The following is a 57,307-nucleotide window of genomic DNA, read 5'->3' on the forward strand; positions in this document are numbered from 1 at the left end:
GGAGCGCAGGGTCAGGCTTCCCTGGGGCGCGGCCGCCAGGTTCTTGATCGCCAATTGCGTCAGGCTCATGGACACGGGCGTGAGGTAGCCGCTGCCCAGGTCGCCGACGGGTACATGGAAGGTCAATTCAAGGTCGTCCGGATCAATCGTCGTGACCTCGGGATGATCGGCGTGGATCTGTTCGAGCAAGGTATTGCGCGTGAAGTCATGCAGGTTCTCGACGCCATCCAGAAACGAAGCCCCCGCTGTTTGCCGGTGTACGCGTGCCAATTCAGCCAGCTGTTGGCGGTAGGCAAAACGATCACCGGGTGTCGCTGTTTGCAGCCACACGGGAAGGTTCGCCTGGAGGGTGTGCTCAAAGGTCGGGCTCGGCGCCGGGGCCTGGATGAACCAGGGCGTGGGGTCTGTGGTGTCGGCAATGCGCTGTTCCAAGGCGTTCAGGCCGTCGCTGGCCGGCAGCACGACGGTGCCGAGCGCTTCCAGTTGTTGGTTAAGCAGCAAGGCCGCGAGGGTGTCGAAACTATTGCCATCGGGCTCATAACGTTTGATGGTCACGCTGTCGGCCAGCACCTGGCGCGACAGGTCCCGCCCCCGCGCCTGGGTGAAGGCTTCAAGGGAATCATGGAACTCCAATGTGCCGTTGCTGCGGTACAGCATGACGTTTTGTGCCTGCACCACCAGCAATTCGGGTTCCATGATGTTGGCGGTGTGGCTGCCCTGGACGATGCTCGTTTCCAGGCAATAGGCATGCACCCCGCCTTGCACCGGCGTCGGGCGCGTTCTTTGGTCCGGGTAAGCGGTCAAGTGGTGCAGGGCTGTTTGTTGTTGCTGGTACTCGGCCGGTAACAGGCTGGCGGTGCTGCTCAAGCCTGTGGCCAACAGGTCGCCCAGCCATTGCCAGCGGATAGGGCCGGTATCGCCCGGCTGGTTCCAGTAATCTGTCAGAGCGTCCTGGAATACCGTCATCAGGGTGGGTGTCAGGTCGAGGATTTTCGCCTTGATCAGTTGCAAATCCGGCTCTCTGACCGCTTCGGCCTCATAGGTCAGGGGATGGGGCGCTCGGTTGGTCAGGAAGCAGCGGCGCCCGTCGATGACCGTGTCCGTGTCTAACAGCGTACCGCTGCCCACGTAATCGAGCGCCACATCCAGCAAGCGCTTAAGGTCCCAGCCCCCGACCAGGTTAGGGACCGCTAGCCGGGTAAGCTGCACGTCAAGGTCCAGCGGCGGGTATTGCTCTTTGATCGCTTTTTGCAGCATTTGCCCGAACACCGCTCTCAGGCTCGGGCGCGAGGCGAACTGACGGCTGACCGCCTGGGCCGGGGCGTCGCTGTGTTGGGTAAAGGTCGGGGGTGTGGGCGGCAGCGGGGGGGGCGTAGTTGGCATAGCAGATTCCATTCCGTGGCTGAAAAAGTGTCGTATCGGCCCAAGCATGGCGACTGGTTGGCGGGGAAAGGTGGTAGTCGATTACCGCAAGAGGGGAAACGCGCGCGAGATTGGCCTATCATCAGCGTCTTTATGAACTGATGAATGATCCTGATGACTGCCGACAACCTGAAAACCGTCCTTGAAGCCAGCGATATGCTTGAAATCGACGGGCTGCACGCCTTCGACTTCCAGCTCGCTGATGAAAAGCTGCTGATCACCGCCATGGACGGCCGTGCCGAAAAACGCTGGAGCTTCAGCACGGCGCAGGTGCAGGCCGCCACCTTCGACGAGCCCTTGCAAAGTTGGACCCTGACCGGTGAGTCGGGCGAGCACCGCCTGATCTGCATGAGCGCGTTCACCGGCAACAATAACGATGAGGACCCAGCCGATGATGATGCGTAAATTCTGGCCGCTGCTGATGGCCGGCAGTGTCGGTGCGATGTCGGTACACGCCGCACCGGCTGACACCTACGAGCTGTTGGTCGGCAGCTACACCGCCGGTACCAGCGAAGGCATTTACCGCGTGCAGTTCGACAGCCGCACCGGCCAATTCCAGGGCGCGCCGGTACTGGCGGCCAAGGCAGCCAACCCATCGTGGCTGACGGTCTCGAAGGATCAGAAACACCTGTTTGTGGTCAACGAAAACGGCCCAGGGCAGAAAGACGCAGTGGGGCGTGTGAGCAGTTACAGCATTGACCCGCAGAGCCACCAGTTGACCTTGATCAACCAGGTCCAGAGCCTGGGCAACGAGCCCACCCACTCCAGCGTCGCCGCTGATGGGCGCTACCTGTTCGTCGCCAACTATTCGGTGCTGCAAGATCCGGGCGGCAGCCTGGCGATCCTGCCGGTGGACGCCACCGGCAAGCTGTCTGCGCCCGTGCAGTTGAGCGGGCACCCCGCCAGCCGCGTGAACCCCGAGCGCCAGGCGTCCAACCATGTGCACTCGGTGGTGTCGTCGCCGGATGGCAAGTACGTGTTTGTGCAGGACTTGGGTGCCGACAAGGTGTTTGCCTACCGTTATGACCCCAAGGCCAACCACGAACTGCCGTTGACCCCGGCCAACCCGGCCTCGGTGCAATTGCCTCCAGGCAGCGGCCCGCGTCACTTGCTGTTCAGCGCAGATGGCAAGCATGCCTGGCTGACCACCGAGATGAGCGCCCAGGTCGCGGTGTTCGATTACCACGACGGTACGCTCACACAGACCCAGTTGCTGGACTATGCGCCGGGGCAGCCGGTGTCGGACAAAGCCGGCGCGGCGCTGCACGCGTCAAGCGATGGCAAGTTCCTCTACGTGAGCAATCGTGGCACGGCCAATCAGATCCTGGTGTTCAGCATCGACCCGGCCACTGCGCACCTCAAGCAGGTGCAGCAGCGCTCGGTGGAAGGCGATCACCCGCGAGAGTTCAGCCTGGACCCGAGCGGCAAGTTCCTGCTGATCGCCAACCAGAAGAGTAACGAAATCGTGGTGGTCGAACGTGACCCCAAGACCGGCCTGCTGGGTAAAACCGTGCAGAAACTGCCGATTGATGCCCCCAGCGACCTCAAGTTCCTGGTGCGTCAATAAGCCACAGGCCCCGCCATGCGGGGCCTGACCCTTAGTATTAATTGTATTAATAGCGGCTACTGTTTCAAAGCATTTCTAAGGTTCAACCCTCGGGCGTAAGTTGGGTTCCAAGGCCTTCCCCGGCCACCCAACCGAACGAACACAAGGGTTACCGACATGAACTTGAATCTCTTCTCCGTCATCGCCGCCTCCGCCGTTTCCGCCACCGTGGCCCTGCCTGCCGCCGCCAGCGTGGAAGTCAGCGGCAAAAAATCCAGCACCAGCGCCTACACCCAGAAATACCTGCAACAAAGCGCCAACTTCTACGCCGCCCTGGATCACAAGACCCAGCAATGAGCGCTGATTGACCCTGCACACAAGCAGACGCCAAACCACTGGAACGTAAACGCGCGTTCGAGTGGTTTGGCGTTTGTGCAGCTGTCGAAGAAAAAAATGAGGTAATGGCGCATTGCCATGTGTTTAAATTGACGCTTAAATATTGACGCGCTCTTTCATGGAATCGACAGCATGGCACTTCGACTCGCCGCACTTATCCTCGCCCTTTATTCCACCCCGATCCTGTCATCCGTGCAGTTGACGGACGGCGAACCGGAGATCGCTCGCGAGCGGTTGTTGAGTCTGATCGAAGGCTAAGCCTTCGCCATCACGCCGATAAACAGTGGCGATTGCAGGAATTCTTCCAACCAGCGTTGCAACGCTTTGTACGGCGTACCGGCAAACCATTCGCGGTCCACGTGGGCAAACTGCCGTATAAACGGCGCAAGCGCCATGTCCGCCAGGCCAGGGTGGTCGGCCAGCAGATAGGCGTGCTGGGCCAGCAACCCCTCGAGCTTCTGCAAGAACACCTCGCCTTCGGCTCGATAGTGTTCCACCGGCTGCTCGGGATAGCGCTCGGGGTACTTGTATCGATTCAAGTGATGTTTAAAGGTTGAATCGTTCTCGGCGATCAGCTCAAGTACCGCTGGATCCCCCTGCAATAACCAGTTATCCGGATCATGCCGGGCCAAGGCCCATTGCATGATCGCCAGGCTCTCGTCGATCACCACGCCGTCCACCACCAGCACCGGCACCGTGCCCTTGGGCGACAGTGCCAGCATCTCCGCCGGCTTGGCCTTGAGGCTCACCTCGACAATCCGCACCGCCACCCCCGAGTAGCGCAGCGCCAGGCGTGCGCGCATCGCATAGGGGCAGCGCCGGAACGAATACAGCAGCGCCTCGCTCACTTGACCTCCAGGGTGCTCAGGCCATTGCCCTGGCGCTTGACCTGGATCTGCACCGGGATGCGTTCGTGCATTTCCTGCACGTGGGAGATCACCGCCACCTTGCGCCCCTGGGCCTGCAAGCCGTCGAGGGCGTCCATGGCCAATTGCAGGGACTCGGGGTCGAGGCTGCCAAAGCCCTCGTCGATAAACAGCGATTCGATCTTCAAGGTGCTGGACGCCATCGACGCCAGGCCCAGGGCCAAGGCCAGGGACACCAGGAACGTCTCGCCGCCGGACAACGAATGCACCGAGCGCAGTTCATCGCCCATTTCCGTGTCCATCACCAGCAGGCCCAACATGCTGCCGCCGCGCTTGAGACGGTAGCGGCGCACCAGTTGGCGCAGTTGCACGTTGGCGTGGTGCACCAGCAGGTCGAGGTTGTAGGCCTGGGCAATCTTGCGGAAGGTATCGCCGGTGGCCGAGCCGATCAGTGCGTTCAGGCGTGCCCAGCGTTGCCACTCGTCATAGGCCTTGGCGATCTGTTCGGCCAGGGCACTGTTGGCGTCCTGGCGACGCTGGTCTTCGGACTGGCGCGCGCGCAGTTCGGCGCAGTGTTTTTCGCCGTCGGCCAAGTGTTGATTGAGCGCAGCCAGGGCGCCGTCGAGTTGTTCGGCGTCCAGGTTGCCGTTGTGCAGGGCCTGGTGTTCGGCGAGGCGTTGTTCGCGTTCCTGCAGCAATACCTTGGCTTGCTCGACGGCTTTTTCGCTGCTGTGCAGATGCTCGCGCAGCGTGGCGATGTGTGTGTCATCGAACGCCAGCAGACGCGCCAGGCCCTCGTCATCCAGCTCGGGGTGCAGGGCGCGCCATTCGTGGGTGCGGGTCTGGAGGGCCTGCTGCTCGGCTTCAAGGGATTGCCGGCGCTCCTGCCGGGCCTTGAGGTCGGCGGCCAGCTGGATCAGTTGGTTGCAGATGTCCTGCAACTGCTGGTTGGCGTCCGTCTCGCTCTGGCGTGCCTGCACCACGGCCTGTTCCAGTTGTTGTTGCCAGTGTTCGGCGCTGGCGTGCTCGCCCAGCAAGGCCCCGAGTTTTTCCTGGGCGGCCTGTCGCTGCGCGGCCAACTCGGTAAATTGCTGGTTCAGGGCCTCGAGCTGCTGTTGGCGATGCTGCTGGTGCGTGTGCTCTTTCTCGATGGCCTGCTGGCGTTCCTGCTGCTCGGCCAACTCATCCTTCTGATGGCCCAGTTGTTCAAGGCGTTGGCTGACCTGCTGGTCCAACTGCATAAAGGTCGCGGCCGGGTCGCTGCGCAAGCCTTCCAGGGTGTCGGCGGGGAGCAGGTTGGCGAAGGCGTTGAGTTCTTCGTCGAGGCGCTCGCGGTCGTTGGACAGCTCGCGCTGTTGATCCAGCATTAATTGGCGGGTCTGCTGGCTACTGTCCTGAGCGGCTTGCAGTTGTTGCTGCAAGCGCCCGGCGTTTTGCTGCAGGTTGAGCAGGGCGGCCTGGCGCTGTTCGTCCTGGGTGATGCTTTGGGTCAGTTGGCTGAGTTGCTGGGCCAACCAATGGCTGCGTTTGGCTGCGTCCTGATTGAACAGCGAGGCCGCCAGTGGGTGTGCGTCCAGGCTGGGCTGGAGCGCCTGCTGTTGGGTGACCAGGTGTTCCTGTTGTTGCAGGAATTCTTTCTGCTGGGCGATCAGGCCGCCGACTTCACCGCGCAGTTCGGTGAGTTTTTCCTTGAGGGTATCGACCGCTTTCTGCGCCGTGGCCTCTTCGTTGTCGTCGTGGCGCCCGAGGCTCTGCAGCAGGGCTTCGGGCTGGTGGTACGGGTGTTCATGGCTGCCGCACACCGGGCAGGGCTGGCCGTCCTGCAATTGTTCGCGCAATTCCTCGACGCTGGCGCTGCGGGCCAGGCGCTGGCGCTCCAAGAGTTGCTTGGTCACCGTCAGGGTCTGTTCAGCCACGGCCAGCTCGGCCTTGGTTTGCAGGCCGGTCTGGTTCAGTTGGTCGCGTTGCTGGGCGGCATCGGCGAGCTTTTGCGTGAGGGCAACGGCTTGCTGCTCCAGTTGCTGCTGGCTGTCCCACAGGCGTGACAGGTCTTCGAAGGCGCGCTGCTGCTTGCGATTGTCCTGCAACAGGCTGGCCAGCAGTTGCACCTGTTCGGCCACGGCATGGGGTTCGGCGCCGGCTTCTTGATACAGCAGGTCGAGGGCTTCGCGTTGCTGGGCAAATTTTTCTGCGGCGCTGGTCGCACGCTGTTCAAGTTGTGGCAGTTCGGCCTGGCCTTTTTTCAGGCGATTTCCGATCAGCATCAACTGTTGCAAGCGATCGCGGTAGGCGTTCCAGGCATCGCTGAGCGGGGCGAGGGCGCTGCTGCGTTCAAGTTCGGCGGCCAGGCGTTGCAAGCGCTCGGCAACGTGGGCGTGTTTGTCCTGCAAACCCTTGAGCAGCGTCTGGCCTTCGGCACAGGCGGCTTCGTGTTGCTGTTTTTCCTCGTTGCGCTTGGCCAGGTCTCTGGTCAGGTGGGCAAGGGTGTTTTGTGCTTCAAAGGCCTGGCGCAGCAACGGCACCGCATCGCCCTGGGCCTTGAGCGCTTCGGCCAGTGCCGCCTGGGCGGATGCCTGCTGCTGTTGGGCCTGCGCCTGGCGGGTATGCAATTCGGCCTGTTGCTCGATGTGCGCCTGAATCTGCGTAGCCAGCGGTGTGAGCAAGGTGTCGAGTTCGGCCTGGCGCGCAAACTGATGCCGCTGCGGCGCCAATTGGTCCAGGCGGCTCAGGTCTTGGCGCTGTGCATCCTGGCTGTCCCAATCGGCCTGTGCGCGCTGGAGCTGCTCGGTGGCACTGCGCTGGCGGTCCTGCCATTCGCGCAGTTCCTTGAGCCAGGTGTGCTGCAACTCCAACTGCTTGAGCTGCGCCTGCTGGGTCTTGAGCTGCTGCTGGGCCGCGTCGAATTGCTGGTCCAGTTCGGCGCGCGCTTCAGGGGCCAGGGGCACTACGCCGGTAGCCTGGTCCTGCAGGTGTTTGTGCGTATCCTTGGCCTCCTTGGCCTTGTCGAATGCGCGGCGGCCGAGCTGGGTGTACAGCGCGGTGTCGGTGAGCTTTTCCAGCAGTTCGCTGCGCTCATTGTCGTTGGCCTTGAGGAAGGCGCTGAACTCGCTTTGCGCCAGCAACACCGCGCGGGTGAACTGCTCGAAGTTCAGGCCCAGGGCCAGTTCCAGCTGGGTTTTGTATTCGGTCTTCTGGCTGGCCAGCAGTTGGTCGCTGTCCAGGTCGATCAGGCTCTGCCGACTGTTCTGCAATTTGCCGCTGGCCTTGTCGCGGGCGCGATTGGCTTCCCAGCGCGCCCGGTAGCGACGGCCGCTGACACCGACAAAGTCCACTTCGGCGTAGCCGCCACCGGTGCCACGCCGGATCAGGGTGCGTGGATCGCCGATGGAAATATCGCTGTCGGCATCCGGCATCTTGGCCTGGCCGGTATCGCCCAGGCGTGGCACGGCGCCAAACAGCGCCAGGCACAGGGCATCGAGCAGGGTGCTTTTACCGGCGCCGGTCGGCCCGGTAATCGCGAACAGCCCGGCACTGGCCAGGGGCTCGGCAGTAAAGTCGATCTCGAACGGCCCGGCCAGGGAGGCGAGGTTTTTCAGGCGGATGGCAAGAATCTTCATGGCTGTTCACCTGCCTGTTGCACTTCCTGGAGCAGCACGGCGAAATCCTTCAAGGTCTGTTCATCCACTTCACTGCCGTAGCTGTCCTGCCAGGCACGGCTGAACAGCTCTTGCGGCGAGAGTTGATCGAGTTCGATAAAGCGCTCTTCGTCATGGGCATCACTGCCACGTTTACCCGCGTACTCGGCGGCGATACGCACCAGGCGCACGGCCTTGCCTTGTAGGGCGGTTTCGATCTGCTGGCGCAGGTCGGGCTGGGGCTCGTCCAGAAGTACGCGCACTTCCAGCCAGGGATGGCGCTGGGTTTCGGCGAGCAGGTCGATATCGGGCAGCTCTGCCAGCTGTTTAAGAATATCCGCCAGCGGCGCGGCTTCCAGGCGTTGCAGGTCGACCGAGCGGGGAATCAGCAGCGGTTCGACGCTCACCAGGCATTGGCCCTGGAACGTCACATCGAGAATCTGGTGCTTGTAGCCGATTTCGGAAAACGACAGTGGAATCGGTGAGCCGCTGTAGCGAATGCGCTCTTCGCCATTGACCTTTTGCGGCTTGTGCAAATGGCCGAGGGCCACATAGCCCACACTCTTGTCGAACAGTGTGGCCGGCAGCGCCTCGGCGTTGCCGATGATCAGGCTGCGCTCGGAGTCTTCCGACACCGAACCACCGGCCATGTGCGCATGGCTGATGGCAATCAGCGCCTGGCCTTTTTTGCGTTTGGCGTTGGCGGCGGCGATCAGCCATTCATGTACCTGGCCGATACCCTGCAGGTAGTCATCACCCAGGTGGGCACCGGTGACTTCCGCCGGGCGCAGGAACGGCAGCGCCAGGCACCACGCGGCGATCTTGCCTTTGGCATCCGGCAACGGGATCAGCAGGCGCTCGGCATCCAGTTGGCCGTCATCCAGCCACAGCACGCGGCCGAGGGCATGGGTACGCAGGCGCCGCATCAACGGCGCGGGCAGCTCGATGCGCGAGCCGGAGTCGTGGTTGCCGGCGATCATCACAATGGTCAGCTTGGGGTTTTGTTCGTGGGCGCTGATGATGAAATCGTACAGACGCTCCTGGGCCTTGAGCGGCGGGTTGACGGTGTCGAAGATATCGCCGGCGATCAACAGCACATCGGGTTGCTGGGCCGCGATCTGGCGCAGCAGCCACTCGAGGAAGCAGGCGTGTTCGAAGTCGCGTTCCTGGCCGTGGAGGTTTTGGCCCAGGTGCCAGTCGGAGGTGTGGAACAGACGCAAGGCGAACTCCGTAGAGGAAAAGAGGATGAATGGCCGCCGAAAACAAAGCAGGGCGATAAAGCTGGAGAGTTTACCTGTAAATACCCTGTTACCAGGCGCGCTTGGAACTGACCGCTGATGAACATGCACTCAAAACAGGTCCCACCTGAAGGTGGGATACCTATGAACTGTTTGAAGGATAAATTGAATATGAGTGCAATTAATCCCGGTGGTGATCACCTTCTTTACTCGTTCACCTTACCTCCCGTACATCATCAGTCGCCGGAAAAAAAAAGCGAGCCAAAGGAAGCACCAATGAATCCCAGGGATTGGCTTGAAAGTGTGACCAATGAAAAGCGCGATCCAAAACTGGCTGAGGCTGGCGCTGATTACGCGCGGTTTATGGTCAACTGGTTCGATTCCGGAAAACCCACATAAGGAGCCGATGCAGGAGTGCTCATCGGCATTGTCTGCCAATCAGTAAGGCCTGCTTTAACGCCTTTAGACGGTGGATGTCCTTTGATTGATTATTTCCACGCCCCACGCGGGAATATTCAAAGGAGGGCGTCCACCCTGGATGCGGCCCGCCGCTCCGTCGGCGAGGCTATTGGCGCTGCTGATCAAATGCACGTCCTGCAATTTTAACGAATCTATGGATTGCTGGCCTTTAACAATACAGGTCCCCCAGGCAGCACAAGTCAAATCTGGGAGGGCTTATTTGGGATACAGCGGCGGCAAACTGGTGGTGTCCGTCGCCGGGCCCTGCTCGCGCTCGGCCATGGGGATGGCCTTGACCGCACGCCACAGCTCTTCACCCAGCCAGTATTGACCGCTCTCGCTGTACAGCGCGCCATTGAGCCCATCCAGTGCATCCGACAACGGCACAAACCGTGCCGCCATATCCGCCAGGGTTTCCGGCTGTTGCCGCGCCCAGGCATCCAGTGCCTGGCGGGTGGCCTGGGGGTCGTTGGCCTGGGTGGCACGCTTGAGGTCGTCGAGCAGGGTGCGCGGGCTCGGGCCGGTTTGCGCGGCGCGCAGTACCGCCGGTTGCCGACGGGCCCGCCACCACAGGCCGAAGCCCAGCAAGGTGGTGCAGGCCAGGAGCAGGGTGCTGAGTTGCCACAGCCACAGGCGGCTGTCGTCCGGTGCGGTGATGATGGTCGGGATGGCCGGCGTGTCCACCGCCAGGCTGGGGTTGTTGGCCACTTGCAAGGTGCGGGCCGGCAGGCTGGTGCGTTCCAGATGGTCCTCGTGGGTGTTCCACCACACCACCTCGACGGCAGGCAGTTCCAGGGCGCCGACACGGTTGGGCACCAGGGCCTCACGGTCTTCGCGACTGCCGATCAGGCCACGGTCACTGGTCTGGTTGCCGAGCACCGGCTGGTCAGGGTAGCGGCGCAGGCCGTTGATGTCGGTGCTGGGCAGGGCCGGCAGTTGGGCGCTGGACAGGCCTTCGGCCTTGACGGTCAGGCTGCGGGTCAGGGAATCGCCGACTTGTACATGTTCCGGCTCCGGGTTCCAGCTCTCGGTGAGCGTGAGGCTGCGAGCCGGCAACCAGGGCGCATCGACGGGGTACAGCGCGGGCTTGGGCTTGACCGCCAGTGGCAGCGCCGCCGAACTCACATGGATCAGCTTGCCGGGCTTGGTGCCCTGCAGTGTGTTTTCCTGGGGCGGACGCGACTCCACCAGCGTGGCGCTGAATGTCTGCGCGGGAATCTCCAGGGTGCCGCTGTGCTGCGGGTAGATCGCGTAGCGGGTTTCGATCACGCCATGGCGGATGCTGTTGATGACCTTTTCATAGGTGCGCGACTCGCCCAACTGTTCGACACGGGCATCGGGGATCTGCAACGGCGTCAAGCTGCTGTCGTCATACAGCGACACCGAGTGGTACACGCGCACGGTCAACAGTGCCTGGGCCTGGACGTACACGCTGGTCTGGTCGAGGTTGGCTTCGACAAACACCGGGGCCAGCTCGGCGTTGGTGTCCTGGCTGGTGGTTTCCAGCACTTGCAGGCTGATCGGCTGGGTCGTGTACTCACCCACTTGCAGCGGCGGAATCACCACCGTGCCGTTCTGTTTGGGCAGCAGGGTAATGATCCAGCGTGTGGTCGCATGGTTATCGCCACCCAACGTCGTGAGTTGGTTGAGCTGGCGCGTGCCACTGACTTCGAATTGCGCATCCAGGGGCGACAGGTCGGGCTTGCCGAACTGGGTGACATCGCTGGATTCCACCGTCAGTTCCACCGTCTCCCCGGAATTGAGACGGTTGCGGTCGACGCTGGCGACCAGGCTGGCCGCCTGGGCGTGGCCTGCCGACAACGCGAGCAGAAGCAGAAGGGTGGTGCGGCGGCTCATCGAGTCTTGTCCTGATGCTGTTGCTGTTCGTACCAGAATTTGCGTCGCAGCAGTTCGCCGGGATTGTCCGGGATCTCCTGCAGCCATTGTTCCAGGGCCTGGCGGTGTTCACCGTCGAGGTTGGCGTCGGCAGCAAGCAGCGGCGGGGTGGTGGTGTGCTCATCGCCCAACTCGCTGCCCGGCACGTCGTTGCCAGCGGCTGGCGGCGGGGTGCCGGCCTGGGTATCGCCGGTGCCGGCTTCGCCCTGGCCCTGGGACGACTGCTCGCCACCTGTGGCATTTTGCCCAGTGGCGCCCGGTTGCGCAGTTTGGCCGGGTTGGGTGGTTTCGTCATCCTCGTTTTTTGCCTGCGTTTGCGGCTCGGGTTCTGTCTGTTCCTGGATCAGGGCTTCTACCAGGGCCTTGTTTTTCAGTGCCGGTTGCAGGTCGGGCTGGGCTTCCAGGGCTTGTTCGTAGGCGTCGATGGCCGCTTCGAGTTCACCGGACCTGGCCAGGGCGTTGCCGCGATTGTAGTGGGAATAGGCGTCATTGCCCTCGGCAAACCGCTTGATGGCCTCGGCATAGTTGCCGGCCGCGTACAGGGCGACGCCTTGCCACTGCGGATCCTGGAAGTGCTCTGCGGCCTCGGCGGGGCGTTTCTGCTTGAGCAGGTATTGGCCTTGCTGGTCCGGCCGCAGCCACAAATCCTGGAATTCAAAGGCATAGCTGGGTTGTGGCGCGCCCAACAGCAGCAGCGGTAAAAAGAACAACCAGCCGCGCCGCCCGGCGCAGGCGGCCAGCAGCAACAGCGGCAGCAGCAGCCAGTATCCCTGGTCGGCCCAGGTGTCGAGGTGCAGTAACTGGCCGTCGTTGCGCAGGGCTTGGGGCGGGTCCAGCACGCCGAGCTGGCGCAGGTCTTTATCGTCCAGGCGTGCGGCCCGGTAGCGGCCGCCCATTTCGTTGGCGAAGGCCTTGAGTGTCGGGCTGTCGAGGCGCGGTACCAGGATCGCGCCTTGTTCGTCCTTGAGGAATTCGCCGCTTTCCTGGGTCACCGGCGTACCTTCACGGCTGCCGATGCCCAGGATCGACAGGCTCGGCGCCTGGTTGCCCTGCAGCAGCAGGCGAATGCCCTGGCGTTCCTGTTTGGACAGCGATGAGCCGACCAGCAGCAGGCGACCCTGGCCCAGGCCGCCATGCTTGAGCAGGTCCAGGGCTTTCTCCACCGCCAGGTCGGCGCGGTGGCCGGACTCCGGCATGATCGAGGGGCGCAGGGCGTCGAGCAGGTTGCGGCTGGTGGCCAGGTCGTCCGACAGCGGCACCAGGGTGTGGGCGCTGCCGGCATACACGACGATGGCGGTTTGCGCATCGCTGCGCGCCTGCAACAAGTCATAGAGCTTGCGCCGTGCCTGTTCGAGGCGGTTGGGCGGGCTGTCGGTGGCGAGCATTTCCGGGGTCAGTTCGAGCAGCACCACCAACGGGTCGGAGGGTTTCTGGCTGGTTTGTTCAACCCGTTGCCAGCTGGGACCCAGCAACGCCAGCACCGCCAACAGCCAGGCGAGGCCCAGCAACACCCACGGCGATTTGCTTTCGCGCCCGCTGCCACCGCTGAGCAGTACGGCGTGAAAGGCCGGCGGCAGGATCATCTGCCAGCGCCCGGCGCGCTTTTGCCTATGCCACAGTTGCCACAGCAACCAGCCGAGCAGCGGCAGCAGCAACAGCCACCAGGGACGGAACCAATGTGGCCACAGGGCGATCATCGACGCCTCCGTAGACGCAGGCGTTTAAGGCGCTGGCGCCATTGCGGATGCTGTTGCAGGAAGATTCCCTTGCTCGACAGTTTGTTGAACCCGCGTTGCAGGGCGTTGTTTGGCCAGCGTTCGTGGATCACCAGCAACATGCTCAGGATCAGCGCCAGGGCCAGCGGTCCGCTGTACAGCGCCTGCGCCGGGCGTGTCTGGGTCGGTTGCTGTTCGACGGGCTCGAGCTTGTCCAGTGTCTGCTTGATCGCTTCCAGCTCCTGGCCATCGCGGGCACGGAAGTATTGGCCGCCGGTGGCCTCGGCAATCGCCCTGAGTGCCGGCTCGTCGAGGTCCAGGCTCGGGTTGACGCCAAGGATGCCCAGGGAACCGGTTTGCTCAGGGTCGGCGCCGATGCCGATGGGGTAGATCTTCACCCCTTCTTCGGCCGCCAGGCGCGCGGCGATCAGGGGCGCGATCTGCCCGGCGTTGTTGGCGCCATCGGTGACCAGGATCAGCACGCGGCTTTGCGCAGGCCGCTGACGCAGGCGTTTCAGCGCCAGGCCTATGGCATCGCCAATGGCGGTGTTCTTGCCGGCGATGCCGATGCGCGCCTCATCCAGCCAGGTGCGCACGGTGCGGCGGTCAAAGGTCAGCGGTGCCTGGAGGTAGGCCTGGCTGCCGAACAGGATCAGGCCCACGCGGTCGCCTTCGCGGCCTTCAAGGAAGTCGCCGAGCAGGTGCTTGACCAGGTTCAGGCGGCTGACGTCTTCGTCCTGCCAGTGCATGTCGGGAAAGTCCATGGAGCCGGACACGTCCACCGCCACCAGCAAATCGCGGCCGCTGGCGGCAATCGGCAGTGGCTCGCCCAGCCATTCCGGGCGCGCAGCTGCGCTCAGCAGCAGCAGCCACAGCACCACGAAGGGCGCCTGTTGACGCCAGCCCGGCAGGTTCACCCGCGCACGGCGGCGGGCCAGGCTTTCGAGATCGCCGAGGTAGCTGACTTTAAGGGCGGGCTCGCCGCTGTCGGCCGCCGGCAGGATGAACCGCATCACCCACGGCAAGGGCAACAGGATGAAGATCCACGGCCAGGCGAACTCAAACATGTTTGCGGATCCAGGTGTCGACCGCTTGGGTCAGGCCGGCGATGGCCTTGTCGTCGAGTTTGCATTCGGGTTTGTAGGCACCCTCCACCAGCACCATCCAGCGCGTGAGGCCGGCGGCCGGGCAACGGTTGTCGAGGAATGCCAGCCATTTGCGGCCGTTGAGGGTATGGCTCTGGCTATAGGGATAGTCGTTGCGGCACAGGCGCTTGAGCAGGCCATTGAGCTGTTGCAGCCAGGCGCCGGCGGGCGCGCCATCGTAGGGTTTGGGCATCAGCGCCAACTCCGCCAGGGCGGCGATGCGCAGCGGGTCCAGCGGTTGTTCGGCGCGGGCCAGGGGGCGTCGAGTCGGCAAGAAGCGGCGCAGCGACCACAACCCCCAACCCAGCAGCGGGATGACCAGCAGCAACAGCCACCAGCCCGGCGCGGGCGGCCAGAAGCCGATGGGCGGCGGGGCGATCAGCGGTTGCAGTTGGTCGAGGCTGCTCATTGCTTTTTAACCGGGCGTTGCGGGTTGAGGTATTCGCGCAGTTGTTCGACCATTTGGCTCTGGGTGCTCAGGGGCATCAGCAGGATCCGCAGTTTCTGCGCGAGCAGTTCCCAACGGGCGATGCGCGCTTCGGCCTGGGCCTTGTAGGCCTGGCGCAAATCGAAGTTCAGCGTATCCAGTTCCAATTGCGCCCCGCGTTGCGCAAAACGCAGCAGCCCGGCGGCGGGGAGGGCGTGGTCCAGCGGGTCGGAGATCGGCAACAGCAGCAAGTCGCAATGGCGTGACAGCAGGCTCAATTGCTGCTCGGCGCCCTCGGTGAGGGCACGTTCGTCGCAGATCACGATTACCAGGCTGCCGGGACGCAGCACTTCGCGGCCACGGCGCAGGGCCATGCCCAGGGCGTCGGCCTCCGGGCGGCTTTCGGTGTCCAGGCTCTGGTTGACGCGCACCAGGCGGTTGAGCAATTGCAGCAGGCTTTGCTTGCTGCGGCGCGGCTTGATTTCGTAGTGCTCGTTGTCGCCGAACACCAGCCCGCCGACGCGGTCGTTGTGCCCTAACGCGGCCCAGCCGATCAGGCTGGCGGCTTGAGCGGCGAGCACCGACTTGAACATCTGCCCCGAGCCGAAAAACAGCCGGCAGCTTTGCTCGACCATGATGAAGATCGGCCGCTCGCGTTCTTCGTGGAACAGCTTGGTGTGCGGCTCCTGGGTGCGTGCGGTCACGCGCCAGTCGATGGTGCGCACATCATCGCCGGCCTGGTACACGCGCACCTGGTCGAAGTCGACACCGCGCCCGCGCAGCTTGGAGTGGTGCAGGCCAATCAACGGGCTGCGCTGGCTTGGCGTGGAAAACAGCTGCACTTCGCGCACGCGGTGGCGCATCTCGATCAGCTCGCTGAGCGTGACGCGCACCCCATCGCTTGCGTTCATCGACTTCAAGCGACGGCAACGACGTCGAGAATGCGTTGCACCACACGGTCCTGGTCAATCCCGGCCGCTTCGGCTTCGAACGACAGGATGATGCGATGACGCAGCACGTCGAACAGCACCGCCTGGATGTCTTCCGGGCTGACAAAGTCGCGACCGGCCAGCCAGGCATGGGCGCGCGCGCAGCGATCCAGGGCGATGGAGCCACGGGGGCTAGCGCCGTAGGCGATCCATTCGGCCATTTCCGGGTCGAACTTGGCCGGGGTGCGCGTGGCCATGACCAGTTGCACCAGGTATTCCTCCACCGCATCGGCCATGTACAGGCCGAGGATTTCCTTGCGCGCGGCAAAGATCGCCTGCTGGCTGACGCGGCGCTCGGGCTTGGTTTCGCCGTTGAGGGCTTCGCCACGGGCCTGTTGCAGGATGCGCCGTTCGACGGCCGCGTCGGGGAAGCCGATCTTGACGTGCATCAGGAAACGGTCGAGCTGGGCCTCGGGCAGCGGGTAGGTGCCTTCCTGCTCGATGGGGTTTTGCGTGGCCATCACCAGAAACAGCGGGGACAGGTCGTAGGTACTGCGCCCGACGCTGACCTGGCGCTCGGCCATGGCCTCCAACAGCGCCGATTGCACCTTGGCCGGGGCGCGGTTGATCTCGTCCGCCAGCACCAGGTTGTGGAAGATCGGCCCTTGCTGGAACACGAAACTGCCGGTTTCCGGGCGATAGATCTCGGTGCCGGTGATGTCGGCGGGCAACAGGTCGGGGGTGAACTGGATACGATGGAACTGCGCTTCGATGCCTTCGGCCAGCTCTTTGATCGCCTTGGTCTTGGCCAGGCCCGGCGCGCCTTCCACCAGCATATGGCCGTCGGCGAGCAGGGCGATCAGCAGGCGATCGATGAGTTTTTCCTGGCCGAGAATCTGCGTAGAAAGAAAGGTTCGCAGCGCGAGCAGCGCTTCACGATGTTCCATCGATGACGGTTCCTGGAGAGATGAGCCTGTGCGTCATGTAACAAACGACAGCCTGGGGCGCCTACTTTAATGCATGGCAGGGGGTGGCGACTAACGGCACGCGGGGTATTTTTAGCAAAACTTGTAGGAAAATTGTGTGAGAGGCACAAAGGACGGCGAGCAGGCGTGTCCGCTCACCGCCTCTGCTTCAACGGCAGGGCACCCCGGGATGCCAAGGCTGGCTATGCACGGCAGAGTTGAGATCCGGGCGTTTGTCGAGGCTGTAGAAGTTCTGTTTGTAGGCCATGCCGTTGTACGACACCGCCTCTGCGTAGGTTGAATACACCTTGGTGGGCGACCACGCCGGAATGTCGCGGCAACTGCCCGAAGGTGGCGGGGCCTTGACGGTGATCGGTTTTTCCAGTCGCAGCGTACCGCCGCGCCCGTCACTGACCACGACACTGACGATGACGCGGGTATCGCCGGTGACCGCAGGGGCGGTGAGGGTGACGCTGCGGGTATTGCCGATGGTGCCGGTGAAGCCGGTCGGGCGCGTCCATGTGTAGCTCATCGCGTCGCCGTCAGGGTCGCTGGCGTTGGCGATGAAGCTCACGGCCTTGCCCGAATCGACCGTTTCGCTGCCCTGCAGGCTGCCGACGGGTGGGCGGTTGGCGGGGGTGCCGGTGGTCACCGTGAGGCTGTGGCTGGCGGTTGCGCGGCGATCGCGTTCATCGGTGACGGTCAGGGTGATGACGCGTGTTCCCGCCGTATTCGGAGCAATAAAGCTGCTGGATGCTTGCGCCGAAAAGTCCGGGTTGAAGCCAGTGGCCGCCCAGGCGAAGCGCAAGCCTTGGCCCGTGGAGGAGGCCCCCGATAGCAGCACCGCCTTGCCGGCCTCAACACTGGAAGGGCCGGTGATCCTGGCGACCGGCAGCCCGCTGCCGCAGGTGCCCAGGCGCCGCCAGGGTTTGGCGGCGCCGGTTTCAACAAAGTTCAGATCGGGGCGAGCGTTTTGCGTCCAGTGCGCCACTTGGTAGTTGTAACCGCTGTAGGAGACTTTTTCGCCAGCGGAGGCATATACCTTGCTCGCAATCCAGGGGGCGGCGCAGTCGCCGACCGGAGGCGCGTCAGGGGCCTTGATGGTCATGTTTTCCCTCAGGTTGAGGGTGTGGGTGCCGTCGGACACCGCCACGGAAATCGAGGTCAGGGTATCGGCGGTTACGGGCGGGGCGGTCAATGCCAAGGTCGGTCCATCCCCGTCCGGAGGGGTAAACCCGTCGGCATTCCAGCGATAGGTCAGCGGTTTTTGCGTGGGCGATTGCGCATAGACATGGCCGTTGAACGTCTCTCCCGATTTGGCTTGCTCGGGGATGGCCAGCCGGCCCGTGGGCGGTTGGCCGGCGCCGTCGGCAAGCAGTTTGCGGATGGCGGCCTCCAGGTCCGGTTGCACGCCAATCTCGGTACGGTTGCCGTTGGCTTGTGGATAGCCGGTCTCCACGAGGATTCTGCGCAGTTCCTTGGGGGCGAGATTGCCCAGGCCATTGGCCCGCGCCACACCTTGCAGCGATGCCATCACCCCGGCAATGATCGGGTTGGCGGAGGAGGTGCCGCTGTAGGTGTGGGTATAGGCGCTGGTGGGGTTGGCGGTGGTCCAGGTCGTCGTGGTGACGGAGCCGCCCCAACTGAACAGGTCGACGCGTCTGCCGTATTGGGAGTAATAGGCTCTCAAACCGCTCGTGGGGTACACGGCGCCCGCGTAGATGCTGCCGGAATCGAATCTGTTGCGATCAAAGTAGCCGTTGAAGTAGGGGTGGTCCAGGTTGATATTGCCGTTTGCCGCAGCCAGTACGACATGCACACCTTTTTCCATCGTCAGGTAGGTGATGATGTCGCGTACCATGCTGTTGTATTCCAGGGGCATGTAGCAGTTCTGGGTGCAGCCGACTGCTGGAAAGGGCGTGTAATTCATATGCACGCCCAGTTGCAACACATCGCCGGGGCTCAGTTGTTCGGCGGTTTGCAGCAATCGGCTGGGGCCATATTGCGAATAGCCCAGTTGTGCATGGGGCACGATGCCGGTGGTGCCGAAGCCGTTGTCCCTGGAGCCGATGGTGCCGACGCTGGCCGTGTCGTGGTAGCCAGTAAGAGCCCCTGCATCGACTTCCAGAAAAGGTTTGGGCAGGTCCACGTGGTTGTAGGCCCAATGATCGATCTCCGAAGAGATCACCCGCATGTTGTAGCCCTTGCCACCGGGTACGGTCCAGGCCTTCACCGCGTTTACACCGCCGATGTTGTAGGGCGGCACGGCTTGTCGGCCGAGCAGGTAGTGCTGGCGTCCGGTATGGTCCGGTATGCTGCCGCGCGCACTGCCTGCGATGGGTTCGGCCTTGTCGTCGTGCATGCCCTCCACCACGGGTTCAAAGTCGACGTCTTCTATGGCCGGGTCTTGCTGGAGTTGCTGGCGCAGTGCGTCAGCCTGCCTGTGGCTCAAGTGGCGCGTGTCGACGATGTAGTAGCGGTCCAGCCGATGGCGGCGCAGGGCTTCTGCATCCGCCAGCGTGCGGGCCTTGCTCGGCGTTACCAGCGGCTTGATGTTGGGCACGCGGTGCTGGAAGGTGCTGGAGGGGTCGACGAGGTCCTGAAGATTTCGCGACCTGGATCCGTCGTCTTTGATCAGCAGAATCAAGTGTGAATAGTCAGTGTTGGCTGCGGATGCCGCCAGCGCTGATGAAACCGTAGCCAAAAGGCCAATGGCCAGAAACTTGCTGAGGGATTTCATCGAGGCACCCGTGCAGTCACCGTTGCTTTGCTCAGCTAAGGCCGGAAACACGGGGCCGGGTACTGTTAGAAATAACAGTACCGACCAACGGTCAAGGGCATCGGTGAAGGCTGCGCCAGTGCGATTCAGGCGCGGATGTAGGTGCCGGTGCCCTTGAGGATGTTTTGCAGGGTTTGTTCCACTTCTGCCATCTCCGCTGCGGCGGTGGTGTGGGTTATCTCCAATTGGTCCTTGCCGCCCAGTGCATCGGCATCGCCCGCTGCCAGCTCTACCCGCATTGTCGTGTCGCTGAGGGTGACTTTCAGCCCATCCAGGGTCGACGGCTCATAGTCCCAGGTCAGTTCCACTTCGTCTTCGTCGGGGTAGCGGGTGAGCATGAACATCTCGCCGTTCCTGCCGTGGCAGCAGAGCATGGCCATGTTGTCTTCTTCGTCGTCGCACGGGGTGGCCATCAGGGCGTCGGTTTTCAGTTGCAGCATGGGGAATCCTGTCTAGGGTAGGGCGTTGCGTAGGCAATTGTGCCATTGCGGCGAATTTTGTGCTGCTTCCTGTGTCAGACCCAGCGCATGACCTGACGGGCAATACCGGTCATTTTCGGTACTCGGGGCGGGGAAAATAGCCGGTTTTTCTACCGGGAATTCCGGGTTGCCCAAGTCGCAACCCCACGCCTGCGTACCGATGACCGAATATGTCGCAGCATCGCAAGCACCCGGCTTCCCACACTCGTTAAGCTGCGCAACGGATGTGCACGTGCCAGGCGCCTGACCTGCCCGTCGTACCGTCACCCGGCAAGGTGCGCATCTTATGGACGTTGTATGTGACCTCATTGTCTTGTCCAGCTTCACCCACCTGTCACCCTGATTCGTTTATGGTGCTTAACTCGTTACCTGCGAACAGAGCTGACGGTCTCCCCACCAGGGGATAACACGCGACGCTTCCATCAATAACAAGCCCAAGCGGAGTACCACAGATGGCGTTCTTCACCGCAGCCAGCAAGGCCGACTTCCAGCATCAACTGCAAGCGGCACTGGCGCAGCACATCAGTGAACAGGCACTGCCACAAGTGGCGCTGTTCGCTGAGCAATTCTTCGGCATCATTTCCCTGGATGAACTGACCCAGCGTCGCCTTTCCGACCTGGCCGGTTGCACCCTGTCTGCCTGGCGCCTGCTTGAGCGCTTTGATCACACCCAACCGCAAGTGCGGGTCTACAACCCCGATTACGAACGTCATGGCTGGCAATCGACCCACACTGCGGTCGAAGTGCTGCACCATGACCTGCCATTCCTGGTGGACTCGGTACGCACCGAGCTGAACCGCCGTGGCTACAGCATCCACACCCTGCAGACCACCGTGCTCAGCGTGCGCCGTGGCAGCAAGGGCGAGTTGCTGGAAATCCTGCCCAAGGGCACCCAGGGCGAAGGCATCGAGCAAGAATCGCTGATGTACCTGGAAATCGACCGCTGCGCCAACGCCGCCGAACTCAACGTGCTGAGCAAAGAGCTTGAGCAGGTACTGGGCGAAGTGCGCGTGGCCGTGGCCGATTTCGAACCGATGAAGGCCAAGGTCCAGGAGCTGCTCGACGGTATCGACGCCAGCCCGTTCGGCATCGACGGCGAAGAAAAAGCCGAGATCAAGAACTTCCTGGAATGGCTGGTGGGCAACCACTTCACCTTCCTCGGCTATGAAGAGTTCGTGGTACGTGACGAGGCGGACGGCGGTCATATCGAATATGACGCCAGCTCGTTCCTCGGTCTGACCAAGCTGCTGCGCGCCGGCCTGACCGCCGACGACCTGCGCATCGAAGACTACGCCGTGTCGTACCTGCGCGAGCCGACCGTGCTGTCGTTCGCCAAGGCCGCGCACCCAAGCCGTGTGCACCGCCCGGCTTACCCGGACTACGTGTCGATCCGCCAGATCGATGCCGACGGCAAGGTGATCAAGGAATGCCGCTTCATGGGCCTCTACACCTCGTCGGTGTATGGCGAAAGCGTGCGCGTCATCCCGTATATCCGCCGCAAGGTCGCGGAAATCGAGCGTCGCTCGGGCTTCCAGGCCAAGGCGCACCTGGGCAAGGAGCTTGCTCAAGTCGTTGAAGTGCTGCCCCGTGACGACCTGTTCCAGACCCCGGTCGACGAGCTGTTCAGCACCGTGATGTCGATCGTGCAGATCCAGGAACGCAACAAGATCCGTGTGTTCCTGCGTAAAGACCCGTACGGTCGTTTCTGCTACTGCCTGGCCTACGTGCCGCGCGACATCTATTCCACCGAAGTGCGCCAGAAGATCCAGCAAGTGCTGATGGATCGCCTGAAAGCCTCGGACTGCGAATTCTGGACCTTCTTCTCCGAATCCGTGCTGGCGCGCGTGCAGCTGATTCTGCGGGTCGACCCGAAGAACCGCCTGGACATCGACCCGCTGCAACTGGAAAAAGAAGTGGTGCAGGCCTGCCGCAGCTGGCAGGACGACTACTCCAGCCTCGTTGTGGAAAGCTTCGGCGAAGCCCACGGCACCAACGTGCTGGCGGACTTCCCGAAAGGCTTCCCGGCCGGCTACCGCGAGCGTTTCGCTGCGCACTCGGCCGTGGTCGACATGCAGCACCTGCTCAGCCTCACCGAAGCCAACCCGCTGGTGATGAGCTTCTATCAGCCGCTGGGCCAGGTCTCCGGCCAGCGCGAGCTGCATTGCAAGCTGTATCACGCCGATACCCCGCTGGCGCTGTCCGACGTCTTGCCGATCCTGGAAAACCTCGGCCTGCGCGTGCTGGGTGAGTTCCCGTACCGCCTGCGCCATGCCAACGGCCGCGAGTTCTGGATCCACGATTTTGCGTTCATCGCCGCCGAAGGCGTGAACCTGGACATCCAGCAGCTCAACGACACCCTGCAGGACGCGTTCGTGCACATCGTGCATGGCGATGCAGAGAACGATGCGTTCAACCGCCTGGTACTCACCGCCGGCCTGCCATGGCGCGACGTCGCGCTGTTGCGTGCCTACGCCCGTTACCTGAAGCAGATCCGCCTGGGCTTCGACCTCGGCTACATCGCCAGCACCCTGAACAACCACACCGACATCGCCCGCGAGTTGACCCGGTTGTTCAAGACCCGCTTCTATCTGGCGCGCAAGCTCACCGCCGATGACCTGGAAGACAAGCAGCAACGCCTGGAACAAGCGATCCTCACGGCCCTGGACGACGTCCAGGTGCTCAACGAAGACCGCATCCTGCGGCGCTACCTGGACCTGATCAAGGCCACCCTGCGCACCAACTTCTACCAGACCGACGCCAACGGCCAGAACAAGTCGTACTTCAGCTTCAAGTTCGACCCGCGTGCCATCCCCGAGCTGCCCAAGCCGGTGCCGAAGTTTGAAATCTTCGTCTACTCGCCGCGTGTCGAAGGCGTGCACCTACGCTTTGGCAATGTGGCCCGTGGCGGCCTGCGCTGGTCCGACCGTGAAGAAGACTTCCGTACCGAAGTGCTCGGCCTGGTCAAAGCCCAGCAAGTGAAGAACTCGGTGATCGTGCCGGTGGGCGCCAAGGGCGGCTTCCTGCCGCGTCGCCTGCCATTGGGCGGCAGCCGTGACGAGATCGCGGCCGAGGGCATCGCCTGCTACCGCATCTTCATTTCCGGCCTGTTGGACATCACCGACAACCTGAAGGATGGCGCCCTGGTGCCGCCGGCCAACGTCGTGCGCCATGACGACGATGACCCGTACCTGGTGGTGGCAGCGGACAAGGGCACCGCGACCTTCTCCGACATCGCCAACGGCATCGCCATCGACTACGGCTTCTGGCTGGGCGATGCCTTTGCCTCCGGTGGTTCCGCCGGTTACGACCACAAGAAAATGGGCATCACTGCCAAGGGGGCTTGGGTCGGTGTGCAGCGTCACTTCCGTGAGCGCGGCATCAACGTGCAGGAAGACAGCATCACCGTGGTGGGCGTCGGCGATATGGCCGGCGACGTGTTCGGTAACGGCCTGTTGATGTCCGACAAGCTGCAACTGGTCGCGGCCTTCAACCACCTGCATATCTTTATCGACCCGAACCCGAACCCGGCCACCAGCTTCGTCGAGCGCCAGCGCATGTTCGAGCTGCCGCGTTCGGCCTGGACCGACTACGACACCAGCATCATGTCCGAAGGCGGCGGTATCTTCTCGCGCAGCGCGAAGAGCATTGCCATCTCGCCACAGATGAAGGAACGCTTTGACATTTCGGCCGACAAGCTGACCCCGACCGAACTGCTGAACGCCTTGCTCAAGGCGCCGGTGGACCTGTTGTGGAACGGCGGTATCGGTACCTACGTCAAGGCCAGCACCGAAAGCCATGCCGATGTAGGCGACAAGGCCAACGACGCGCTGCGCGTCAACGGCAACGAGCTGCGCTGCAAGGTGGTGGGCGAGGGCGGTAACCTCGGCATGACCCAGCTGGGCCGTGTGGAATTCGGTCTCAATGGTGGCGGCTCCAACACCGACTTCATCGACAACGCCGGTGGCGTGGACTGCTCCGACCACGAAGTGAACATCAAGATCCTGCTCAACGAAGTGGTGCAGGCCGGCGACATGACCGACAAGCAACGCAACCAGTTGCTGGCGAGCATGACCGACGAAGTCGGCAGCCTGGTGTTGGGCAACAACTACAAGCAGACCCAGGCCCTGTCCCTGGCTGCGCGCCGTGCCTACGAGCGTGCCGCCGAGTACAAGCGCCTGATGAGCGACCTGGAAGGCCGTGGCAAGCTGGACCGCGCCATCGAGTACCTGCCGACCGAGGAGCAGCTCACCGAGCGCGCTTCCACCGGCAAGGGCCTGACCCGTCCGGAACTGTCGGTGCTGATTTCCTACAGCAAGATCGACCTCAAGGAAGCGCTGCTCAAGTCGCTGGTACCGGATGACGACTACCTGACCCGCGACATGGAGACCGCGTTCCCACCGAGCCTGGTGGCCAAGTTCGGCGAAGCCATGCGTCGCCACCGTCTGAAGCGCGAGATCGTCAGCACCCAGATCGCCAACGACCTGGTCAACCACATGGGCATCACCTTTGTGCAGCGACTCAAGGAGTCGACCGGCATGAGCCCGGCGAACGTGGCCGGTGCCTACGTGATCGTGCGCGACATCTTCCACCTCCCGCACTGGTTCCGCCAGATCGAAGCCCTGGACCACCAGGTCTCCGCTGACGTGCAATTGCAGTTGATGGATGAGTTGATGCGCCTGGGCCGTCGCGCCACGCGCTGGTTCCTGCGCAGCCGTCGCAACGAGCAGGACGCCGGCCGTGACACCGCGCACTTCGGTCCGCACCTGGCCGCGTTGGGCCTCAAGCTCGACGAACTGCTGGAAGGTCCGACCCGCGAAGGCTGGCAGACCCGCTACCAGGCCTACACCGAAGCCGGCGTGCCGGAGTTGCTGGCGCGCATGGTTGCAGGCACGACCCACCTGTACACCTTGCTGCCGATCATCGAAGCCGCTGATGTGACCGGGCATGACGCCGCCGAAGTGGCCAAGGCCTACTTCGCTGTCGGCAGCGCCCTGGACCTGCCGTGGTATCTGCAGCAGATCAGCGATCTGCCCGTGGCCAACAACTGGCAGGCCCAGGCCCGCGAAGCGTTCCGCGACGATGTGGACTGGCAGCAACGTGCGATCACCATTTCCGTCCTGCAAATGGCCGACGCGCCACAGGACATGGAAGCCCGCGTGGCCCTGTGGCTTGAGCAGCACAAGGACATGGCTGATCGTTGGGTCGCAATGATGGTGGAAATCCGTGCTGCGGTCGGCACGGACTACGCCATGTACGCGGTGGCCAACCGTGAGTTGCTGGACCTGGCGTTGAGTGGTTAATCGGTGTTGTAAAACAACGACTGGTACTGGAAGAATCCCTGAATCTCACGATTCAGGGATTTTTTTTGGCCCGGTGAACCCGGGCAGCCCGCTATTGGACGATTATTTCGCAGTGCCCGGAATGATCAACTCCTCAAGGCGAGAGAAGGGTTCAATAGCCTTTTCTGCAAGTTGGGTCAGGGTCGTGTTGGCCTTTTCCCAATCCATTTGCGTCATCTGCATTTCGATTGCGTGGAGGTCGGATGCAAGCATGGGAACCTCTTCAACCTCCGCTGTTTTCTTGAGTACATACTTCAACATCGCGTAGGCCAGGCCGAGGTCCTTGGCTAGGCCGTACGTGCGCGGCGCCTGTCGCTCGCCAGGGGCATAGCGGGATGCGTCTTTTTGCGCGCGTGCAAAGTTGGCGAGTGCGTAGCCGTATTCGAGCATCCCGTATACCTGTCCCATCCACGCCAGTTGAGCAAGACGTGATTGTTTTTCGGCAAAGCTGGCATTCGACTCATCAGAAAAGACTCGTGCGTGTACCGCCAAAGGCAGTCCACCGTCTGCGGACGCTTGCAGGAGTTCTTCGATTCGGGCGTGGCGTAGGGTGTCGTTACTAAAGATCTCAGGCTTTTGTTGATACAACTGGGCGAGTTTGTATTGGGCTTGGTTCCAGCCGACGGCGGCGGACTTCTCCAACCAGTGGGTGTCATTGGTAATGAGGTACATGTAATACATGCCCTGGGGATTCTCTTGGCTCGCCGGGTTGGTCAGCAGGCCCTTGGCTTTTTCCAGGGACTGGGCGTCACCCAGTTGTATCAAGGCAGGAATATAGTTCTGAGCCGCAGCCAATCTGAGCCATTTCTTTGTATCGTCGCTTGCGTGGGAAGTGACCTCACCGTTCTTGTGATGCCAGATGCCGTCGCGGTAAGCACCGCATGTGGCCAGGGCGAACTGAGACCAAGCGTTGCCGGTCGCGGCGGCTATGTTTAGAAAGCGCTCGGCTTCTTCAAGTTTGTTGAGCTGGAATATTTTCGCTCCCGTGTAAAGCGCAGCATCGTTCAACTCGTTCAGAGCCGTCTGCATTTCCAGTGGCATTGTTGTTTTTTGCGTGTTCAGTTGCGAAAGCACGCTGAACAGTGCTGGTCGTATTTTTGAATCTGATTTCATGATTGGTACCTGTAATACGCACTCAAATTGTGCGCAAACAGGGTGTGAGATTGCCTGGGCCCTCAGGCGTTAGATAGCTATTGCGTTAGCTTGAGCAGTTTCGATTCCAGGTGATCCAAATGCTGGGTCATCAGGCTGATCGCACGGTTGACGTCGCGTTGCTCAACTGCGTCGACAATCGCCACATGCTCCTGCCACGCGCAATACGTGCAGGCTTTGGCCTCATATTGCGCAATGATCAACGACGTCAGCGGCACCAGGCTGTTCAGGAACTGCGCCAGCGGCGCATTTCCTGCTATGGCTGCCAACTGCAGGTGAAACTCCCCCGACAAGCGTATCGCCGGCCCACGCTGGTCACGTTCAATGCAATCGCGCTCGCGGGCGATCAATTCGCGTAATTGGCGGATTTGCCCGGAGCTGGCCTGGGCGCATGCCAATTGCACCACGGTCATTTCGGTCATGCGCCGCGCTTCGAGGATTTGCCGCGTCTGCTGGGCATCCGGCGCCGCCACTTGGGCGCGCTGGTTCGGACGCAGGATAATCACTTGCTGATGGGACAGTTTGGCCAATACCCGACGGATCACGCTGCGGCTCACGCCGAAGGTTTCGCCCAGGCTTTCTTCGGTGAAGCGGCTGGCCGGGGCGATGCGTTGTTCGAGGATTGCGTCGAACAACCGTGGGTAGATGTCATCCACCGAAGGCTTCTTGCCGGCCACCAGGCGCAGGGTGGGCAAGTAGGGGTCGTGTTGCAGGGCGTGGGCGGTCATGGCCGGTCTCCAATAAATCAGCTGCCCAGATGATCGTCCGGGATATTCAGGCGAATGCCCATGCGCAGGCCTTCCTGGAGGATATGCCGGCGCATCTCGGCACTGGCCAGGGCGCTGTTCTTGTTGCGGATGGCGCGTACCACCGCCTCATTTTCCTGCAGGCGTTCCGCCAGGTGCTCGGGTGAGTTGCGCAGCACCTGGGTGCTTTGCTTGAGGGCATTGCTGGTTTGCTGCACCACGTTCTGGAAGATCGGGTTGGAGGTGAGCGCGAACAGTTCCTCATGAAAGTCGAGGTAAGCGTTCATGCCGGCTTCGGCGTCACCGGCATCCAGGGCTTCGCGCATGTCCATCAGGGTCAGGCGCAATTGGCCGACTTCCTTGCTGCTGATGGACTGGGCCACCAGGCCGACGATAAAGGGTTCGAGGGTGTAGCGCAGTTGCAGGATGTCTTCGAGGCTGGCGTCGGCCACGGCGTCGCTCGATTGTGGTTCGCTGACGCTGGTTTCCAGCACGACCACGCCTTTGCCGGGCATGGAGCGCACCAAGCCGAGGGTTTCCAGCACGATGACCGCTTCGCGCAGGCTGGGGCGGCTGATGCCCATCTGTTCGGCCAGTTCGCGCTGGCCGGGCAGCATTTCGCCCCGGCGCCACTGACCGCGAGCCAGGGCGGCGCGGAGTTTTTCTACGACTGAATTGACGACGGTTGAGGTGCTGATCACGTCGTGCGCTCCTTAAAAATGAATAATCCCTGCACTGTAGGAGCGAGCTTGCTCGCGAAAAACTTCAAGTCACCGCGTGCATCCAGAATGCCCGCGTTATCGTTGACGACCTTCGCGAGCAAGCTCGCTCCTACAGTGGAAAGCGTTTGGCGTTTTAAAATTCCTGGTGGGCCGGCACTACCGGCTTCTTGGCCTGGAAGGCATAACCTTGCTGGCCGTCCAGCACCTTGTTGGCGCGTTGGATATCGATGTCTTTTTCCCAGCGGGCAATGGCCACGGTGGCGACGCAGTTGCCGATCAGGTTGGTCAACGCGCGACCGATACCCATGAACCAGTCCACCGCCAACACCAGCACCAGGCCGACCACCGGAATCGCCGGGATCGCCGTGAGCGTCGCCGCCAGGATCACCAGGGCCGAGCCGGGAATCCCGTGGGCACCCTTGGAGGTGATCAGCGACACCAGCAGGATGGTCAGCAGATCGGTCATCGACAGCGGCGTGCCGGTGGCGTTGGCGATAAACACGATGGCCAGGGTCAGGTAGATCGAGAAACCGTCGAGGTTGAACGAGTACCCGGTTGGAATCACCAGGCCCACGGTGGAACTGCCAATGCCCAGGTGTTCGAGTTTGCGCATGACCTGCGGCAGCACGGCATCGGAGGAGGCGGTGCCCATCACGATCAGCAGTTCTTCACGCAGGTACTTGAGCAACGGCAGCATGCGCAGGCCCGACAGGCGCATCACCAGGCCGAGGATCAGCGCGACGAAGGCAAGGCAGGTCAGGTAGAACAGGCCCACCAGGCTACCCAAGTGTTGCAGGGAGTCCAGCCCGTAGGTGCTGGTGGTGAAGGCGATTGCGCCGAACACACCGATCGGCGCCAGGCGCACGATCATGCCCATGATGCGGAAAATCACGTGGCTGAGTTCGTTGATCAGCCGGGTGATGCCCGAGGCTGCTTCGCCTACCAGGTTCAGCGCGCTGCCGAACAGTACCGAGAACAGCAGCACTTGCAGCACGTTGTTGTCGGCAAAGGCGCCGATCACCGAATTAGGGATCAGGTCCATCAGGAACTGGCTGGTGCCTTTGATGTGCTGGCCCTTGTCGGCCAGTTCATTCAGGCCGGCAGAGGAGAGCTGCTCCAGGTGGATATTGGCACCTTGGCCGATCCCGGTGCTGAAGGCCATGATCAGGCCGATCACCAGGGCGATGGTGGTGAGCACTTCGAAGTAGATCACCGACTTGAGGCCGATGCGCCCGACCTTCTTCAAGTCGCCGGCCCCGGAAATACCACTGACCACCACGCAGAACACGATCAGGCCGATCAGCATCTTGATCAGCTTGATAAAGCCGTCACCCAGGGGTTTGAGTTGCGAGGAGAATTCGGGAAGGGCCAGGCCGCACACGATGCCGAGCATCAGGCCAATCACGACTTGCAGGAAAATCGAACGCGAGCACCATCTGAGCATGGGAGGGATCTCTATTCGGTGCCCTGGTGGTTCCAGGGCTTAATTGTTGTGGTCATACCGGTAAGTCCAGTGCGTCGCCAGTCTAGGCCAGGTATTTTTGAAATCACAAGTAAAAATTCGGCGGTAGGCAGGTCCCGGTCTGACCAGTTGGTCGCGAAGGTGGATGCTTGAGCGGTTGGCGGGGCGCAAATTTTTTCGCTTATCATTCGCCGCCTGGCACATGAGGTGATGGATGGACAAACCAGGACTGACCACCGACGAAGCAGGGCTGACCCACTGCACCTGGCGCACGGCCGCGCCGGAATACCTCCGTTATCACGACCACGAGTGGGGCGTACCGGTGGCGGATGATGTTCAACTGTACGAGAAGATTTGCCTGGAAGGCTTCCAGGCCGGCATGGCCTGGATCACCATCCTGCGCAAGCGCGAGCCGTTCAGGGCGGCGTTCGACGGTTTTGATTTTCGCCGGGTGGCGCAGTACGGCGAGGCGGATGTCGAGCGGTTGATGCAGGACGCGGGCATCGTGCGTAATCGAGCGAAGATCGTTTCCACGATCAACAACGCTCGCCGGGCGTGTGAGTTGGTGGATGAGACCGGCTCGCTGGCGCAGTGGTTATGGGCGTTCGAACCCGGCCTTGAAGAACGCCCGGCAGTGGTGGACCTGGCTTACTGGACGGGCAATCCCATCTCGCCGGCCTCGGTGCGCCTGTCCAAGGCCTTGAAGAAACGTGGCTGGACGTTCGTCGGGCCGACCACGATGTATGCGCTGATGCAGGCGATGGGGATGGTCAATGATCACCTTGATGGGTGCGTGTGCCGCCCAAAGATCGAAGAACTGCGCCGCCAGTTCAAGCGCCCGTGAGTCGCTGACGGAGGGAGGGGGCTTCATCCATATTGCTGATTGGTGATGAGGCTGATTAGTGAGGAAGAGGGGTCAACACCTTGGCCTTGTCATCCAGCACCATCACTACCAGCAGCCTGGCCGGCTGGGTCTGGCTGGCATTGCTGGATTCAAAGTGTCGCGAACCCGCGGGCTCGTAGAACGATTCGCCAACCGTGTAGGTCCTGGCTTTCTCATCATTCACCCGCGAGGTAATCGCGCCTTCGAGCACATAGGCCACGGCCGTGCCCGTGTGGCTGTGGGGTACGGTGGCCTGGCCGGGGGCGTAGTCCACGGTGAGCATGAGGGTTTTCTTGCCGGGCACCTGGGGCAGCGCGTGTTCTTGCAGGACCTTGATCGATTCCTGGTTGTACACGGGCGGGTGGGCAAAGGCGCTGAGCGAGGCGAGCATCAGGGTGGTGGCGAGCAGGCGTTTCATGGCGAAGTTTCCGAGAAGTTCGAGACCTGCCCACCGTACGCCTGGATTTTCGAGCGACCAATGACCAATCCGGCGGAAAAACCCTTAGCCAATCTGCTGGAGAATATCGCGCACCTTGTCCAGCGCCGGGTCGATGTCGAGGGTCTCGATGGCCCCAAACCCGATGATCAGGCCCGGACGCACCGGCGTGTCGTGGAAGAACACGTCCAGCGGGTATAGGCCGACTTCCACCTGGCGCGCCAATTCCATCAGCAACGGGATAATATTCACCGGTACTTTGCACAACGCCGCCATATGGAACCCGGCGACGGTGGGCACCGCTTCGAACCACGGCGACAGGTCGCCCGCCAGGCGCTGCAAAATGCGCTCGCGGCGCCCGGCGTATACGCTGTGGCAGCGGCGAATATGCTTGAGCAAATAGCCTTCGCTGATGAATTTGGCCAGCGCCCATTGCGGCAATGTGGAGCTGTGCTGGTCGGTCAATTGCTTGGCCTTGAGCACCGCGCCGTAGATCGCCGGCGGCAGCACCGCATAGCCCAGGCGCAGTTCGGGCAACAGGGTCTTGGAGAACGTCCCGACGTAGGTGACCACGCCACGGCTGTCCATGCTTTGCAGGGAGTCGGTGGGCCGGCCTTCGTAGCGGAACTCGCTGTCGTAGTCGTCCTCGATGATGATCGCACCCAACTCGAAGGCGCGTGCCAGCAGTGACTCCCGACGTGGCAGGCTCATGGGCATGCCGAGGGGGAACTGGTGGGAGGGCGTGACGTAGATCAGCCGGGCGCCATCGGGGATCCGGTCGACCTGAATGCCTTGTTCATCGAGGGGAACCCCGATGACCAAGGCCCCCATCGCCATGAACAACTGGCGCGCGGGGCTGTAGCCGGGGTCTTCCATGGCGACGATGCTGCCCGGTTCCAGCACCACGCGGGCGATCAGGTCCAACGCCTGCTGCGCACCGTTGGTGACCACGATGTCGCTGTCGCGGCATTTGACCCCACGGGAAAACGCGATATGCCCGGCGATGGCACTGCGCAGTGCCGGCACCCCTTCGGGCTGGCTGTAGAACCCACTGTTCTGGGCGATGCGCCGCAGCGCATCCTGGGTGCAGCGCCGCCATTCATCCTGGGGGAACTGATTGCGGCTGGTGGCGCCGCCGATAAATTCGTAGCGCAACGTGCTGTCGCGGGTGGGATGGCGCATGGGCGAGGGCAGTGACTGCCACTTCGCCAGGTTGGCGGCGCAGGCCAGGTCGGTGGCGGTCTGCACGCGATTCGGCTGTGGTGCCCACGCGTTGACGAAGGTGCCACGGCCAATCTTGCCCACCAGCAGGCCTTCGTAGGTCAGGGTGGCGTAGGTGTCGGATACGGTCTTGCGCGATACGCCTAATTGCTCGGCCAGCAGGCGGCTGGGTGGCAGTTGCGCGCCCGCCGAGAGACGCCCGGTGGCGATGGCTTCACGCAACTGCTGATAAAGCTGGGCCGCCAGGTCCTTACGCCCGTTGATGACGATGTGGAGTTCCATGTTTCATCCTGAGACAGATCGATCTGCGCCAAGGTTACGCGTAAATCGATCTGTAGAAACCCAGGCGTACTCAGGACAGGAAGCCGCCATCCACATTCAGCGACACACCGGTGGTGTAGCTCGACGCATCGCTGGCCAGGTACAGCACCGCACCGGCCATCTCGCTCGGGTCGGCCACGCGCTTGAGCGGGATCTGCGCCAGGGCCATTTTCAGGATCGCGTCGTTCTTCACCAGCGCCGAGGCGAACTTGGTGTCGGTCAGGCCGGGCAACAGGGCGTTGCAACGAATGCCGAATTCGGCGCATTCCTTGGCGAACACCTTGGTCATGTTGATCACGGCGGCCTTGGTCACCGAGTAGATGCCCTGGAACACGCCCGGCGAAATGCCGTTGATCGACGCCACGTTGATGATGCTGCCGCCACCGTTCTCGCGCATCAGCTTGCCGGCTTCCACCGACATGAAGAAGTAGCCGCGAATGTTCACGTCAACGGTCTTCTGGAAGGCGCCGAGGTCGGTGTCCAGCACGTTGCAGAACTGCGGGTTGGTCGCGGCATTGTTGACCAGTATGTCCAGGCGGCCGAACTGTTCGCGGATGCCGGCAAACACCTGGGTAATCTGCTCCATTTCACCGATATGGCAGGCAATCGCCGTGGCCTTGCCGCCGTCGGCGATGATTGCATCCGCCACATGCTGGCAGCCTTCGAGCTTGCGGCTCGAGACGATCACGTGGGCGCCTTGCTGGGCAAGCAGCTTGGCGATGGCTTCACCGATGCCACGGCTGGCGCCGGACACAAAGGCAATCTTGCCGTCGAGGTCGAACAGGTGGGTCTTGGACATTAGCGATTCCTTAGAGGGCTGATTTACCGATGACATTCAGGCTCATCTGCTCCAGCAGCTTGTTCATGTGGATGAACTGCGCAAAGCGTTTGTCCTGGGTCTGGCCGTGGAAGAAACGGTAGTAGATCTGCTGCACGATGCCGGCCAGGCGGAACAGGCCGTAGGTGTAGTAGAAGTCGAAATTGTCGATCTGGATCCCGGCGCGCTCAGCGTAGTAATCCACGAACTGGCGGCGGGTGAGCATGCCGGGGGCATTGCTCGGTTGGCGGCGCATCAGTTGCACCGGCGCCGGGTCGTCGGCTTCGATCCAGTAGGCGAGGGTGTTGCCCAGGTCCATCAGCGGGTCGCCGAGGGTGGTCAGTTCCCAATCCAACACGCCGATGATCTGCATCGGGTTGTGCGGGTCGAGGATCACGTTATCGAAGCGGTAGTCGTTATGCACGATGCTCGAGGTGGGATGGTCGGCGGGCATCTTGTCGTTGAGCCAGGCACGTACCTTTTCCCAGTTGGGGGCGTCGGGGGTCAGGGCCTTTTCGTAGCGGTCGCTCCAGCCACCAATCTGGCGTGCCACATAACCTTCAGGCTTGCCCAGGTCGGCCAGGCCGCAGGCGCGGTAGTCGACCTGGTGCAGTTCGACGAACTTGTCGATAAAGCTTTTGCACAACGCCTCGGTCCGGGTGGCATCCAGGCCCAGTTCGGCGGGCAGGTCGGAACGCAGGATGATGCCGTTGACCCGTTCCATCACATAGAACTCGGCGCCGATCACCGACGCGTCGGTGCAGTGCACATAGGCCTTGGGGCAATACGGGAAACCATCCTTGAGCTGGTTGAGAATGCGGTATTCGCGGCCCATGTCGTGGGCGGACTTGGCCTTGTGGCCAAAGGGTGGGCGACGCAGCACGAATTCCTGGCCGGGGTATTCCAGCAGGTAGGTGAGGTTGGATGCGCCACCGGGGAACTGGCTGATCGTGGGCGTGCCGCTCAGGCCTGGGATATGGGCCTTGAGGTAGGGATCGATCAAGTTGGCATCAAGTTCTTCGCCTGGGCGAATCTGGGTCGATTGGTCGTTAAGCGCCATGCTTATCCCTTCTGCTTATTCTAAAGGCGTCGGACTATTTCCTAATCTAATGCGCACCACCGCCCAGCGACAAGGTCGGGGCGGCTTAATAGGTTAGCGTGTTGAAGGGTGATCAGCCTGCCTGATTGGTCATTTTACGGGCGGGGGCAGGACGACCGGGGTAAGCACCGGACGGCCGGCAAAGTACTCCACCAGGTTGTCGGCCACACGCTGCACGGTGTCGTGGGCGGCCTCGGGAGACAGGCCGGCCACATGGGACGTGAGCACGGTATTGCTCAAGCGCTTGAGGGCATCCGGCACCTTGGGTTCATCGTCGAACACGTCCAGCGCCGCACCCCCGATACGGCGTTGTTCAAGGGCGGTGACCAGGTCGGCGGTGACCACCACGCTGCCACGGCCGATATTCACCAGGTAACCGTTCGGGCCGAGGGCGTCCAGGGCGTGGCGGTCGATCAAGTGGCGCGTGCCGGCGCCGCCGGGCGTGGCCAGGACCAGGAAATCCGAGCTGCGCGCCAGCTCCACGGCCGTGGCGCAGTAGGTGTAGTCCACATCATCGCGCGGCTGGCGGTTGTGATAGCTCACTTCCATGCCAAAGCCGAGGGCCGCGCGCTTGGCGATTTCCAGGCCCACCGCGCCGAGCCCGAGGATGCCCAATTGCTTGCCGCCCAGGGACGGGCGCATGACCTTGGGCCATTCGCTGCGGCGTACCGCTGCGTCCGTCTGGGGAATGCCGCGCACCAGCGACAACAGCAGCGCCATGGCGTGGTCGGCCACCGACGGCGCATTCACCCCGGCGCCATTGGTGACCACGATGCCGCGATTGCTCGCGGCCTGCAGGTCGACATGCTCATAACCGGCGCCGATCACGCAGATGATCTCCAGCATTGGCAGGGCCGCGATTTCTTCGGCATACAGGCCCAGCGGGCCCCGGGTCAGTACGGCCTTGATCTGCCCGCCATGGGTCTTGATCGCCTGGGCGCGCTCGCTGGGTGTGGGCGCCAGGATCACATGAAAGTCGTTGCTCTCGATGATTTGCAGGTATTCATTGATGGTTTCAACCAGAACCAGAACAGTGGTGGTCATCGGAAGGCTCTTCCTGAAGGGTTTGAGGGCATCAGTATGCGGGATTTGCAGGAGGGCGCGTTTTGCTCGGGTAGAAAAAATCTACGACTGCAGGCGCGAGCATGCTTGCTCCTACAGTCTGTACCGGTCAGAACCTGACGTCAGCCGCTTTCATACTCAGCCCAAACGCCCCCGCCAGCGTGGCATTGTGATGCGCGATGATCGCCTCGGCCTTCAGCGCCGGGGTGTCCATGCAGGTATGGGCGTCTTCAGGCACGATCACCGAGAAGCCCAGCTCTACCGCCACGCGGCAGGTGGTGTCGATGCAGTACTGGGTTTTCATCCCGACGATCACCAGTTGATTAACCTCCAGGGCTCGCAGTCGTCGGGCCAGGTCGGTACCCAGGAAGCAACTGGGGCGGGTTTTGTCGAGCAGATGGTCGTGAGTTTCGTCTACCAGCAGCCCTTGCCACAGTTGCCAATTCGGACTGCCCGCAGCTATCGGCGAGCCCGCCGGGCCGGTATGGCGGGCGACCAGGATCGGCGCGCCGGCTTCACGGGCGCGGCCGATCAACGAGTTGATGGTGCCCAGCACACGCTCGCGTTCAAAGGGTTTGTCGGGGCCATCGTACAAGCCGGTTTGCATATCGATGATCAACAGGGCATCAGCCATGGTATTGCTCCTTGTGAGTGCCAGGCGACGAAGCAATAAAACGGCCCCGTCCATTGCTGGCGGGGCCTTGGGTTGAATCTGGGTGGTGTTTAGCTTGAGCACCCACGGCAACCGCACGACCCGCCTGGAGCGGTCGTGGTGGTGGTGCGGGTGAGGAGCTGCTGGAAAAAGGTCATGCCTCGATCATGCTGGGACAGGGGCGAGGCTGTCAAATGCATCAGGTGCCGAAAAAGTTGCGCCCCAGCTGGAACAGGGGGCGCGGATGCTAGCGGGAGATCACTGCGGGGGGCTAAGCCGTGCCTTTTCCTGCTCGGCCTGAGCGATGGCCATGAAATTGTAGGTGGGGAAGAATTCCGTGGTGTAGACCCCCCATGCGGTGTTTTCGATCGCCAGGTTGACTTCCGCCAGGCGCGACGCCGGCAGGCGCAGCACAACGATCTGCCCGATACCCATGGTGATGTTCCAGCTCACTACTTCCACTCCTGCTGGTGGGAACACCTTGTGAAATTCCTGCTTGGCCAGTTGTCGTTTCAGTTCGCTCAACGGGCGTGATTGATCGTGTTTAAGAAATACGGTCAACATGACGGCGTTGTCCGCTGTGGCAGCAGCGTTTTTTGCAGGAAGGGTTGTTGAAGTTTGCGCAGTCGCTACACCGGGTAACAGTGTCGCGGCCAGCAGTGCGGGTATTAACAGTTTGCGCATATTCATTGTCGGGTGCCTTGTTTGTTATTCGGTTTTATCATTAAACATGGATGTTTAATCAGTTCGACATGACTGTCTTCATGGGGCCGGTGTAGGGGGCGTGTACCACATAAATCCGAACGGGCGGGTTAGTGCTGACCATATCGCGCGGCACTTCGCGGGAATAAGTGAATTCGCTGCTGTCGAGTTTTTCGAGTCTTCTAACAATGGTTCTGGTCGGGCCAACGTCAGGGACCAGGATATGGGTCTTTTTATCGCCGGTGACCAGGAAGTAACCGCCGCCGCCATCGGCGTGTTTCGAGCGGCCGGTATCGGTGTAGAAGAACTCATAGCGATTGCGCTGCGGGTCCCACATCGATATGCCTACCACGCCGGGGTAGCTGGCCTTGACGTCGGTGTCCGGCTCGCCTTCGATATAAACCTTGGTGGTCAGCCATTGAGGCGAGGAAGCCAGTGCGTGAACGTCAGGTTCAGACGCGGTTTGATTGGCGTAACTTTCAGACGAGCAGAGTAGGCCCGTGATCAACAAACCAGCAAAAACAACAGTGAGTCTTCGCATATTGGAATCCTTGTTATTTTAAATAAGCATGTTGTTCTTCGAATGGAGCGGGGCGATGTTAGGTTGGTTCTTGGCGAATGCTCAATGGCTATGTAGGGTTGTGTAACAATTGCAAGGTTGTTGTGGTTAAACTTTTATTTAGATATAAGGTGTTTCTGGTCTTGCTGTAGGCGACTTCTCTAAAAGTATGGGAAGTCCATTGGTTAGAATCCCCGATCGCGCTCGTCAATGGCGCCTGGCAGCCACTCGAGAAACCCGCGGCAGCCCCCCGAAACCACTGCCCAGGGCCGCGCTTGAGCCTCTGCACCGCATAACCGTTCCTCAGCTAAGTCTTTGCTTATTCACGAGAATCCCGGACAATCCGGCCCCTTCTATGGTCGGGGCGCTGCCTGTCAGGTTTTTCTGACTCGTCCCGGCCGTGTAAATGCGGAGATCCGACCGGATGAATGATCAGGCCAATAGCGTCGACGAACGCTATGCAACGACACCTGCAACCCTCTCAAGCTGGAGCCGCCAGGACACCACCTGGATGCTTGGCCTGTTCGGCACCGCCATTGGCGCCGGCACCTTGTTCCTGCCGATCAACGCCGGCCTGGGCGGCTTCTGGCCCTTGGTGATCCTGGCGGTGCTGGCGTTCCCGATGACGTTCTTTGCCCACCGTGGCCTGACCCGTTTCGTACTCTCCGGTCGTGCGGGCTCCGACATCACCGATGTGGTCGAAGAGCATTTCGGCATCAAGGCCGGTGCGTTGATCACGCTGCTGTACTTCTTCGCGATCTTCCCGATCCTGCTGATCTACAGCGTGGCCCTGACCAACACGGTCAGCAGCTTCATGGAGCACCAGTTGCACATCATGCCGCCGCCACGGGCGTTGCTGGCGTTTGTGCTGATCCTGGGGCTGCTGGCGGTGGTGCGTTGCGGTGAGCAGGTGATCGTCAAGGCCATGAGCCTGATGGTGTACCCGTTTATCGTCGCCTTGCTGTTCCTCGCGGTGTACCTGATCCCCCATTGGAACGGTGGCATCCTCAGCACCGCCAGTGTGGTGCCGGCACCGTCGGCGTTGCTCAACACCCTGTGGCTGGCGATTCCGGTGATGGTGTTCTCGTTCAACCACTCGCCGATCATCTCGGCGTTTGCGGTCGACCAGAAGCGCCAGTACGGCGAACACGCCGATGAGCGCAGTTCGCAGATCCTGTCCCGCGCGCACCTGTTGATGGTGGTGATGGTGCTGTTCTTCGTGTTCAGTTGCGTGCTGACCCTGTCGCCGGTGCAGTTGGGTGAGGCGAAAGCGCAGAACCTGTCGATCCTGTCGTACCTGGCCAACCACTTCAACAACCCGACCATCGCGTTTGCCGCGCCGTTGATCGCGTTCGTGGCGATTGCCAAGTCGTTCCTGGGTCACTACATCGGCGCCAGCGAAGGCCTCAAGGGCCTGGTGCTCAAAAGCGGTCGCCGTCCGGCCGCCAAGACCCTGGACCGCATGACCGCCGCCTTCATGCTGGTGGTGTGCTGGATCGTTGCCACGCTGAACCCGAGCATCCTTGGCATGATCGAGACCCTGGGCGGGCCGATCATCGCGTCGATCCTGTTCCTGATGCCGATGTACGCGATCCGCAAGGTGCCGGCCATGGCCAGGTACCGTGGGCAGGCGTCCAACGTGTTTGTCACGGCGGTGGGCCTGGTGGCGATTACCGCATTGATTTATTCGCTGCTGTCCTGACCCCGGGGCTCACGCCCGCAAGCCGATTCGCGCACACCGCGAATCGGCTTTTTTTTTGCCTGCGCAAAAGCTGACGCGGCGCAACCGTCGCCGACCAATGAGGGCTAAGCTTACCCACGCTTTTTGCCAGGATGGGTTGGGCCGATTGAAGACTGAAACCGATGCACCCGTTGCCGTAACCTCTAACCGCACCCAAGACCTGCTGGCCGGCTTATCCATTGCCGGTTTGCTGCTGCCGGAGGCCGTGGCCTATTCCAGTATTGCCGCGCTGCCGCCCCAGGCCGGGGTGATCGCCTTGTTTGCCGGGCTGGTGTGCTATGGCCTGTTCGGCAGCAGCCGCTTTGCGATTGTCTCGGCCACCTCGTCGTCGGCAGCCGTGTTGGCGGCGGCCACGGCGAGCCTGGCGGGTGACGACCCGGCACTGAGGCTGTCCCTGGCCTTCGGGCTGGTGTTGCTCACCGGGGTGTTTTTCCTGTTGGCCGGACTGTTCAAGCTCGGCGGCGTCACCTCGTTTATCGCCAAACCGGTATTGCGTGGCTTCGCCTTCGGCCTGGCGCTGACCATCATCCTCAAGCAATTGGCCGGTGTGGTGGGTGTGCACCTCACCGATAACAACCTGATCCGTTTTCTGCCGCAGTTGCTGGAGCAGCTGCCGCGCTGGAACTGGCCTGCGGCACTGGTGGCGACGCTGGCGTTGCTGGTGCTGTGGCTGTGCGCACGCCTCCCGCGCCTGCCCGGTGGCCTGGTGGTCGTGGTGCTCGGCATCGCTGCCGGGCAGTACCTGGACCTGCAGGCCTATGGGGTGGCGCAGATCGGCATGATCGACCTGCGCCTGGAGCTGGGGCATTTGCCGGTGCTGCCGTTTGCCGACTGGCTGCGCCTGGGGGAATTGGCGTTTGCGCTGGTGATGATCCTATACGCGGAGTCCTACGGCTCTATCAGTTCGTTCGCGCTCAAGCATGGTGACCGGGTGTCATCCAACCGTGACCTGCTGGCGCTGGGCGCGGCCAACCTGGTCTCCGGGTTGTTCCACGGCATGCCGGCCGGTGCCGGGTATTCGGCGACGTCGGCCAACGAGGCGGCCGGCGCCTATTCGCGCCTGGCGGGGATTGTCGCGGCGCTGGTGATCTTGCTGATTGTGCTGACGGTGCTGCCTTATGTCGCGCTCACGCCGGAGCCGGTGCTGGCCGCCGTCGTCATCTATGCCCTGGGACGAGGCTTGAGCGTGCAGCCGCTGGGGCGTTATTTCCTGTGGCGGCGCGATCGCGTGCTGGTGATCTGTGCGGTAACGGCAGTGCTGGTGCTCGGTGTGCTGGATGGTTTACTGGTGGCGGTCGCAATCAGCGTGATGTTGATGCTGCGCCAGATGTCCTCAGCCGACATCCAGGTGCTGGGGCGCTTGGGTGACAGTCATGACTTTGTCGATCGCCAGCACCATGCCGATGCCCTGGCCGTGCCGGGGGTCTTGATCGTCCGGCCCAGCGAGGCGCTGTTTTTTGCCAATGCCGAACGCATCCTGGGCGCGGCCTTGCGCCTGATGCGCCAGTCGCCGGTCGAGGCGGTGGTGTTGAGCCTGGAAGAATCCCCGGACCTGGACGGCACCAGCATCGAAGCCCTGGCGGCGTTTTTTGCCCAGGTGCGCGGGGAGGGCAAGCGCCTGGTGTTGGCCCGTGTGCGGCATGACGCCCGCGAGGTGTTGCAGGGGTTGCCCGAAGCGCTCGCGCCCCATGTGCTGCTCAGTGGCTTGAGCGTCGATGGCGCGGTGCAGTTGGCGCTTGAAGTGGGCAAAGCGTAACGCGTGGGGCTTGCCCTCGATAGCGGTGGGTCAGTGACAGATGCATCAACTGAATGTGTTTGTATTCCAGGCATAAAAAACGCCGCGTACCTTGCGATACGCGGCGTCTTTCACATCAACACACCGTTAAGCCTGGATCACCGGGATGTTGGCGCTTGCTGCGATTTTGCGGAACTCGGCGATCTGGTCGAAGTTCAGGTAGCGGTAGACGTCACTGGCCATGGTGTCCAGTTTCGCTGCGTAGCCCATGTACTCTTCGACGGTCGGCAGGCGACCCAGGGTGGAGGCGACTGCCGCCAGCTCAGCCGAAGCCAGGTAGACGTTCGCGCCGTCACCCAGGCGGTTCGGGAAGTTACGGGTCGACGTCGATACCACGGTCGAGTTCGGCTCTACACGTGCCTGGTTACCCATGCACAGCGAGCAGCCCGGCATTTCCATGCGCGCGCCAGCCTTGCCGTAGATGCCGTAGTAGCCTTCTTCGGTCAACTGGTGAGCGTCCATCTTGGTCGGCGGCGACAGCCACAGGCGAGTTGGCAACTGACCCTTGACCTGCTCCAGCAGCTTACCGGCAGCGCGGAAGTGACCGATGTTGGTCATGCACGAACCGATGAACACTTCGTCGATCTTCTCGCCAGCAACGCTGGACAGCAGACGGGCATCGTCCGGGTCGTTCGGCGCGCAGAGGATCGGCTCGTTGATTTCGGCCAGGTCGATCTCGATGACTTCGGCGTATTCCGCGTCGGCATCGGCTTCCATCAGTTCCGGGTTGGCGACCCAGGCTTCCATCGCTTGGGCGCGACGTTCCAGGGTGCGGGCATCGCCGTAGCCTTCGCCGATCATCCAGCGCAGCAGGGTGATGTTGGAGTTCAGGTACTCGGTGACGGATTCTTTCGACAGCTTGATGGTGCAACCGGCAGCCGAACGTTCGGCCGATGCGTCGGAGAGCTCGAAAGCCTGCTCCAGCGTCAGGTCGTTCAGGCCTTCGATTTCCAGGATGCGGCCGGAGAAGGCGTTTTTCTTGCCTTTCTTCTCTACGGTCAGCAGGCCAGCCTGGATCGCGTAGTAAGGAATGGCATGAACCAGGTCGCGCAGGGTGATGCCAGGTTTCATCTTGCCTTTGAAGCGCACCAGGATCGATTCCGGCATGTCCAGCGGCATGACGCCGGTGGCTGCGGCGAACGCGACCAGACCGGAACCGGCCGGGAACGAGATGCCCATCGGGAAACGGGTGTGGGAGTCACCACCGGTGCCGACGGTATCCGGCAGCAGCATGCGGTTCAGCCAGCTGTGGATGATGCCGTCGCCTGGACGCAGCGATACACCGCCACGGGTCATGATGAAGTCAGGCAGGGTGTGGTGGGTGGTCACGTCGATCGGCTTTGGATACGCCGCGGTGTGGCAGAAGGACTGCATCACCAGGTCGGTCGAGAAGCCCAGGCACGCCAGGTCTTTCAGTTCGTCACGGGTCATCGGACCGGTGGTGTCCTGGGAACCCACGGTGGTCATCTTCGGTTCGCAGTAGGTACCTGGACGAACGCCTTTGCCTTCCGGCAGGCCGCAGGCCTTGCCGACCATTTTCTGGGCCAGGGTGAAACCCTTGCCCGTGTCGACCGGTGCTTCAGGCAGCTTGAACAGGTCGGTAGGGCCCAGGCCCAGCTCGGCGCGCGCCTTGTCGGTCAGGCCACGGCCGATGATCAGCGGGATACGGCCGCCGGCGCGAACTTCGTCGAGCAGGACCGGGGTCTTCATTTCGAAGGTGGTCAGGACTTCGTCGGTGCCGTGCTTGCAGACTTTGCCAGCATGAGGGTACAGGTCGATCACGTCGCCCATGTTCATGTTGGTCACGTCGAATTCGATCGGCAGTGCGCCGGCATCTTCCATGGTGTTGTAGAAGATGGGAGCGATCTTGCTGCCGAAGCAGAAGCCGCCGGCGCGCTTGTTCGGCACGTAGGGAACGTCGTCGCCGAAGAACCACAGCACCGAGTTGGTCGCGGATTTACGCGAAGAGCCGGTACCGACCACGTCACCGACGTAGGCGATCGGGAAGCCTTGGCCGCGCATTTCTTCGATCTGCTTCATCGGGCCGGTCTTGCCTTGCTCGTCCGGCACGATGCCTTCACGTGCCATTTTCAACATGGCCAGGGCGTGCAGCGGGATGTCAGGGCGGGACCAGGCGTCCGGGGCAGGGGACAGGTCGTCGGTGTTGGTTTCGCCGGTGACCTTGAACACGCGCAGGCTGATCTTGTCGGCCAGGGTCGGGCGGTTACGGAACCACTCGCCGTCAGCCCAGGACTGGATCACGCCTTTGGCGTGCTCGTTGCCGTTGCGGGCTTTTTCGGCGACGTCGTGGAACGCATCGAACATCAGCAGGGTGTGCTTGAGTTGGGCAGCCGCGACAGGCGCCAGCTCGGCGTCGTCCAGCAGCTCGACCAACGTCACGATGTTGTAGCCGCCCTGCATGGTGCCGAGCAGTTCAACCGCGCGTTTCTTGTCGATCAGGGGGGAAGTGGCTTCGCCCTTGGCCAGGGCAGACAGGAAGCCGGCCTTGACGTAGGCAGCTTCGTCAACGCCCGGTGGAATACGGTTGGTGATCAGGTCAACGAGGAATTCTTCTTCGCCAGCCGGGGGATTCTTCAGCAGCTCAACCAGGCCTGCGGTTTGTTCGGCATTAAGCGGCTGGGGAACGATACCCAGTGCTGCACGCTCTTCGATATGTTTGCGGTAGGCTTCAAGCACAGTTATTACCCTCATCAGTGGTCCCACGGGACGCTCATCCAGAAATGAACGGCACGCATGCGCTCGGGGGCTTTTTGGGCCGCAAAGCCAGCGCTGCCGGCATTCCTTACAGAAGCTGCTTTCAAAGTTTTACGCCTGCAGAACGGAGCTGATGAGGGTTGGCGCTGATCATTACCTGCCGGGTAATGACCAGCGCCAACACCGTTCTGAAGGAACGACTGTGCTCGTGACGCTTTGAAAACAGCTTCCAGCGGATTATTGGCGCCTTACAAGGCCGGATGATTCTACGGCAAAAAATTTCTAAAGGTAAGTTGCATCACCAAGTTTGCTGGGTGATCAACCTTAGACAAAGGGCTAACATGGCGCACTGTTTCGCTGATTTGCGTGTTGTTGCCCATGTCCAACCAAACCATCAAGACCCCCTGCGTCGGCCTGTGCTCCACGGTCTACGGCGATCTCGTGTGCCGTGGCTGCAAGCGTTTCCACCACGAAGTGATCCAGTGGAATGGCTATAACGAGGAAGAAAAACGCGCGGTCTGGCTGCGGCTGGAGCAACTGTTGGTGCAGGTAATGGCCGGCAAACTCGAGATTTTCGACCCCAAGACCCTGCGCGGCCAACTGGAGCAACGCAAGATCCGTTTCGTGCCGCACCAGTCCGAGTACTGCTGGGCGTACCAGCTGATTGCCCGCGGCGCGCGGGTGATCAATAACCTGGAGGCGTACGGCATGGTGCTGTTGCCGGAGTTTCGCGACTGGGCCTTGCCGGAACTGCGCGATGCCATCGACCGTGAGTTCTTCATTCTGTCCGAGGCCCATTACCAGCGCTATATCGCCCCGGGGTTCCTGAGAGACGCGCTCGCTGACTGACAACACACACCCAACTGTGGGAGGGGGATCGGCGTCAGGCCTTGGTCGCCAGTTCCTCCAGGTGATCCATCAACGTCTGCGGCTTGAGCACCAGTACATCACTGTCCACCGCATCCAGGATCACCTCCGCCGTATTACCGATCAACGCCCCGGAAATGCCGGTGCGCCCCACCGTGCCTATGATGGTCACGGCCGCTTTCAATGTGTGGGCCAGGTGGGGGATCAATACATCCGCCGGGCCCTCCTCGACATGCAGGTGCGCGTCATCCACATCGAATTCCGCCTGGAACGCCTTGCACTGCTCCCGATAACGCGCCTCGATGGTTTCCTTGAGCTGGAACGTCGGGTCCGCCGCCGACAACATCGGCGACGGATGGGCGCTGATCACATGCAACTGCGCCTTGGCCAGGCTGGCGATGTCGAAGCCATGGTCGATGATCGCGTGATGCAGCTCGCGGTGTTCCCCGTCGTTGTTGCCCACATCGATCGCCGCCAGAATTACCCCGCCCGCCCACGGTGTGGACGTCTTGACCAGCAACACCGGCGTCGGGCACAAGCGCAACAGCTTCCAGTCCGCCGGCGTCAGCAGCGCCTTTTTAAGCGGGCTGTCGGGAAAGTGCTGCTTGATCACCAGCCCACAGCCTTCGGCCTGCTGCACATCGATAATGGTGTCATGCAGGCTTTCATTCCACGCCTGCTCGGTGGTCACGCTGTAACCGTCCTCCTGCAAGCCGGCCTTGAGCAGGCTCAACAGCGCCGAATGCTCGTGTTTCTTGTCGCAGACCAGCAAGTGCAGGTGCGCGCCGGTAACCCCGGCGATCAGCTTGGCGCGCTTGAGGGCCAGGCTTTCCGAATGCGCGGGCTCGATGACCACCAGGATGCTGCGAATGGCTTGCATGATCGGATCTCCAAAAGGGTGGGCGTGGAACAACTATAGTTGCTGCCCGCCAGACGTCATGTTGATGCACATCAAGGCCGGTGGCTGGTGGTCTGCGGCGCGGTGGGTATAATCGGCGGCCTTTTTGTGATCCTTTGTCCGTGAGCCCGATGAACCTGCCCGAAATCCACGAATTCCTCGGTTGCCGAACCCCCGATGCCTGGGTGCAGGCCGCATTGGCCGATCAGGACACCCTGTTGATCGACCACAAGAACTGCGAATTCAAAGCGGCCAGCACCGCCCTGAGCCTGATCGCCAAGTACCACGCCCATGTTGACCTGATCAATATGATGTCGCGGCTGGCCCGGGAAGAACTGGTGCACCATGAGCAGGTCATGCGCCTGATCAAGAAGCGCAAGGTCGAGTTGCGCCAACTGCACGCCGGGCGCTATGCCTCCGGTTTGCGCAAGGTGGTGCGCAGCCACGAACCGGTCAAGCTGGTGGATACCCTGGTGGTCGGCGCCTTTATCGAAGCGCGCAGTTGCGAGCGTTTCGAAGCCCTGGTGCCGCATTTGGACGAAGAACTCGGCAAGTTCTACTTCGGCCTGCTGAAAAGCGAGGCGCGGCACTTCCAGGGTTACCTGAAGCTGGCCTACCAGTACGGCGACGCCAAGGACATCGCCCAGGTGATCGAGCGGGTGAGGGCGGCCGAGCAGGAACTGATCGAATCACCCGACATCGAGTTCCGCTTTCACAGTGGCGTGCCAGCCTGAGGCCACGGCCACGCCGATCAAGGCGCTGATCCCGGTCAGTAGCAGGATCACCGTCTGCGTGCCCAAGGGCGCCGCCAGCACTGCAATCACCAGGCCCGCCAGCGGCTGGGCCAGGTTGTTGAGCAAGGTGATCACGCCCACGGTCTTGCCGAAGTCCTGCACTGGAATGACCCGCTGACGAGTACTGCGCAGGTAAACGTTGAACATCTTGTCGAAGCCGGTGACCAGCAGGAATCCCAGGGTGTACGCCCACAGGCTGGGACTGACCGCCATCACCAACGCCCCGGCGCCGATCATCGAGTAAGACAGCCCGCCCAGCACTTTCAAGGGCAACGTGGCGCGCGCCAGGTAAAACAGAATTGCGATGGTCACCCCCGCGCCGGCCGCCTGCAGCAGGGCATAGGTGTCCTTGTCGGCAGCGTAGAGGCCGGTGACCATGGCCGCGGAGGTGGCCAGCGTCACGCCGATGATCAGGTTCACACCGACCGCCAGGGTAATGATCCGCTTCAGCTCCGCCAGGTTGCGGATATGCCCGAACGCGATGCGCAGCGGTTGCAGCCAGATATCCCGGTGCTGCTGATGGGTTTCCAGGCTTGCCGTGGTTTTACGCTGCCAGGCCAGCATCGCCAGGTCCGCCAGCACAAACAGCCCGGCAATCCCCAGCACCACCCAGTGCCAGGCCCACACCTCCAGCATCAGCGCGGCCACCAGCGGCCCCAGCACCAGCCCGCTCTGGTCGGCGATCTGCGAGTAGGAGAGGGTCTTGGCATAGCTGTACTGCTGGAAGACATGCGGCATCAGCACTTCGCGGGCCATGATGCCCTGGGTCGTCAGCACCCCGCATAACGCCGACAGCAGCACCAGCCAGTAGATACCGTCGAACACCCCATACAACGCCACCGCCATCACACAGGCCAGTGCCCGGTAAACCTGGCTGATATGCAGGATGCGCACCGGCGAATACTTGTCGCACAACGCCCCGCACACCGGAAACGCGAGATAGCGCGGCAGTGATTCGACAAAGAAGGCCAGCCCGGCCCAGGACACGCTGTGGGTGGTCTGGAACACGATCAGTGGCACGATAAACAACAGGATCTGGTCCGCCAGCCGCGACAGGAACAGCGAAACGAAGAACGCCAGGTAATCCTTGCGCATACAACTCCCTGTGGATGGCGTTAAAAAATGCAGGCTATTTGTTAAAAACTCTTAAAAGCATGAAGCTTCGTCGGCACCAACTGGCCAGTTGCTTTGGTTGACCAGCTTGCCACCTATAATGCCCGCTCTTCAATCCGTCTTTGCACACTGAGAACTTATGGAAAACCTGGGTCTGGGCAAGGTCCTGCTCGTTGAGGACGACGAGAAGCTGGCAGGGCTGATCGCGCATTTTCTGTCACAGCATGGCTTTGAGGTCCGCGTGGTGCACCGCGGCGATGAAGCCCTGGCGGCGTTCCTCGACTTCAAACCCAAGATTGTCGTGCTCGACCTGATGCTGCCGGGCCAGAGTGGCCTGCATGTGTGCCGCGAGATCCGCACGGTGTCCGACACTCCCATTGTGATCCTCACTGCCAAGGAAGACGACCTGGACCATATCCTCGGCCTGGAGTCGGGTGCCGACGACTATGTGATCAAGCCGATCAAGCCGCCGGTACTACTGGCACGCCTGCGCGCCCTGCAACGTCGCCAGGCGCCCGAGCCGACGGTGCGCGGCGCCCTCGCGTTCGGCCGCTTGGCGATTGACCGCAGTTGCCGGGTGGTCAGCCTGGGGGACGAGCAGATCGACCTCACCACCATGGAGTTCGAGCTGCTGTGGTTGCTGGCCAGCAGCGCGGGCAAGATTCTTTCCCGCGACGACATCCTCAACCGCATGCGCGGCATTGCCTTTGACGGCCTTAACCGCAGCGTCGACGTGTACATCAGCAAGCTGCGCGGCAAGCTCAACGACAACCCCCGTGAGCCGGTGTGCATCAAGACCATCTGGGGCAAGGGCTATCTGTTCAATCCGTTTGCGTGGGAGGTCTAGATGCTGCGCCTGTTTCTGCGCCTGTATGTGATTCTGGCGATCGGCCTGGCGGGGGCGATCTGGCTGGTCAACTACACCTTCGACGAACTGCTCCCCGAAGCCAACGAGACCTATAACCGCGAAGCCATGCGTGGCCCGGCATACGGCTTGGTGGAGCAATTGCGGCCGTTGCCCGTGGCGCAGCGCGCCGCACGGCTGGCCGAGTTGCAGTCCCACTACGGCCTGCGCCTGAAGCTGGTGCAGAAGGATGCCCAGGCCCTCACCGAGCGCGAACAAAAGCTTCTGGAACAGGGCTTGCTGGTGGTGCGCGGCGACTTTATGGAGTTTCTCACGGCCATCGACGGTGGCCCGCAACTGCTGGAAATCAAACTGCCGGAAGAGCCCAAGTGGTTATACCTGTGGGCCTACGGTTTTCTCGGGCTGTGCCTGGCCATCGTCCTGTATTTCTGGGTGCGCCCGCACTGGCGCGACCTGGAACATATCCGCCTGGCCGCGCAGCGCTTCGGCGACAACGACCTCGGCTCGCGCATCCTGCTGCCGCGCAGCTCCACCGTGCGTGCGCTGGCCGGGCACTTCAACCAGATGGCCGAGCGCATCGAAAGCCTGATCGCCAACCAGCGCGAACTCACCAATGCGGTGTCCCACGAACTGCGTACACCGATTGCACGGTTATCGTTCGAACTCGACCAACTCAAGCAACAGGCCGACCCGCGCCAGCGGGGCGAATTGATCGCCGATATGTACGCCGACCTCGGCGAGCTGGAGGAGATGGTGTCCGAGCTGCTCACCTACGCCAGCCTGGAGCGCGGCGCCACTCAGGTCACCCGCGAGCGCATCGAGGCCCACAGCTGGCTCGACAGCGTGATCGGCAGCGTCGCGCTGGAGGCGGAGGCGGCCGGTATCCAGCTGACGTTGCGTACCTGCGAGGTCGACTTTATCCAGATCGAGCCGCGCTTCATGGCCCGCGCCGTGATCAACCTGCTGCGCAATGCCATCCGTTATGCCGAGCGCCGGGTCGAGGTGTCGCTGGTGAAGTTCGGCGAGGGCTACGAAGTGCGTGTGTGTGACGACGGCCCCGGCGTGCCCGAGGACGGCCGGGCCAGGATCTTCCAGCCCTTCATGCGCCTGGATGCCAGTCGCGACCGCCGCACCGGCGGCTTCGGCCTCGGCCTGGCGCTGGTGCAGCGGGTGTCGCAGTGGCATGGCGGGCACGTGCACGTGATGGATTCGGAGTGGGGCGGGGCGTCGTTTCGCATGACGTGGGCGTATGCCGAGTAATACATTTTGAATGCTGTGGAGATCAAATGTGGGGGGGGGGGCGAGCCCTCTCCCACATTTTTTGACTGGCTTACCCTGTCAAAAGGTGTATTCCAGCCCCATCACCGACGCCTGCTAACGACGCCCCACAATCGGGCTCTCGCCTGCGTCATCCGCCAGGTATTGCACATCCAGCAGGCACTGTGAAGAGAGCGACAGATGCAGGGTTTTTGAACACATAAGGGGGTTAGAAGGCCAAGGGTTTATAAGGGGAGCGGGTGCGTTTGAAGGCGTAGCCCGAAGCGCTGAGACCGTTGATCTGGCGGCTCACCGTATCGCCCAGGCCATAGCCGTTGCCGGCGAGGACGGCATGGGCGTTGTCGATGGGCAGCAGGATGTAGTCGGTCAGCGGTTCGTCGTGCAGTTGGCCGCGGATCACCAGGAAGCCGTCTTCCAGGCGCACGCTGATGCCGCTCAGGGGGGCGTCCGGCTCATGGGTGTTGAGCACTTGATAGGTCCCGATGGTGTCGGCCCAGGCCGAGGGCAAGGGCGGCGGTTCGATGCGCTCACCGATAGCCACGCGCTGGCCGTGGCTGCGGGCGGTGAGCATCTGGCGGCCTTGCACGCTGATCACGTCCAGTTGCACGCGGCCCAGTTCGCCGAGGTCCTTGAGCCAGAAGCCGAGCACTTTCTTCTGCGCGCGCAACCAGCCATCGTCGTCGCGCAATAATTCGAAGGTGTAGCCGGCCAACTCGCCCGACAGCCGCTGATCGTCATCCTTGATCCGGAACACGCCCCAGGCGGTGGCGTAGAAGCCGGCCAGGCGCCTGCGGTCGATGGCGGCCGGCACGTGGCGCAGTTTCAGGCCGTGGCTGGGCGCCTGGCAGTCGTCGGCGCAGACGGCGTGGCCGGTTTGCGCCTGGAGCAGCAGGCGCAGGGTGTCGGTGGCCAGGCCGGCCACCAGGTCTTCGGCGTTGCTGTCATTGGCCATGATGATCACGGCCAGTTGTTGGTCGGGCAGCAGGCTCAACTGCGCGGCAAAATCATCGCCGCCACCGCTGTGCTGGTAGGTGCGTATACCGGGGCCGACGGGTTCGTCACCGCATGGGGCGAGGAACCAGCCCAGGCCCATCTGGCAATCGAAGTCCAGCGCATTGCCGGTGTTCTGCTGGGTGAACATCGCGTCGATCGAAGCGCTGCCCAGCACGCGGTTGCCTTTGTAGACGCCTTGGGCGAAGAGCATGTGCACGTAATGCGCGAGGTCTTTCGGGCTGGCCCACAGGCCGCTGGCGGCGATGTCGCGCACCGGGGCATCGGTACTGGCAACGCCGTCCGTGTAGCCCAGGGCGCGGAACGCCTGCTGGCTGGCGGTGCCGACAAAACTCGACTGGTTCATTTCCAGCGGCTTGAGCAGGCTGTTTTGCAACTGGGCTTCAAAGCTTTTGCCGCTGCTGCGCTCGATGGCCGCGCCCACCAGGGCATAACCGAGGTTGGAATACGCCACCTGCGAGCCTGGCGGGCTGCTCAGCCAAACCCCCGACACGCGCATCGGCATCTGCCCCATGGCGTAGGTGCTGTGCAGGTCACGCAGGTGTTCACTGGGCAGGCCGGACTGGTGGCTGAGTAAACGCCGCAGGGTCACAGCGCGGTCGGCAGCGGCCTGGTCGTCATGAAAGCGCGAGCGCACGTAAAACTCGCGCAAGGTCTGCTGGATCGGCGCATCCAGCGCCAGCCGCTGTTGTTCCACACATTGCAGCGCGGCCGTGGCGGTGAGCAGCTTGGAAATGCCACCGGCACGGAACGCGGTGTTGGGCGTGACCGGCACGCCCCGGGCCTTGTCGGCCAGGCCGAAGCCCTGGGCCCAGATCAGCTCCTGGCCATTGACCAGGGCAATCGACAGGCCGGCGATATGCTCTTGGGCGATCGCCCGGGGAATGCGGGCTTGCAGGTAGCGGATGATCGCGCCGTAGTCACCCTTCTGAATGGGCGGCGGTGCCGGCGGTTGCCCATGGCAACCGAGGCTGCCCAGCAGGCAACCCAGCAGCGGAATACCGCGCAATCTGCGAAACATGAGGAGCACCCGAATGGCTGTTTGGATGCTCGAATGCTAGGGAAGGGCCGTCCAACAATCTTTGCGAGCTTTGTCGGGAAACTGTCAAAGACTGTTAACGGCTGAGCCCATGGCGTTCATGCCACTGCGCGATGGACTCTTCGGGGTATTCATCAAACTGCAGGTCGCCTTTGCGCACGCTGACTTCGACCCACGGCGCCTTCGAGCCCAGCATCAGGTGCGTATGCGCCGGCGGTACTGGCAACGGCGTGTCGATGGCCGAGGCAAACGGGTGGATCAGCTCCGGCCACTCCGGGCTGAACAGCCATAGCGCAGTGCCGCACTGCGAACAGAAATGCCGCTCGGCGCTACTCGCATGGGCACGGCTGGCGCCCTCGGGTTTGAGCCGGGCGTGGTAGATCGAAATCTGTTTGCGCCCGCGCACTTGCAAGCTATTGGCATCCCCGGCCAGGTTGATCGCATAACCGCCGCCGCCCTGGGTCTTGCGGCAGATCGAGCAATAGCAACGCTGGTAAGGGTACGGGTGGGCGCTGGTGAGGCTGAACGTCACGGCGCCGCAGTGGCAGGATCCCTCAAGCTGCATCGGGGCTGACTCCTCTTGGGTTTATGTAACAACGCTTTGCTAATACCTTAGCCTCAGGCAAGATTCCTTGCTTTGGTTTCAGGGAAGACACCCATGATTGCTGAGTTGCACAGCGCTGCCGCGCAAATTCGCCATGCCGTGCGTGCGGCCACCGAAGGCCTGGTCGGGCGTGAGCAACTGGCCGAGCTGATTGTATTGGCCGCCGTGGCTCAGGAGCACATCCTGGTCATCGGGCCACCTGGCACCGCCAAGAGTGCCGTGGTGCGGCGTGTGGCGCAGTCCATGGGCGGGCGTTATTTCGAATACCTGCTGGGGCGCTTTACCGAACCCTCGGAATTGTTCGGTGCGGTGGACTTGAAGAAACTGCGCGAAGGCACCGTCGAAACCGACGTCAGCGGCATGCTGCCGGAAGCCGATATCGTCTTTCTCGATGAGGTCTTCCTCGGTTCGACCGCCATCCTCAACACCCTGCTGGGCGTGCTTAACGAGCGCCGCTTTCGCCGTGGACACACCCAGATCCAATGCCCGCTGCGCGTGTGTGTCGGTGCTGCCAACGGCCTGCCGGACGACGAAGCGCTGGCGGCGTTCGGGGATCGTTTCCTGTTGCACCTGTTTGTCGAGTCGGTGCCGGATAACCAGTTGGAGGCCATGCTCGCGGGTGGCTGGCAGTCGGAACAGCGGCCGGTGCAGCAGTTGCTCGGTTTGACCCAGTTGGACACCCTTGGCCATGCGCTGAAAAACGTTGACCTCAACCCCGTACGTCCGTTACTGGCCCAGGCTATCCGCCGCCTGCGTGAAGCCGGCATTCAGTTATCGGACCGGCGTATCGTCAAGTCTCAACGGCTGATCGCAGCGGCTGCCTTGCTGGGCGGGTGCCTGGAAGCCAGCGATGCCGACCTGTGGCCGCTGCTGTACGTGCTGCCGACCCAGGAAAGCCAGCAACACGGTCGTGAAGTGCTGCGCGACCTGTTTGCCGCCTCCAGTAACCGTCATTTGTTCAGTGCGGTGGAGGAAGCCACCTTGCAGCCGATGTCACGATTCAATCGCCTGTTGGAAACCGCCGAAGATTACCTGGCACGCACCGAGCCACCGGCGAGCCCGGCGCTGGAAGGCCTGCTGCGCGAGATTGACGCCAACTTCAACAGCCAGACCCTGCCTGAGCCGTTGCGACAGGTACGCGGGCAATTGGCGCGACTGCTGACGCCCACGCCATGAGTGCAGCGTTGCAGCGTTGGACCTGGCGCCCACGGCAGGTACCGACCGAGCCGCAGGCCGCTGTCGCCTGGGGTGACGCTGCTCGGCTTCTGCACGCGCGCTTGTTACAGCTGCCGGACGAACAGGCTGCGCGACTGCAAGCCACGGCCAGCGGTGAAGTGCTGGTGGTTACCGGCGCCGGTGTTGACCTGCCCTGGGTCGACGGGGTGGCCTACGCCGCACCGGGAGATGTCGCGCCAGGGCTGTGGTTGCCCACCAGTTGGGAGCCGACAGCTGCGGTAGATGTGCTGGGCCAGGCCCTGGCGGCACGCTTCAAACGTTCGCCGTTATTGCTGTGGCGTGAACCGCAGGCCGTGGTGCCGCTGGATCGCTTGCTGCCCGTCAGCCCCGATCATTTGCGGCGAATCGCTGCTCACTGGGGGATGCCCGATGCAACTGCCTGATGCCCTGCAACCCTGGCGGCAGTGGCTGGAATGGTTTGCGCCCGAGCACCTGCCAGTGTTCGCCGATCTGCTGGGCCGTCTCAACCCGCTGCTCGGCCCACTGCGGGGCAGGCAACAAGGCGGTGTGCCGGAGCCTGATGGCCTGGGCGACCTGCAACGCCGTGGCCCCTATGAGCGTCTGCTCTCCAGTGAATGGTTGCTGGCAGAGGAGGTACCCGATGAGTTTCTCCGCCGTGCGGTGGGGGGCGAGCATATGTTCCTCGCGCCCCAGTACCGTGCCCGTGAGGCCAACCGCCTGATGGTGGTGCTGTTCGACGCCGGTCCCTTGCAGTTGGGGGCCGCACGCCTGGTGCATATCGCATTGCTGATGCTGTTGGCGCGGCGTGCCGAAGAGGCGGGCGCCGAGCTGCGTTGGGGGCTGCTGCAAGGCCCGCCGGTGTTGCATGAACTGGATTCGCCGGCACAGATCAAGCGTCTGCTTAACGCCCGCACCTATGAAGGGGTGAGCGACAGCCATTGGTATGCCTGGCGCGACTGGATGGCCGCGCAGGATCGTCCTGTGGGTGAATGCTGGATGGTCGGGCAACGCTTGCCGGTCGCCGACGCCAGGCATTGCAGCCACCGGGTCCAGGTCAAGCGCAGCCTGGATGGGCGTAGCCTGTCGTTTGAGTTGCAGGCAGGCCAGACGCGACGGGTGTTGCTGCCGATGCCGCAGGCGCAGCACGCGGTGCAATTGCTCAAAGGGCAGTTCGATCACGAGGTCAAGGCACCGCCCGCCACCAAGACTGGTGTGGTGCCGCGCGTGGTCCTGACCTTGCCGCCGGTGATCTCAGGCTCCGGCAGCCATGTCGCCCTGCGCATGCTGGATGAAACCGCAATGGTGGTGATCAAGCTGCCGTCGAGGAACCAGAAAAAATCCCTCGAGGTGCGTCGGCGCCTGTGGTCAGGCCACCAACGCGCGCTGAGCATGAGCTTTCACTACCGCAGCCTGGGCGCGGTGCTCAGCAGTGACAACACCTTGAGCTTCTGGAACATACCGGGCATTGCCCCGATCGACAAACCACCCGCCGAACGACTGCACCTTCCTCCAGGCACCGCGACGTTCCTGCCCTCGGTGTGGTTGCGCAGTCAGAAAAGCGAACGGCTCTACCTGCTGGACAGCAAGGGCCGGCTCGCCTGCTGGCAAGGCGCGGTGCTCCGCGCTCCGGCGCGTGAGGGCTGCGAGATCACCGACAATGTCATCGGCCTGGCCCAGGTCGACACCTTGACCCTGGCCTACGCCCGCAGTGAAGGCGGGCAAGTCGTCGTGTATGCGGCTACGGGCGATGGGCTGAGGTCCGGTGGTTACGCGGTGGGTGCGGCCAATGGCGTGAGCCAGGTGCTGTTTGCAGGCACCGCCTATTGGCGGCAGTACTTTGGCGGCTGTGCACTGCTGACCGATAATCTTGGCAGCCAACGTTGGCGCGTGGTCACCCACGACAGCTTCCCCTCGAAAAAAGCCCAGATCGACCTGGCCCCCGGCTGGAAGGCCATCGGCCTGCACCATGAGGTTGGCCCCCAGGAACTGCACGCGCTGGTACTGCTGGGCCCGAACCAGCACACCGTCGATTTGTATATCGAAGGGCAGCAGCGTGTGCTGTTCACCACCTCGGCAGCGATTGCGCGGGCAACGTTCTGCCCGATGAGTGGCCTGGTTGCCGTTATCACCAGCGCCCGTGAACTGTTGGTGTATTCGGTGCCCGAGCGTGCCATGCGCCTGCAAGTGCTGTGTAATCAGGTCGCGTTGTTAACCCATGAGCGTGAGCATGCTTGAACAGGACGCAATGCTGATCAGGCGCCCGCTGCTGACGGGGCATCAACACATTGATGGGCTGTGGTTTTCCAGCGACCGCTTGGATTTGCACGAGCGCGCCGGCTTGATCCTCGAATACTGGCAGCCCGGCGCCTGTGCCTACCGCTTTGCCGACGGCGATGTGTTGCAGTTCGCGCGGCCTGAATCGGTGTTGTGCGAAACCCTGGTCGGTTGGCCGCTGGTGCGCCAGGGCCGTGGTTTGTCCTCCGCGCTGCTCGACCCGCAGGAGCTGCGGGCCTTGCCGGCTGCCGACCTGTGGCTGGTGCGTGGCAGCCAGGTGCAGGCCTTGCAGTTGCGCGATGCGCAGTTGCTGGCGCCTGGGCAGTGGCTGGATATCAGCGCCTGCACACTGTTGGATACCTTCGACTGCCATGCACCGGTACTGGAACCGGTGCCGCCGCTGCGGGTCACCGATGTGCGTGAGATTCTCGGCGGGGCACTGGGGCCCGTCAGCCCGGAGCGGGAAGGGGTGATGCAGGCGCTGATCGAACGTCAGCGCCATGCGCCGAAGAGCCCGCCGGCCAAAGCGACCGCGGCTGGCAACGGCGAGTGGGACTCACGCGAGCCAGCCTCGTTCCCGGCACTCAAGCTTGGCGCGACCTTGGCGCTGGTGACTGCTGTGCTGTGGATGGCCAACCAGGGTCAGCACGCGCCCTTGACACCCATGCCAACGCTGAGCAGCGACCAGGTTTTTGCGGTGGTCGGCGTGACGTTGGTCGGTGGGCTGTTCTTGACCGGCTTTTTATGGGGCCTGAACCGAGCCCTGCGGCGTGGGCGGGCGCCAGGGGCGGGTACACCGGCAGCACCGGTCGCCCCTGGCATCGCTGCGCGCAGCGAACCGCGCCGGCACAAACCCGCTGCGTGGCGCCGCTGGCTGACCCGCCTGACCCTGCATTCGCGCTTGTCCACGTTGTATGGCAAGCGTCAGGCTGCTTATGTGCGGCGGATGCTCGAGATGTTCGAGGACGGCAATTTCGAAGAAGCCTTGCGCCATGCCATTCCCTTGAATGGTGAGCAGTCCGGTGACGAGCAGAGCTTTGGAACCCCCCAACGCCGCCAGGACCTGGCCCTGGACCGGCAAAACGGGGCAAGCCGTTCGATGTTCTTCGAAGAGGGGATGACCGAGCACCTGCGCCAGGTCTACCGCCAGAGCTATGAGCGCCTGGACCGCGCCGGGCGCATTGAAGAAGCGGTGTTTATCCTCGCCGAGTTGCTCAAGGAGCGTCAGCAGGCCCTCGATTACCTGGAAAAACACGCGCGCTATCAACAAGCCGCCGACCTCGCCCTGGCCTGGGATATGCCACCTGGGGTGATCGTACGCCTGTTGTGCCTGGCCGAGAACTGGCAGCGCGCCTTGCTGGTGGCGCGCCGTGACGATGCCTTCGGCGATGCGGTGCTGATGCTCCAGGCCAAATCACCGGAAACCGCCGACCGCCTGCGCCTGGAGTGGGCCGAAGCGTTGATCGCCAAGGGGTTGTGGCTGCAAGCGGTCGATGTGATCTGGAGCCTGCCGGCTGAACGCCCACGCGCCGCGCAATGGCTGCTCAATGCCGAAGCGGCCGGTGGGCGCCTGGCCATTGGCGCGTTGGTCAAGCGCGCCATCCTGCTGCCGGACACCCTGGAGGCGTACGGCGAATGGGTCGAAGACGTGCGTGACGACCCCGCGCGCGGCAGCGAGCGCGCCGCCCTGGCCGAGGCATTGCTGGAACATAAAGCCCAATCCTCGGCCCTGGCCTGGCTGGCAGGCGCTACCGTGCACGCGATTCTTGCCGACCAGTTCAGTGGGCACGGGCGTCTGAACTTCAATCAGTTGCAGGCGCTGGTCAAAATGAGTCGGGATAAATTGCTTCAGGCGGACTTGCCGGGCCAGGCGCTGAAACGTCCAGCCGTTGTGTCGCTGGACCGCGTGGGCAGCACGCTGGAGTGGTCCGCACCGGCGGCGGGCAATCGGCCGATCCTGGATGCCGTGCCCCTGCACGATGAGCGTTACCTGTTGGGGCTGGGCGAGGCCGGCGCGCTGGTGGTGGATGCGCAGGGCAAGACGCT

46 protein-coding genes and 1 pseudogene (2 of these 47 cut by a window edge) are annotated in these 57,307 nt (G+C 62.5%); 17 read left to right on the top strand and 30 right to left on the bottom strand.

Annotated features, from left to right (window positions below; all coding sequences use genetic code 11):
* Positions 1-1,383, bottom strand: partial view of a dermonecrotic toxin domain-containing protein gene (locus tag PspCFBP13509_RS19295; RefSeq protein WP_137212525.1) — the beginning only. The gene continues 3,495 nt to the left of window position 1, outside the view; only the first 1,383 of its 4,878 coding nucleotides appear in the window; the start codon lies at positions 1,381-1,383; the stop codon falls past the left edge of the window.
* Between the two features lie 153 nt (positions 1,384-1,536).
* Between PspCFBP13509_RS19295 and PspCFBP13509_RS19300 the strand changes: the two genes are divergently transcribed.
* From PspCFBP13509_RS19300 to PspCFBP13509_RS31980, 4 genes are all read left to right on the top strand, one after another.
* Complete coding sequence (locus PspCFBP13509_RS19300) at positions 1,537-1,827, top strand: DUF5629 family protein (protein WP_074848180.1); 291 nt, start codon at positions 1,537-1,539, stop codon at positions 1,825-1,827.
* Positions 1,814-2,989: a lactonase family protein gene (locus tag PspCFBP13509_RS19305; RefSeq protein ID WP_065927981.1), complete on the top strand. Its 1,176-nt coding sequence runs from the start codon at positions 1,814-1,816 to the stop codon at positions 2,987-2,989. Before PspCFBP13509_RS19300 ends, PspCFBP13509_RS19305 begins: the two co-directional genes overlap by 14 nt.
* 156 nt (positions 2,990-3,145) lie before the next feature.
* Positions 3,146-3,325, top strand: a complete 180-nt coding sequence (locus PspCFBP13509_RS19310; RefSeq protein ID WP_027608577.1) for a hypothetical protein — start codon at positions 3,146-3,148, stop codon at positions 3,323-3,325.
* Positions 3,326-3,496: 171 nt separating this feature from the next.
* Positions 3,497-3,622, top strand: a complete 126-nt coding sequence (locus PspCFBP13509_RS31980; protein ID WP_256097795.1) for a hypothetical protein — start codon at positions 3,497-3,499, stop codon at positions 3,620-3,622.
* On the opposite strand, the gene PspCFBP13509_RS19315 is transcribed toward PspCFBP13509_RS31980, so the two are convergent.
* Genes PspCFBP13509_RS19315 through PspCFBP13509_RS19325 form a run of 3 tightly spaced genes read right to left on the bottom strand, consistent with a single transcriptional unit; the run spans position 3,619 to position 9,085 of the window.
* Entirely contained in the window at positions 3,619-4,212 is a 594-nt protein-coding gene (locus PspCFBP13509_RS19315; RefSeq protein WP_137212526.1) for a glutathione S-transferase, read from the bottom strand. The genes PspCFBP13509_RS31980 and PspCFBP13509_RS19315 overlap by 4 nt on opposite strands.
* Positions 4,209-7,847, bottom strand: coding sequence for an AAA family ATPase (locus tag PspCFBP13509_RS19320; protein ID WP_137212527.1), 3,639 nt, complete (start codon positions 7,845-7,847; stop codon positions 4,209-4,211). Before PspCFBP13509_RS19320 ends, PspCFBP13509_RS19315 begins: the two co-directional genes overlap by 4 nt.
* A complete protein-coding gene (locus tag PspCFBP13509_RS19325) occupies positions 7,844-9,085 on the bottom strand; it encodes an exonuclease SbcCD subunit D C-terminal domain-containing protein (protein WP_137212528.1) in 1,242 nt (413 codons plus the stop codon). Before PspCFBP13509_RS19325 ends, PspCFBP13509_RS19320 begins: the two co-directional genes overlap by 4 nt.
* 189 nt (positions 9,086-9,274) lie before the next feature.
* Between PspCFBP13509_RS19325 and PspCFBP13509_RS19330 the strand changes: the two genes are divergently transcribed.
* On the top strand, positions 9,275-9,502 hold the full coding sequence (locus PspCFBP13509_RS19330) for a hypothetical protein (RefSeq protein ID WP_137212529.1): 228 nt from the start codon (positions 9,275-9,277) through the stop codon (positions 9,500-9,502).
* Between the two features lie 276 nt (positions 9,503-9,778).
* On the opposite strand, the gene PspCFBP13509_RS19335 is transcribed toward PspCFBP13509_RS19330, so the two are convergent.
* The 8 genes from PspCFBP13509_RS19335 to PspCFBP13509_RS19370 form a co-directional block, all read right to left on the bottom strand.
* The gene (locus tag PspCFBP13509_RS19335) at positions 9,779-11,419 is read right to left on the bottom strand and encodes a BatD family protein (protein WP_065948228.1); all 1,641 of its coding nucleotides are present in this window, start codon (positions 11,417-11,419) and stop codon (positions 9,779-9,781) included.
* Entirely contained in the window at positions 11,416-13,155 is a 1,740-nt protein-coding gene (locus PspCFBP13509_RS19340; protein ID WP_065927986.1) for a tetratricopeptide repeat protein, read from the bottom strand. Before PspCFBP13509_RS19340 ends, PspCFBP13509_RS19335 begins: the two co-directional genes overlap by 4 nt.
* Positions 13,152-14,240, bottom strand: coding sequence for a vWA domain-containing protein (locus PspCFBP13509_RS19345; protein ID WP_137212530.1), 1,089 nt, complete (start codon positions 14,238-14,240; stop codon positions 13,152-13,154). Before PspCFBP13509_RS19345 ends, PspCFBP13509_RS19340 begins: the two co-directional genes overlap by 4 nt.
* A complete protein-coding gene (locus PspCFBP13509_RS19350; RefSeq protein WP_065927988.1) occupies positions 14,233-14,727 on the bottom strand; it encodes a DUF4381 domain-containing protein in 495 nt (164 codons plus the stop codon). The genes PspCFBP13509_RS19345 and PspCFBP13509_RS19350 overlap by 8 nt, the downstream gene beginning before the upstream one ends.
* A complete protein-coding gene (locus PspCFBP13509_RS19355) occupies positions 14,724-15,656 on the bottom strand; it encodes a DUF58 domain-containing protein (RefSeq protein WP_065927989.1) in 933 nt (310 codons plus the stop codon). The genes PspCFBP13509_RS19350 and PspCFBP13509_RS19355 overlap by 4 nt, the downstream gene beginning before the upstream one ends.
* A gap of 5 nt (positions 15,657-15,661) precedes the next feature.
* Positions 15,662-16,621 carry an AAA family ATPase gene (locus tag PspCFBP13509_RS19360; RefSeq protein ID WP_003174327.1) on the bottom strand — a complete coding sequence of 320 codons (960 nt, stop codon included), beginning with the start codon at positions 16,619-16,621 and terminating at the stop codon, positions 15,662-15,664.
* A 187-nt stretch (positions 16,622-16,808) separates the two neighbouring features.
* Positions 16,809-19,379, bottom strand: coding sequence for a S8 family peptidase (locus PspCFBP13509_RS19365; protein WP_137212531.1), 2,571 nt, complete (start codon positions 19,377-19,379; stop codon positions 16,809-16,811).
* A 125-nt stretch (positions 19,380-19,504) separates the two neighbouring features.
* Positions 19,505-19,858, bottom strand: coding sequence for a hypothetical protein (locus PspCFBP13509_RS19370; protein WP_137212532.1), 354 nt, complete (start codon positions 19,856-19,858; stop codon positions 19,505-19,507).
* Positions 19,859-20,349: 491 nt separating this feature from the next.
* Here PspCFBP13509_RS19370 and PspCFBP13509_RS19375 point away from each other — a divergent pair, with 491 nt between their 5' ends.
* Positions 20,350-25,197 carry an NAD-glutamate dehydrogenase gene (locus PspCFBP13509_RS19375; protein WP_137212533.1) on the top strand — a complete coding sequence of 1,616 codons (4,848 nt, stop codon included), beginning with the start codon at positions 20,350-20,352 and terminating at the stop codon, positions 25,195-25,197.
* A 102-nt stretch (positions 25,198-25,299) separates the two neighbouring features.
* Here the strand turns inward: PspCFBP13509_RS19375 and PspCFBP13509_RS19380 are convergent, their stop codons facing one another.
* The 5 genes and pseudogenes from PspCFBP13509_RS19380 to PspCFBP13509_RS19395 all read right to left on the bottom strand — a co-directional run bounded on the left by PspCFBP13509_RS19380 (position 25,300) and on the right by PspCFBP13509_RS19395 (position 29,315).
* Entirely contained in the window at positions 25,300-26,349 is a 1,050-nt protein-coding gene (locus PspCFBP13509_RS19380) for a hypothetical protein (RefSeq protein ID WP_137212534.1), read from the bottom strand.
* 77 nt (positions 26,350-26,426) lie between these two features.
* Entirely contained in the window at positions 26,427-27,116 is a 690-nt protein-coding gene (locus PspCFBP13509_RS19385; RefSeq protein ID WP_065927994.1) for a GntR family transcriptional regulator, read from the bottom strand.
* A gap of 17 nt (positions 27,117-27,133) precedes the next feature.
* Positions 27,134-27,835: a FadR/GntR family transcriptional regulator gene (locus tag PspCFBP13509_RS19390; protein WP_065927995.1), complete on the bottom strand. Its 702-nt coding sequence runs from the start codon at positions 27,833-27,835 to the stop codon at positions 27,134-27,136.
* A gap of 32 nt (positions 27,836-27,867) precedes the next feature.
* Positions 27,868-27,996, bottom strand: a pseudogene (locus tag PspCFBP13509_RS32205) (outer membrane lipoprotein carrier protein LolA); the annotation flags it as partial.
* A complete protein-coding gene (locus PspCFBP13509_RS19395) occupies positions 27,990-29,315 on the bottom strand; it encodes a C4-dicarboxylate transporter DctA (RefSeq protein ID WP_178084557.1) in 1,326 nt (441 codons plus the stop codon). The pseudogene PspCFBP13509_RS32205 and the gene PspCFBP13509_RS19395, both read right to left, overlap by 7 nt.
* Positions 29,316-29,532: 217 nt before the next feature.
* Here PspCFBP13509_RS19395 and PspCFBP13509_RS19400 point away from each other — a divergent pair, with 217 nt between their 5' ends.
* Positions 29,533-30,162, top strand: a complete 630-nt coding sequence (locus tag PspCFBP13509_RS19400) for a DNA-3-methyladenine glycosylase I (RefSeq protein ID WP_137212536.1) — start codon at positions 29,533-29,535, stop codon at positions 30,160-30,162.
* Between the two features lie 55 nt (positions 30,163-30,217).
* Here the strand turns inward: PspCFBP13509_RS19400 and PspCFBP13509_RS19405 are convergent, their stop codons facing one another.
* From PspCFBP13509_RS19405 to PspCFBP13509_RS19440, 8 genes are all read right to left on the bottom strand, one after another.
* The gene (locus PspCFBP13509_RS19405; protein ID WP_137212537.1) at positions 30,218-30,619 is read right to left on the bottom strand and encodes a cupin domain-containing protein; all 402 of its coding nucleotides are present in this window, start codon (positions 30,617-30,619) and stop codon (positions 30,218-30,220) included.
* A gap of 84 nt (positions 30,620-30,703) precedes the next feature.
* Positions 30,704-32,140 (bottom strand): MocR-like pyridoxine biosynthesis transcription factor PdxR, encoded by a 1,437-nt coding sequence (gene pdxR, locus PspCFBP13509_RS19410; protein ID WP_137212538.1) that lies wholly within the window; start codon positions 32,138-32,140, stop codon positions 30,704-30,706.
* A 70-nt stretch (positions 32,141-32,210) separates the two neighbouring features.
* Positions 32,211-32,978 carry an SDR family oxidoreductase gene (locus tag PspCFBP13509_RS19415; RefSeq protein ID WP_027608558.1) on the bottom strand — a complete coding sequence of 256 codons (768 nt, stop codon included), beginning with the start codon at positions 32,976-32,978 and terminating at the stop codon, positions 32,211-32,213.
* A gap of 10 nt (positions 32,979-32,988) precedes the next feature.
* Complete coding sequence (locus PspCFBP13509_RS19420) at positions 32,989-34,056, bottom strand: phosphotransferase family protein (protein ID WP_027608557.1); 1,068 nt, start codon at positions 34,054-34,056, stop codon at positions 32,989-32,991.
* A 129-nt stretch (positions 34,057-34,185) separates the two neighbouring features.
* Entirely contained in the window at positions 34,186-35,139 is a 954-nt protein-coding gene (locus PspCFBP13509_RS19425; protein WP_065928000.1) for a 2-hydroxyacid dehydrogenase, read from the bottom strand.
* Between the two features lie 127 nt (positions 35,140-35,266).
* A complete protein-coding gene (locus PspCFBP13509_RS19430) occupies positions 35,267-35,791 on the bottom strand; it encodes a cysteine hydrolase family protein (protein WP_137212539.1) in 525 nt (174 codons plus the stop codon).
* A 276-nt stretch (positions 35,792-36,067) separates the two neighbouring features.
* On the bottom strand, positions 36,068-36,499 hold the full coding sequence (locus tag PspCFBP13509_RS19435; RefSeq protein WP_446730749.1) for a hypothetical protein: 432 nt from the start codon (positions 36,497-36,499) through the stop codon (positions 36,068-36,070).
* A 52-nt stretch (positions 36,500-36,551) separates the two neighbouring features.
* Positions 36,552-37,052 carry a DUF4822 domain-containing protein gene (locus PspCFBP13509_RS19440; RefSeq protein ID WP_065928002.1) on the bottom strand — a complete coding sequence of 167 codons (501 nt, stop codon included), beginning with the start codon at positions 37,050-37,052 and terminating at the stop codon, positions 36,552-36,554.
* Positions 37,053-37,494: 442 nt separating this feature from the next.
* Here PspCFBP13509_RS19440 and PspCFBP13509_RS19445 point away from each other — a divergent pair, with 442 nt between their 5' ends.
* Together PspCFBP13509_RS19445 and PspCFBP13509_RS19450 are read left to right on the top strand one after the other, a co-directional pair.
* On the top strand, positions 37,495-38,772 hold the full coding sequence (locus PspCFBP13509_RS19445; protein ID WP_065948238.1) for a serine/threonine transporter: 1,278 nt from the start codon (positions 37,495-37,497) through the stop codon (positions 38,770-38,772).
* 145 nt (positions 38,773-38,917) lie between these two features.
* Complete coding sequence (locus PspCFBP13509_RS19450; protein ID WP_065948239.1) at positions 38,918-40,567, top strand: SulP family inorganic anion transporter; 1,650 nt, start codon at positions 38,918-38,920, stop codon at positions 40,565-40,567.
* A gap of 126 nt (positions 40,568-40,693) precedes the next feature.
* On the opposite strand, the gene acnB is transcribed toward PspCFBP13509_RS19450, so the two are convergent.
* Positions 40,694-43,303: a bifunctional aconitate hydratase 2/2-methylisocitrate dehydratase gene (gene acnB, locus PspCFBP13509_RS19455; RefSeq protein ID WP_065928005.1), complete on the bottom strand. Its 2,610-nt coding sequence runs from the start codon at positions 43,301-43,303 to the stop codon at positions 40,694-40,696.
* Between the two features lie 396 nt (positions 43,304-43,699).
* Between acnB and PspCFBP13509_RS19460 the strand changes: the two genes are divergently transcribed.
* Positions 43,700-44,170 carry a DUF1289 domain-containing protein gene (locus PspCFBP13509_RS19460; protein WP_065928006.1) on the top strand — a complete coding sequence of 157 codons (471 nt, stop codon included), beginning with the start codon at positions 43,700-43,702 and terminating at the stop codon, positions 44,168-44,170.
* Positions 44,171-44,204: 34 nt separating this feature from the next.
* Here PspCFBP13509_RS19460 and PspCFBP13509_RS19465 read toward each other — a convergent pair whose 3' ends face one another.
* The gene (locus PspCFBP13509_RS19465; RefSeq protein WP_027608548.1) at positions 44,205-45,068 is read right to left on the bottom strand and encodes a universal stress protein; all 864 of its coding nucleotides are present in this window, start codon (positions 45,066-45,068) and stop codon (positions 44,205-44,207) included.
* A 149-nt stretch (positions 45,069-45,217) separates the two neighbouring features.
* Between PspCFBP13509_RS19465 and miaE the strand changes: the two genes are divergently transcribed.
* The gene (gene miaE / locus PspCFBP13509_RS19475; protein ID WP_027608547.1) at positions 45,218-45,820 is read left to right on the top strand and encodes a tRNA-(ms[2]io[6]A)-hydroxylase; all 603 of its coding nucleotides are present in this window, start codon (positions 45,218-45,220) and stop codon (positions 45,818-45,820) included.
* On the opposite strand, the gene PspCFBP13509_RS19480 is transcribed toward miaE, so the two are convergent.
* Positions 45,776-46,975: an MFS transporter gene (locus tag PspCFBP13509_RS19480; RefSeq protein ID WP_137212541.1), complete on the bottom strand. Its 1,200-nt coding sequence runs from the start codon at positions 46,973-46,975 to the stop codon at positions 45,776-45,778. The two genes, miaE and PspCFBP13509_RS19480, sit on opposite strands and share 45 nt — an antisense overlap.
* A 157-nt stretch (positions 46,976-47,132) precedes the next feature.
* Here PspCFBP13509_RS19480 and PspCFBP13509_RS19485 point away from each other — a divergent pair, with 157 nt between their 5' ends.
* Positions 47,133-47,840 carry a response regulator gene (locus tag PspCFBP13509_RS19485; RefSeq protein WP_065928008.1) on the top strand — a complete coding sequence of 236 codons (708 nt, stop codon included), beginning with the start codon at positions 47,133-47,135 and terminating at the stop codon, positions 47,838-47,840.
* Positions 47,841-49,118 (top strand): ATP-binding protein, encoded by a 1,278-nt coding sequence (locus tag PspCFBP13509_RS19490; protein WP_137212542.1) that lies wholly within the window; start codon positions 47,841-47,843, stop codon positions 49,116-49,118. It begins immediately after the preceding gene.
* Positions 49,119-49,344: 226 nt separating this feature from the next.
* On the opposite strand, the gene PspCFBP13509_RS19495 is transcribed toward PspCFBP13509_RS19490, so the two are convergent.
* Positions 49,345-51,168 carry a serine hydrolase domain-containing protein gene (locus PspCFBP13509_RS19495; RefSeq protein WP_137212543.1) on the bottom strand — a complete coding sequence of 608 codons (1,824 nt, stop codon included), beginning with the start codon at positions 51,166-51,168 and terminating at the stop codon, positions 49,345-49,347.
* Between the two features lie 94 nt (positions 51,169-51,262).
* Positions 51,263-51,751: a GFA family protein gene (locus PspCFBP13509_RS19500; protein WP_137212544.1), complete on the bottom strand. Its 489-nt coding sequence runs from the start codon at positions 51,749-51,751 to the stop codon at positions 51,263-51,265.
* Between the two features lie 93 nt (positions 51,752-51,844).
* Between PspCFBP13509_RS19500 and PspCFBP13509_RS19505 the strand changes: the two genes are divergently transcribed.
* The 4 genes in view from PspCFBP13509_RS19505 to PspCFBP13509_RS19520 are tightly spaced (each overlapping or abutting the next) and all read left to right on the top strand, a layout consistent with a single transcriptional unit that may run on beyond the window.
* On the top strand, positions 51,845-52,966 hold the full coding sequence (locus PspCFBP13509_RS19505; protein WP_137212545.1) for an AAA family ATPase: 1,122 nt from the start codon (positions 51,845-51,847) through the stop codon (positions 52,964-52,966).
* On the top strand, positions 52,963-53,409 hold the full coding sequence (locus tag PspCFBP13509_RS19510; protein WP_027608539.1) for a bpX5 domain-containing protein: 447 nt from the start codon (positions 52,963-52,965) through the stop codon (positions 53,407-53,409). The genes PspCFBP13509_RS19505 and PspCFBP13509_RS19510 overlap by 4 nt, the downstream gene beginning before the upstream one ends.
* Complete coding sequence (locus tag PspCFBP13509_RS19515; RefSeq protein ID WP_137212546.1) at positions 53,396-55,222, top strand: hypothetical protein; 1,827 nt, start codon at positions 53,396-53,398, stop codon at positions 55,220-55,222. The genes PspCFBP13509_RS19510 and PspCFBP13509_RS19515 overlap by 14 nt, the downstream gene beginning before the upstream one ends.
* Positions 55,215-57,307, top strand: partial view of a bpX6 domain-containing protein gene (locus tag PspCFBP13509_RS19520; RefSeq protein WP_137212547.1) — the 5' portion only. It continues 799 nt past the right edge of the window; 2,093 of the gene's 2,892 nt are visible here — the first part of the coding sequence; its start codon is at positions 55,215-55,217; its stop codon lies beyond the right edge, outside the window. The genes PspCFBP13509_RS19515 and PspCFBP13509_RS19520 overlap by 8 nt, the downstream gene beginning before the upstream one ends.

Source organism: Pseudomonas sp. CFBP13509 (genome assembly GCF_005233485.1).
Taxonomy (GTDB): Bacteria; Pseudomonadota; Gammaproteobacteria; order Pseudomonadales; family Pseudomonadaceae; genus Aquipseudomonas; species Aquipseudomonas marginalis.

Excerpts from the sequence above, each read along its gene's own strand:
- PspCFBP13509_RS19320 (WP_137212527.1), bottom strand. The coding sequence starts at position 7,847 with ATGAAGATTCTTGCCATCCGCCTGAAAAACCTCGCCTCCCTGGCCGGG.
- PspCFBP13509_RS19490 (WP_137212542.1), top strand. The coding sequence starts at position 47,841 with ATGCTGCGCCTGTTTCTGCGCCTGTATGTGATTCTGGCGATCGGCCTG.
- PspCFBP13509_RS19425 (WP_065928000.1), bottom strand. The coding sequence starts at position 35,139 with ATGACCACCACTGTTCTGGTTCTGGTTGAAACCATCAATGAATACCTG.
- PspCFBP13509_RS19365 (WP_137212531.1), bottom strand. The coding sequence starts at position 19,379 with ATGAAATCCCTCAGCAAGTTTCTGGCCATTGGCCTTTTGGCTACGGTT.
- PspCFBP13509_RS19505 (WP_137212545.1), top strand. The coding sequence starts at position 51,845 with ATGATTGCTGAGTTGCACAGCGCTGCCGCGCAAATTCGCCATGCCGTG.
- PspCFBP13509_RS19480 (WP_137212541.1), bottom strand. The coding sequence starts at position 46,975 with ATGCGCAAGGATTACCTGGCGTTCTTCGTTTCGCTGTTCCTGTCGCGG.
- pdxR (WP_137212538.1), bottom strand. The coding sequence starts at position 32,140 with ATGGAACTCCACATCGTCATCAACGGGCGTAAGGACCTGGCGGCCCAG.
- PspCFBP13509_RS19385 (WP_065927994.1), bottom strand. The coding sequence starts at position 27,116 with ATGACCGCCCACGCCCTGCAACACGACCCCTACTTGCCCACCCTGCGC.
- miaE (WP_027608547.1), top strand. The coding sequence starts at position 45,218 with ATGAACCTGCCCGAAATCCACGAATTCCTCGGTTGCCGAACCCCCGAT.
- PspCFBP13509_RS19415 (WP_027608558.1), bottom strand. The coding sequence starts at position 32,978 with ATGTCCAAGACCCACCTGTTCGACCTCGACGGCAAGATTGCCTTTGTG.
- PspCFBP13509_RS19375 (WP_137212533.1), top strand. The coding sequence starts at position 20,350 with ATGGCGTTCTTCACCGCAGCCAGCAAGGCCGACTTCCAGCATCAACTG.
- PspCFBP13509_RS19510 (WP_027608539.1), top strand. The coding sequence starts at position 52,963 with ATGAGTGCAGCGTTGCAGCGTTGGACCTGGCGCCCACGGCAGGTACCG.
- PspCFBP13509_RS19460 (WP_065928006.1), top strand. The coding sequence starts at position 43,700 with ATGTCCAACCAAACCATCAAGACCCCCTGCGTCGGCCTGTGCTCCACG.
- PspCFBP13509_RS19515 (WP_137212546.1), top strand. The coding sequence starts at position 53,396 with ATGCAACTGCCTGATGCCCTGCAACCCTGGCGGCAGTGGCTGGAATGG.
- PspCFBP13509_RS19400 (WP_137212536.1), top strand. The coding sequence starts at position 29,533 with ATGGACAAACCAGGACTGACCACCGACGAAGCAGGGCTGACCCACTGC.
- PspCFBP13509_RS19495 (WP_137212543.1), bottom strand. The coding sequence starts at position 51,168 with ATGTTTCGCAGATTGCGCGGTATTCCGCTGCTGGGTTGCCTGCTGGGC.
- PspCFBP13509_RS19445 (WP_065948238.1), top strand. The coding sequence starts at position 37,495 with ATGAATGATCAGGCCAATAGCGTCGACGAACGCTATGCAACGACACCT.
- PspCFBP13509_RS19440 (WP_065928002.1), bottom strand. The coding sequence starts at position 37,052 with ATGCGAAGACTCACTGTTGTTTTTGCTGGTTTGTTGATCACGGGCCTA.
- PspCFBP13509_RS19310 (WP_027608577.1), top strand. The coding sequence starts at position 3,146 with ATGAACTTGAATCTCTTCTCCGTCATCGCCGCCTCCGCCGTTTCCGCC.
- PspCFBP13509_RS19435 (WP_446730749.1), bottom strand. The coding sequence starts at position 36,499 with ATGAATATGCGCAAACTGTTAATACCCGCACTGCTGGCCGCGACACTG.
- PspCFBP13509_RS19370 (WP_137212532.1), bottom strand. The coding sequence starts at position 19,858 with ATGCTGCAACTGAAAACCGACGCCCTGATGGCCACCCCGTGCGACGAC.
- PspCFBP13509_RS19405 (WP_137212537.1), bottom strand. The coding sequence starts at position 30,619 with ATGAAACGCCTGCTCGCCACCACCCTGATGCTCGCCTCGCTCAGCGCC.
- PspCFBP13509_RS19350 (WP_065927988.1), bottom strand. The coding sequence starts at position 14,727 with ATGAGCAGCCTCGACCAACTGCAACCGCTGATCGCCCCGCCGCCCATC.
- PspCFBP13509_RS19330 (WP_137212529.1), top strand. The coding sequence starts at position 9,275 with ATGAGTGCAATTAATCCCGGTGGTGATCACCTTCTTTACTCGTTCACC.
- PspCFBP13509_RS19485 (WP_065928008.1), top strand. The coding sequence starts at position 47,133 with ATGGAAAACCTGGGTCTGGGCAAGGTCCTGCTCGTTGAGGACGACGAG.
- PspCFBP13509_RS19465 (WP_027608548.1), bottom strand. The coding sequence starts at position 45,068 with ATGCAAGCCATTCGCAGCATCCTGGTGGTCATCGAGCCCGCGCATTCG.
- PspCFBP13509_RS19300 (WP_074848180.1), top strand. The coding sequence starts at position 1,537 with ATGACTGCCGACAACCTGAAAACCGTCCTTGAAGCCAGCGATATGCTT.
- PspCFBP13509_RS19305 (WP_065927981.1), top strand. The coding sequence starts at position 1,814 with ATGATGATGCGTAAATTCTGGCCGCTGCTGATGGCCGGCAGTGTCGGT.
- PspCFBP13509_RS19420 (WP_027608557.1), bottom strand. The coding sequence starts at position 34,056 with ATGGCGCTTAACGACCAATCGACCCAGATTCGCCCAGGCGAAGAACTT.
- PspCFBP13509_RS19500 (WP_137212544.1), bottom strand. The coding sequence starts at position 51,751 with ATGCAGCTTGAGGGATCCTGCCACTGCGGCGCCGTGACGTTCAGCCTC.
- PspCFBP13509_RS19360 (WP_003174327.1), bottom strand. The coding sequence starts at position 16,621 with ATGGAACATCGTGAAGCGCTGCTCGCGCTGCGAACCTTTCTTTCTACG.
- PspCFBP13509_RS19380 (WP_137212534.1), bottom strand. The coding sequence starts at position 26,349 with ATGAAATCAGATTCAAAAATACGACCAGCACTGTTCAGCGTGCTTTCG.
- PspCFBP13509_RS19430 (WP_137212539.1), bottom strand. The coding sequence starts at position 35,791 with ATGGCTGATGCCCTGTTGATCATCGATATGCAAACCGGCTTGTACGAT.
- PspCFBP13509_RS19335 (WP_065948228.1), bottom strand. The coding sequence starts at position 11,419 with ATGAGCCGCCGCACCACCCTTCTGCTTCTGCTCGCGTTGTCGGCAGGC.
- PspCFBP13509_RS19340 (WP_065927986.1), bottom strand. The coding sequence starts at position 13,155 with ATGATCGCCCTGTGGCCACATTGGTTCCGTCCCTGGTGGCTGTTGCTG.
- PspCFBP13509_RS31980 (WP_256097795.1), top strand. The coding sequence starts at position 3,497 with ATGGCACTTCGACTCGCCGCACTTATCCTCGCCCTTTATTCCACCCCG.
- PspCFBP13509_RS19355 (WP_065927989.1), bottom strand. The coding sequence starts at position 15,656 with ATGAACGCAAGCGATGGGGTGCGCGTCACGCTCAGCGAGCTGATCGAG.
- PspCFBP13509_RS19345 (WP_137212530.1), bottom strand. The coding sequence starts at position 14,240 with ATGTTTGAGTTCGCCTGGCCGTGGATCTTCATCCTGTTGCCCTTGCCG.